At 66.2% G+C, this 57,192-nt stretch carries 49 protein-coding genes (1 of these 49 only partly in view); 27 read left to right on the forward strand and 22 right to left on the reverse strand.

Going from position 1 to position 57,192, the window contains the following annotated elements:
• Positions 1 to 45: 45 nt before the first annotated feature.
• The 6 genes from WQQ_RS19300 to gloB form a co-directional block, all read right to left on the reverse strand.
• Positions 46 to 435: a hypothetical protein gene (locus tag WQQ_RS19300; protein ID WP_007186937.1), complete on the reverse strand. Its 390-nt coding sequence runs from the start codon at positions 433 to 435 to the stop codon at positions 46 to 48.
• A complete protein-coding gene (locus WQQ_RS19305) occupies positions 432 to 1,151 on the reverse strand; it encodes a tetratricopeptide repeat protein (protein WP_237715094.1) in 720 nt (239 codons plus the stop codon). Before WQQ_RS19305 ends, WQQ_RS19300 begins: the two co-directional genes overlap by 4 nt.
• On the reverse strand, positions 1,135 to 3,984 hold the full coding sequence (locus tag WQQ_RS19310; RefSeq protein ID WP_040455148.1) for a tetratricopeptide repeat protein: 2,850 nt from the start codon (positions 3,982 to 3,984) through the stop codon (positions 1,135 to 1,137). The genes WQQ_RS19305 and WQQ_RS19310 overlap by 17 nt, the downstream gene beginning before the upstream one ends.
• The gene (locus WQQ_RS19315) at positions 3,981 to 5,831 is read right to left on the reverse strand and encodes a hypothetical protein (RefSeq protein ID WP_007186940.1); all 1,851 of its coding nucleotides are present in this window, start codon (positions 5,829 to 5,831) and stop codon (positions 3,981 to 3,983) included. The genes WQQ_RS19310 and WQQ_RS19315 overlap by 4 nt, the downstream gene beginning before the upstream one ends.
• A complete protein-coding gene (locus tag WQQ_RS19320) occupies positions 5,831 to 6,358 on the reverse strand; it encodes a hypothetical protein (RefSeq protein ID WP_007186941.1) in 528 nt (175 codons plus the stop codon). Before WQQ_RS19320 ends, WQQ_RS19315 begins: the two co-directional genes overlap by 1 nt.
• A 157-nt stretch (positions 6,359 to 6,515) precedes the next feature.
• Positions 6,516 to 7,325, reverse strand: coding sequence for a hydroxyacylglutathione hydrolase (gene gloB / locus WQQ_RS19325; protein WP_007186942.1), 810 nt, complete (start codon positions 7,323 to 7,325; stop codon positions 6,516 to 6,518).
• Between the two features lie 38 nt (positions 7,326 to 7,363).
• On the opposite strand from gloB, the gene WQQ_RS19330 reads away from it, so the two are divergent.
• From WQQ_RS19330 to dnaQ, 3 genes are read left to right on the forward strand one after another with little or no spacing between them, the layout of a single operon-like run.
• Positions 7,364 to 8,137 (forward strand): methyltransferase domain-containing protein, encoded by a 774-nt coding sequence (locus WQQ_RS19330; protein ID WP_237715095.1) that lies wholly within the window; start codon positions 7,364 to 7,366, stop codon positions 8,135 to 8,137.
• On the forward strand, positions 8,134 to 8,586 hold the full coding sequence (rnhA, locus tag WQQ_RS19335; protein ID WP_007186944.1) for a ribonuclease HI: 453 nt from the start codon (positions 8,134 to 8,136) through the stop codon (positions 8,584 to 8,586). The genes WQQ_RS19330 and rnhA overlap by 4 nt, the downstream gene beginning before the upstream one ends.
• A gap of 34 nt (positions 8,587 to 8,620) precedes the next feature.
• Complete coding sequence (gene dnaQ, locus WQQ_RS19340) at positions 8,621 to 9,352, forward strand: DNA polymerase III subunit epsilon (RefSeq protein WP_007186945.1); 732 nt, start codon at positions 8,621 to 8,623, stop codon at positions 9,350 to 9,352.
• A gap of 13 nt (positions 9,353 to 9,365) precedes the next feature.
• On the opposite strand, the gene WQQ_RS19345 is transcribed toward dnaQ, so the two are convergent.
• Positions 9,366 to 10,292 (reverse strand): ArsR/SmtB family transcription factor, encoded by a 927-nt coding sequence (locus tag WQQ_RS19345; RefSeq protein ID WP_007186946.1) that lies wholly within the window; start codon positions 10,290 to 10,292, stop codon positions 9,366 to 9,368.
• Between the two features lie 170 nt (positions 10,293 to 10,462).
• Entirely contained in the window at positions 10,463 to 10,951 is a 489-nt protein-coding gene (locus WQQ_RS24505) for a phasin family protein (RefSeq protein WP_007186947.1), read from the reverse strand.
• 285 nt (positions 10,952 to 11,236) lie between these two features.
• Between WQQ_RS24505 and fadB the strand changes: the two genes are divergently transcribed.
• Together fadB and fadA are read left to right on the forward strand one after the other, a co-directional pair.
• Positions 11,237 to 13,387 (forward strand): fatty acid oxidation complex subunit alpha FadB, encoded by a 2,151-nt coding sequence (gene fadB / locus WQQ_RS19355; protein ID WP_007186948.1) that lies wholly within the window; start codon positions 11,237 to 11,239, stop codon positions 13,385 to 13,387.
• 43 nt (positions 13,388 to 13,430) lie between these two features.
• Positions 13,431 to 14,594 (forward strand): acetyl-CoA C-acyltransferase FadA, encoded by a 1,164-nt coding sequence (gene fadA, locus WQQ_RS19360; RefSeq protein WP_007186950.1) that lies wholly within the window; start codon positions 13,431 to 13,433, stop codon positions 14,592 to 14,594.
• A gap of 64 nt (positions 14,595 to 14,658) precedes the next feature.
• Here fadA and WQQ_RS19365 read toward each other — a convergent pair whose 3' ends face one another.
• A complete protein-coding gene (locus WQQ_RS19365) occupies positions 14,659 to 15,435 on the reverse strand; it encodes an enoyl-CoA hydratase (RefSeq protein WP_007186951.1) in 777 nt (258 codons plus the stop codon).
• Positions 15,436 to 15,591: 156 nt separating this feature from the next.
• Positions 15,592 to 17,403, reverse strand: coding sequence for a biosynthetic-type acetolactate synthase large subunit (gene ilvB / locus WQQ_RS19370; RefSeq protein WP_007186952.1), 1,812 nt, complete (start codon positions 17,401 to 17,403; stop codon positions 15,592 to 15,594).
• Positions 17,404 to 17,641: 238 nt separating this feature from the next.
• Between ilvB and ilvN the strand changes: the two genes are divergently transcribed.
• From ilvN to leuA, 5 genes are all read left to right on the forward strand, one after another.
• A complete protein-coding gene (ilvN, locus tag WQQ_RS19375; protein WP_007186953.1) occupies positions 17,642 to 18,142 on the forward strand; it encodes an acetolactate synthase small subunit in 501 nt (166 codons plus the stop codon).
• 78 nt (positions 18,143 to 18,220) lie between these two features.
• Entirely contained in the window at positions 18,221 to 19,237 is a 1,017-nt protein-coding gene (ilvC, locus tag WQQ_RS19380; RefSeq protein WP_040455346.1) for a ketol-acid reductoisomerase, read from the forward strand.
• A gap of 59 nt (positions 19,238 to 19,296) precedes the next feature.
• Entirely contained in the window at positions 19,297 to 19,914 is a 618-nt protein-coding gene (locus WQQ_RS19385) for a phosphatidylserine decarboxylase (protein WP_007186955.1), read from the forward strand.
• On the forward strand, positions 19,911 to 20,741 hold the full coding sequence (pssA, locus tag WQQ_RS19390; RefSeq protein WP_007186956.1) for a CDP-diacylglycerol--serine O-phosphatidyltransferase: 831 nt from the start codon (positions 19,911 to 19,913) through the stop codon (positions 20,739 to 20,741). Before WQQ_RS19385 ends, pssA begins: the two co-directional genes overlap by 4 nt.
• Positions 20,742 to 21,088: 347 nt before the next feature.
• The gene (leuA, locus tag WQQ_RS19395; protein ID WP_040455347.1) at positions 21,089 to 22,792 is read left to right on the forward strand and encodes a 2-isopropylmalate synthase; all 1,704 of its coding nucleotides are present in this window, start codon (positions 21,089 to 21,091) and stop codon (positions 22,790 to 22,792) included.
• 62 nt (positions 22,793 to 22,854) lie between these two features.
• On the opposite strand, the gene WQQ_RS19400 is transcribed toward leuA, so the two are convergent.
• The gene (locus WQQ_RS19400; RefSeq protein ID WP_007186958.1) at positions 22,855 to 23,871 is read right to left on the reverse strand and encodes an FHA domain-containing protein; all 1,017 of its coding nucleotides are present in this window, start codon (positions 23,869 to 23,871) and stop codon (positions 22,855 to 22,857) included.
• Entirely contained in the window at positions 23,856 to 25,169 is a 1,314-nt protein-coding gene (locus WQQ_RS19405; protein WP_007186959.1) for a S1C family serine protease, read from the reverse strand. Before WQQ_RS19405 ends, WQQ_RS19400 begins: the two co-directional genes overlap by 16 nt.
• 99 nt (positions 25,170 to 25,268) lie before the next feature.
• Between WQQ_RS19405 and WQQ_RS19410 the strand changes: the two genes are divergently transcribed.
• The 3 genes from WQQ_RS19410 to WQQ_RS19420 are packed head-to-tail and all read left to right on the forward strand — an operon-like array spanning position 25,269 to position 27,821.
• Positions 25,269 to 26,099: a uracil-DNA glycosylase gene (locus WQQ_RS19410; RefSeq protein WP_007186960.1), complete on the forward strand. Its 831-nt coding sequence runs from the start codon at positions 25,269 to 25,271 to the stop codon at positions 26,097 to 26,099.
• A 23-nt stretch (positions 26,100 to 26,122) separates the two neighbouring features.
• Entirely contained in the window at positions 26,123 to 26,560 is a 438-nt protein-coding gene (gene rimI / locus WQQ_RS19415; RefSeq protein WP_007186961.1) for a ribosomal protein S18-alanine N-acetyltransferase, read from the forward strand.
• A gap of 4 nt (positions 26,561 to 26,564) precedes the next feature.
• A complete protein-coding gene (locus WQQ_RS19420; protein WP_007186962.1) occupies positions 26,565 to 27,821 on the forward strand; it encodes an MFS transporter in 1,257 nt (418 codons plus the stop codon).
• Here the strand turns inward: WQQ_RS19420 and WQQ_RS19425 are convergent.
• The 3 genes from WQQ_RS19425 to WQQ_RS19435 are packed head-to-tail and all read right to left on the reverse strand — an operon-like array spanning position 27,814 to position 31,795.
• Positions 27,814 to 29,787, reverse strand: coding sequence for a transglutaminase TgpA family protein (locus WQQ_RS19425; RefSeq protein WP_007186963.1), 1,974 nt, complete (start codon positions 29,785 to 29,787; stop codon positions 27,814 to 27,816). The genes WQQ_RS19420 and WQQ_RS19425 overlap by 8 nt on opposite strands.
• Entirely contained in the window at positions 29,784 to 30,818 is a 1,035-nt protein-coding gene (locus tag WQQ_RS19430) for a DUF58 domain-containing protein (RefSeq protein WP_007186964.1), read from the reverse strand. The genes WQQ_RS19425 and WQQ_RS19430 overlap by 4 nt, the downstream gene beginning before the upstream one ends.
• Positions 30,819 to 30,832: 14 nt before the next feature.
• On the reverse strand, positions 30,833 to 31,795 hold the full coding sequence (locus WQQ_RS19435; protein WP_007186965.1) for an AAA family ATPase: 963 nt from the start codon (positions 31,793 to 31,795) through the stop codon (positions 30,833 to 30,835).
• Between the two features lie 171 nt (positions 31,796 to 31,966).
• Between WQQ_RS19435 and WQQ_RS19440 the strand changes: the two genes are divergently transcribed.
• Together WQQ_RS19440 and WQQ_RS23320 are read left to right on the forward strand one after the other, a co-directional pair.
• On the forward strand, positions 31,967 to 33,457 hold the full coding sequence (locus WQQ_RS19440; protein ID WP_007186966.1) for a DUF3336 domain-containing protein: 1,491 nt from the start codon (positions 31,967 to 31,969) through the stop codon (positions 33,455 to 33,457).
• A 32-nt stretch (positions 33,458 to 33,489) separates the two neighbouring features.
• Entirely contained in the window at positions 33,490 to 34,647 is a 1,158-nt protein-coding gene (locus tag WQQ_RS23320; RefSeq protein ID WP_007186967.1) for a GGDEF domain-containing protein, read from the forward strand.
• Positions 34,648 to 34,768: 121 nt separating this feature from the next.
• Here the strand turns inward: WQQ_RS23320 and WQQ_RS19450 are convergent, their stop codons facing one another.
• From WQQ_RS19450 to WQQ_RS19465, 4 genes are all read right to left on the reverse strand, one after another.
• Positions 34,769 to 35,173, reverse strand: coding sequence for an FxsA family protein (locus WQQ_RS19450; protein ID WP_007186968.1), 405 nt, complete (start codon positions 35,171 to 35,173; stop codon positions 34,769 to 34,771).
• An 18-nt stretch (positions 35,174 to 35,191) separates the two neighbouring features.
• Positions 35,192 to 38,140 carry a valine--tRNA ligase gene (locus WQQ_RS19455; RefSeq protein ID WP_007186969.1) on the reverse strand — a complete coding sequence of 983 codons (2,949 nt, stop codon included), beginning with the start codon at positions 38,138 to 38,140 and terminating at the stop codon, positions 35,192 to 35,194.
• A gap of 35 nt (positions 38,141 to 38,175) precedes the next feature.
• The gene (locus WQQ_RS19460; protein ID WP_007186970.1) at positions 38,176 to 38,613 is read right to left on the reverse strand and encodes a DNA polymerase III subunit chi; all 438 of its coding nucleotides are present in this window, start codon (positions 38,611 to 38,613) and stop codon (positions 38,176 to 38,178) included.
• 91 nt (positions 38,614 to 38,704) lie between these two features.
• A complete protein-coding gene (locus WQQ_RS19465; protein ID WP_007186971.1) occupies positions 38,705 to 40,216 on the reverse strand; it encodes a leucyl aminopeptidase in 1,512 nt (503 codons plus the stop codon).
• A gap of 259 nt (positions 40,217 to 40,475) precedes the next feature.
• Between WQQ_RS19465 and lptF the strand changes: the two genes are divergently transcribed.
• Both lptF and lptG read left to right on the forward strand, forming a co-directional pair.
• Positions 40,476 to 41,588: an LPS export ABC transporter permease LptF gene (lptF, locus tag WQQ_RS19470; RefSeq protein WP_007186972.1), complete on the forward strand. Its 1,113-nt coding sequence runs from the start codon at positions 40,476 to 40,478 to the stop codon at positions 41,586 to 41,588.
• Positions 41,585 to 42,649: an LPS export ABC transporter permease LptG gene (lptG, locus tag WQQ_RS19475; protein ID WP_007186973.1), complete on the forward strand. Its 1,065-nt coding sequence runs from the start codon at positions 41,585 to 41,587 to the stop codon at positions 42,647 to 42,649. Before lptF ends, lptG begins: the two co-directional genes overlap by 4 nt.
• Before the next feature lie 11 nt (positions 42,650 to 42,660).
• Here the strand turns inward: lptG and WQQ_RS23325 are convergent, their stop codons facing one another.
• On the reverse strand, positions 42,661 to 43,176 hold the full coding sequence (locus WQQ_RS23325) for an RDD family protein (protein ID WP_007186974.1): 516 nt from the start codon (positions 43,174 to 43,176) through the stop codon (positions 42,661 to 42,663).
• A 76-nt stretch (positions 43,177 to 43,252) separates the two neighbouring features.
• On the reverse strand, positions 43,253 to 44,212 hold the full coding sequence (locus tag WQQ_RS19485) for a beta-ketoacyl-ACP synthase III (protein ID WP_007186975.1): 960 nt from the start codon (positions 44,210 to 44,212) through the stop codon (positions 43,253 to 43,255).
• Between the two features lie 279 nt (positions 44,213 to 44,491).
• Between WQQ_RS19485 and WQQ_RS25140 the strand changes: the two genes are divergently transcribed.
• The 4 genes from WQQ_RS25140 to trpB are packed head-to-tail and all read left to right on the forward strand — an operon-like array spanning position 44,492 to position 48,815.
• On the forward strand, positions 44,492 to 46,168 hold the full coding sequence (locus WQQ_RS25140) for a FimV/HubP family polar landmark protein (RefSeq protein WP_007186976.1): 1,677 nt from the start codon (positions 44,492 to 44,494) through the stop codon (positions 46,166 to 46,168).
• Positions 46,165 to 46,944, forward strand: coding sequence for a tRNA pseudouridine(38-40) synthase TruA (gene truA / locus WQQ_RS19495; RefSeq protein WP_007186977.1), 780 nt, complete (start codon positions 46,165 to 46,167; stop codon positions 46,942 to 46,944). The genes WQQ_RS25140 and truA overlap by 4 nt, the downstream gene beginning before the upstream one ends.
• A gap of 13 nt (positions 46,945 to 46,957) precedes the next feature.
• Positions 46,958 to 47,584 (forward strand): phosphoribosylanthranilate isomerase, encoded by a 627-nt coding sequence (locus WQQ_RS19500; protein ID WP_007186978.1) that lies wholly within the window; start codon positions 46,958 to 46,960, stop codon positions 47,582 to 47,584.
• A 7-nt stretch (positions 47,585 to 47,591) separates the two neighbouring features.
• Positions 47,592 to 48,815 (forward strand): tryptophan synthase subunit beta, encoded by a 1,224-nt coding sequence (gene trpB, locus WQQ_RS19505; RefSeq protein ID WP_007186979.1) that lies wholly within the window; start codon positions 47,592 to 47,594, stop codon positions 48,813 to 48,815.
• A gap of 76 nt (positions 48,816 to 48,891) precedes the next feature.
• Here the strand turns inward: trpB and WQQ_RS23330 are convergent, their stop codons facing one another.
• Positions 48,892 to 49,410 carry a hypothetical protein gene (locus tag WQQ_RS23330; protein ID WP_007186980.1) on the reverse strand — a complete coding sequence of 173 codons (519 nt, stop codon included), beginning with the start codon at positions 49,408 to 49,410 and terminating at the stop codon, positions 48,892 to 48,894.
• 191 nt (positions 49,411 to 49,601) lie between these two features.
• Between WQQ_RS23330 and gyrA the strand changes: the two genes are divergently transcribed.
• The 6 genes from gyrA to WQQ_RS19540 form a co-directional block, all read left to right on the forward strand.
• Positions 49,602 to 52,322 (forward strand): DNA gyrase subunit A, encoded by a 2,721-nt coding sequence (gene gyrA, locus WQQ_RS19515; protein ID WP_007186981.1) that lies wholly within the window; start codon positions 49,602 to 49,604, stop codon positions 52,320 to 52,322.
• A 222-nt stretch (positions 52,323 to 52,544) separates the two neighbouring features.
• Positions 52,545 to 53,951: an alkaline phosphatase PhoX gene (locus tag WQQ_RS19520; protein ID WP_007186982.1), complete on the forward strand. Its 1,407-nt coding sequence runs from the start codon at positions 52,545 to 52,547 to the stop codon at positions 53,949 to 53,951.
• Positions 53,952 to 54,051: 100 nt separating this feature from the next.
• Positions 54,052 to 54,285, forward strand: a complete 234-nt coding sequence (locus tag WQQ_RS19525; protein ID WP_007186983.1) for a ribbon-helix-helix domain-containing protein — start codon at positions 54,052 to 54,054, stop codon at positions 54,283 to 54,285.
• 2 nt (positions 54,286 to 54,287) lie between these two features.
• A complete protein-coding gene (locus tag WQQ_RS19530; protein ID WP_007186984.1) occupies positions 54,288 to 54,725 on the forward strand; it encodes a PIN domain-containing protein in 438 nt (145 codons plus the stop codon).
• Between the two features lie 60 nt (positions 54,726 to 54,785).
• Positions 54,786 to 55,868, forward strand: coding sequence for a 3-phosphoserine/phosphohydroxythreonine transaminase (gene serC / locus WQQ_RS19535; protein ID WP_007186985.1), 1,083 nt, complete (start codon positions 54,786 to 54,788; stop codon positions 55,866 to 55,868).
• A 162-nt stretch (positions 55,869 to 56,030) separates the two neighbouring features.
• Positions 56,031 to 57,192, forward strand: the 5' portion of a protein-coding gene (locus WQQ_RS19540) for a phosphoglycerate dehydrogenase (RefSeq protein ID WP_007186986.1). Its footprint extends 20 nt past the window's final position; only the first 1,162 of its 1,182 coding nucleotides appear in the window; the start codon lies at positions 56,031 to 56,033; its stop codon lies off the right edge, out of view.

The raw sequence follows: 57,192 nt of genomic DNA on the forward strand, positions 1-57,192 counted from the left end.
AAGCTCCATGAAGCTCGCTCCTATGCGGGTCTTTGAGTGACAGGACTACGGTGAAGAGGGGGACGGCGCCGCTGCAGCGGGAGCCGGGGTTTTGGCACGCTGCGCTGCTGCAAGCGCCTCGTAATACTCGACTTGGCGCGAAAAGACACGCTTGTCGACCGGCTCGAGGTCGAGACTCAGCAGACGGGCGGGACGATCGATGTCGACTTCAGCCGCCGCATTGCGCCAGGGGGTGATGTAGAGGCCGATCGGCGATTCGCGGTCGCCGATGATGGTGGTGCCGTCGCTGCCGGGCTTGGGCGCGGCTTTGGCGGTATCGACGGCCGGCGCTTCGGGCTGCGCGGTGTTGACGGCGGGTTTCTCGTTCTGCGCCTGGGCGGGGCCGCACAGCGCCCACAGCAAGGCCGGAATCAGGAGGCGGATTCGGATGCTCACTTGGCGGCGCCTCCGCTGGTGGCGGCCGGAGCCGGAGCGGCGGGCGCGGCGGCTTTCTGCGCGGCCTCGATCTCGGCGATCCAGGCCAGCACCCGCAGGTCTTCCTTGCCGTACTGCTGCAGATACTGGCGATAGTGTGGAATCGCGTCGGCCGGGCGCTTCATGTACTCGTCGAGCAGGATGCCGAGGTTCAGGTGCACGGCCGGGTAGTTCGGCTTGACCGCGAGTGCCTTCTCGTAGGCTTGTTGGGCCATCGGGTAGTTGCCGCTCTCGCGATAGACGATGCCGAGCCAGTTGAACGCGGCCGCATTCTGCGGGTTGCTCGTCGCCGCCTTGTTGAAGGCCGAAGTCGCGATCTGCAGGCGGTTGGACTTGGCGTAAATGATGCCGAGGTTCATCTGCGGGCCCGTGAAGTCCGGGAAATCCTGCGCAAGCTTCAGGAAGGCCGCTTCGGCTTCGGCGGTCTTCTTCGTGCGCATGAGTTCCAGCGAGGCCTTGAAGCGGTCCTCCGGATTGCCTTTTTCGGCGGCAGCCTGGTCGGCGGCCGTTTTCTCGGCCTCGGCGGCGGCCTTGTCCGCAGGCGTTTCGGCGGCCGGCCGCGCCGGCTTGCTGGACGGACGCGTGCCGACGCTGCCGCCGCAGGCGGCCAGCGTCAGCATCAGGGCGGCTGCCAGCAGCCGGCTCGCGACCGTCATGGTCTTAGCGCAGGGTTTCATAAATCTCCTCGCCCTGTTCGCGTTTGGCGTACTTGCCCGGCGCGATCTGGGCCAGCGCCTTGTAGCTCTTGGCGACCCATTCGTCGTAGATGCCCTGCGGAATGCGGCGCAGATTGGATTCGTGGGCCTCGATGGCTTTTTCCTCGAACGGGAAGGCCTGCTCTTCGAGCAGCAGGTTGTACTGCTCGAGTTCCAGGCCCGACAGGTTGCGCGGACGCTCGGAATCGTTCAGCGACTTGGCGAAATCCAGCTGCAGCACGCCGAGCTCGTAGGTCGCGGCGGTGGTCACGTCGGCGAAGCCGTAGGTGCCGGCACGGTTGAACGACTGGATCGCCGCTTCGACGGCCTTCTGTTTGGCCGGCAGCGATTTCTCGATCGGCAGCGTGATGCGCAGCGTCTTGGCCTGGGCCGCGCTGAGGCGGCCGATTTCGAGGCTGGACTTGGCGGCCAGGGCGCGAGTCGCATCCGTGCGTTCGCCGCCGGCGGCCGCGTCGGCATTGACGATCTCGCGCAGCCAGAACAGCTCCTGCTCGCTGTTGCGGCCGTCACGTGCGATTTCGACGAGGCGATTGCGCGCCTGCATCGAGCGATCGAGCGGGCGAGGGAAGGCCCCGACGTAGGACTGGTACGCAGGCCCGGACTGGGCCGGCAGCTTGGCCTCGTCGTAAAGCGTGGCCGTAAGCCAGGCCGCTTCCTGGCGCACCTGCGGGGACTCGGTCTGGCGCTGGGCGATGCGCGCGTACGCGCCCGCGGCCTGCGCCGGCTTGTTGTCCTTCTGGTAGGACATCGCGAGCTTCTTGTCGACGTCCGGGACCAGGTTGTTGCTCGGGAAACGCGTGCGGAAGTTCTCGAGCGTCTTGGCGGCCGTGGGCCAGTCTTCCATGTCGACCAGGCTAGAGGCCGCGTCGTACTCGGCGTTCGGGCGAATGCCGGCGTCCGGCACCACTTCGCCGAGGCGCAGGAAGTGGCCGACGGCGCCGCGCAGGTTGCCCGCGGCGCGCGCTTCTTCGCCCTGCTTGTAGATCGAGGCGGCGAGCTGATCGGACACTTCGCGGCGCTGCGGCGCATTCGCGGCCGTGAGCTTGAGCTCCGAGGCGAAGGCCGCTTCGGCCTCCGGGTAGCGCTTTTGCGCGAACTGCGAGTCGCCGATCACGCTGTAGGCGATGCGCTGCAGATCCGAGGTGGCGCTCGGCTTGTTCGTGAGCACGCGCTGGGCGACGCCGATGGCTTCGTCGAGCGCCTTGAGCTCGTACAAATCCTCGGCCGCCTGGGTGAGCACCTTGAGCTTCTCGGGGTGGTACTCGAAACGATCGGCGAGCTTGACGCCCGAATCGACCGCCAGCCGCAGAGCAGCCGGGCGCTGGGCGGCCGGCACTTCCTTGGCATGCTTCTCATAGGCCTGGAACGAGGCCAGCGCCGCATCGGCCGTCTTCGGATGCGGCTTGTAGTCGTAGGCGGTGCGCGCGTACTGCTCGGCCGCCTGCTGCGTCTTGCCGCCGTCGAGCAGCGCGTCGGCGAACAGCATGTTGATCTCGGGCGCCTTCGGATCGGTCGGGAAGACCTCGAGAATGCGCTGGTACCACTTGGCCGCGACGAGGAAATCGCCCTGGCGCTTGGCTTTGTCGGACTGTGCGAGCGCGTGATAGTGGCGCGCCAGATCCTCCATGTGCTTGCGCAGCTCGGTCAGCACCGCCTCGGTGGCGGGACGGCCGCTCCAGTACGCGGCCTGCGGATCGTAGACGGTGGCGTAGCGTTCCTTCTCGCGGATCACGAGATCGCGGAAGCCGCCCTGTTCGTACGCGGTGATGACCTGCGACTGGAACACCGGCGCGAGCGCATGCGTCGGATAGCGCTGCGTGAACGCGGCGAAGGCCTCGGCCGCGTCGGTGTAGCGCTCGCGTTCGAGCAGCAGCTTGCCGAGCGCGTCATAGACCAGCGGGAAGAAGCGCGCATCGCCGTGCTTCTGGAAATACTCGTTTGCCGCGACGCCGCCGCCCTGGGCGGCCAGCGACAGCGAGACCACGCGCAGCGAATCCTTGACGAGGTCACTCTTGCCTTTCTTCGCGGCGGAGACGGCGGCTTCGCTGTCCTTGAGTTCGCCGGGCGGCAGCTCGCGATCGAGCACTTCGAAGAAGTTGCCGATCGCGGCGTCGTACTTGGCCTGGCGATACAGCGACCAGCCGTACTTGTACTGCGCGGGCTCGTAGAACGGCGTCGCCTCGCGCAGATCCATCACGATGCGGTATTCGCCCTCGGCCTCGGTGAAGCGCTCGCGCACGAACAGCAGCTCGGCACGGCGAAAATGCGCGTCGCCGCCGAGCTTGGACTGCGGGAATTCGCTGTTGAGCTTGGCCAGCGTCTTGATGGCACCGTCGGTATCGCCGCTGTTCTGCTGCGCACGGGCGAGCTGGTACAGCACGCGATCGTTGTTCGGATCGCCCGGACGCTCCTTGAGCAGCTGCTCGTAGGTGCCCATCGACTTGGCGAGCTGGGCCGCGCTGTCATCGCCGCCACCTTTGAGATCGTCGGTCTGCACCTGCAAGTCGGCCATGCGACGCATCGCCTCGGCGCGCGTCGCGTCGTCGGGTGCGAGTTCGAGCAGCTTCTTGTAGTTGGCGATGGCCTTGTCGGGATCGGGCGCAACCGGATCGCTGCGCTGGATGTGCAGCTTCTGCGCGGCCGGCTGCTCCTTCTTGATCGTCTCGCGGATCGACGGAGCCGCGTCCTTGACCACGGCGGGCGTGCCGCCGCAGGCCGACAGCAGCAGCGCGGCGCTCGCCGCGCCGATCAAGGGATGTGCCGAAACGGACAGCAACGGTCGAAGGCGCATCATTTCTTGATCTCGTACTCGTCGGGTTCGTCGACGCTGCCCAGCGGACGGTCATAGAGACGGGCCAGCGCGAAGCGGGCCTCCACCAGATACTTCTCGATCAGCGTCTTCTGCGACTTGAGTTCGGTGCTCGCCATCTCCTGCAGCAGGCGGCCCTGCTCGTCGCCCATCTTGATCAGCGCCGGCTTGAGCGAGTCGAGGCGCTTGCGCAGGTCGCCGACCTGCTCGAAGGTTCCGCGAAACACCTGCGGATCGGGTGGATTGGCGAGCTTGAGCTCGGGCGCGCGCAGCGGCGGCATGACGACCGCGCGATCGTAGCGCCCGGGCTCGGCGAGGTTGATCTCAGTGGCAAGCTTGATGTTCACGCCGCTGCGCAGCTCGGTCCGGTTTTCCTTGGCGCGCGAGAACAGGATGCCGGTGTCGACGGTGCCACGGCTGGCACCCGTGGAATAGCCTTTCTCGACGTCCGTCAGGCGCTTTTCCCAGGCTTCGAGATTGCGTTGCAGCAGGCGCGCATCGCGATAATTCTTGAGCGCTTCGGCGAAGCGATGCTCGGCGAGCATCGTCTGCAGGTAATAGGTCTCGGGCGCGTCCGGCAGGTCCTTGAGTTCCCAGTTCCAGCCCGATTCGGCGTCGACTTCGCGCTTGATGATCGTATCGATCATGCGATTGCTGCGAATCGCGGCGAGTGCCTTGTCGGTGCGCTCGCGCGCGGCTTCGAGGCGTTCGATGGCCTGCTCGTAATAGCTGCGCGCCTGCTCGTGGGCGCCGACCTGGTCGAGCGCATACGGAACGGCGAGCCAGCTCTCCTGTACGGCCGGGTCCTGCGGATCGCGGTCTATCAGCAGCAGCCAGACCGACAGCGCACGATCCATCGCCTCCGCCTGGTCGCTAGACCCGAGCGAACGCCTGAAATGGCGCTTGCGCATCGAATCGTCGTCGACCTGACCGCGACGCAGCAGCACGCCGAGCGTCGAGAACGAAGCGAACGGATCGCGCTGCTTGTCCGAGCTGCCGTCTTCGAGATCGACGCGCTTGGCGCGCTCGCCATTGGGCAGCAGCTCCGCCCAGCCCAGGCCGAGCAGGGCGCGGTTGGAAAACGGGCCTTCGACGCGCACGCGCTGCAGGATCGGCTTGGCGGCGGCCGCCTGCTGGTTCTGCAGAAAATCCCAGCCCAGCGTCAGGTTGGCCTTGTCGGCGAGCGCGAGCGTGTCGCGATCGCTGGGGGCGAGCTTGCCGACGCGGTCGAGCACGGTGTGGCCTTGTTCCGCACGTTTTTCACGCAGCAGGCCGACGCCGAGGTTGTAGCGCGTGTACTCACTCTGGTCGTCGCCGTTCTTCGGCGCGGTGAGCACTTCGACGGCGTCGGCATTGCGGCCCTGTTCGAGCAGCACCTTGGCGAGCAAGTCCTGCCATTCGATCAGCAGTTCCTTGGGCAGGCCTTCGCGAATCCTGAGCAGGCGGGCGCGCGATTCGGGCAGGTAGCCGCGCGTATATTCGAAGCGCGCTTCCTTGAGCTGGGCGCGCGCGAGCTGCAGCGGGTCGGAAGTACCCTGCGAGAGTGCCTCGTAGATCGCATCGGCGCGCTCGCGCAGACCGAACGACAGGTAGTTGTCGGCGAGCAGCCACGGAAACTGCACGTCGCTCGATCGTCCGGCCTCGGCCTGCACGCGCAGCAGTTCGACCGACGCCGACATGTGGCGCTTGTCTTCGCCGAGGAAACGGGCCGAGCGGATGCGTGGATCGTTGTCGTCCCCGGGCTTGTAGAAGTTGGCCGCGGCCTGGGCGCTGCCGGCCGAGAGCACGAACGCGCCGAACGCGAGCGCGAAGCGGTTGCGACGCAGGTTCATCACTTGGATGCTCTCCACTCCTGCAGGCGCAGCACCGGCTTGCCACCGCGACGGGCCTTGCCGACGACGAGTTCCAGCGTGGTCGCGCTCAGTGCCTTGTCGAACACCGCATCGATGCGATCGGCGATGACCGGCTCGCCCTCTTTGGCGTCGGCGTACTGGGCAACGAAATCGGCGCTGATCTTGTGTGCGCCCTTGGAGACGTTGAAGCGGCCCAGGCGCTGCAATCCGCGGCTGCGGACCAGCGCGCGCGAATCCGAATCCTTGTAGGTGTAGGTGACCGCTTCGCCGCCGTCGATCGAGACCGTGATGCGCTGCAGCAGCAGGGCCTGCGTCTCCACGCTGACGTAGACCTCGACACGGGAATGCTCGGGATACAGGTAGTTCTCTTCGGCGATCAATGCGTCTCGGTTGAACTGCAGCACCTCATCCTTGAGCGCCTGGATGTTCTGGTCGAGCAGCAGGGCTTTCTCGGAGATGGGGTCGGCCGCCATCGCGATCGCGACCGGAGCCAGGACCAGGGCCAACGTCGGCACAAGCGCAGCACAGCGGCGTCTCAAGGTCGTTAGACCGCGAACAAGAGGCATCAGGAATGGGGTCTCGAAATTTGGCCCGAGTGTATCAGGGGGCATATCGGGCTGGGCATGCATATGCTGCCGCAGTCAGGTCTTGTCCGCTCGCTCCTCAAAGCTCGCCGGGCGGTCGGAAATGATCCTTCCATCGGCGCAAACTTGCAAAGACCTGCACCGGATCGCCGGAGCCTGGAGGCTCGGGCGCATGGTCTGCAATTCCGGGGCGGGCCGAGCGCAGGAAAGGGTTCACGCGGCGCTCGCGTCCGATCGTCGAAGGCAGGGTCGGGCGGTTGTGCCGACGTAGATCCTGGGCCTCGCGAATCGCTGACGCGATGTCAGAATTTTCTGACTCCACGGCGAGCGCAAATGCCAGGTTGGAGAGCGTGTATTCATGGGCGCAGTAAACCGCCGTGCGCTCGGGCAGCGCGGCGAGCCGGGACAGCGACGCGTGCATCTGCTCGGGCGTGCCTTCGAACAGCCGGCCGCAGCCGCCGTAGAACAAGGTATCGCCGCAGAAGAGCGCGCCGAGATCGGCAAAGTGATACGCGATGTGCCCGAGCGTGTGCCCGGGCACCGCGATCACCTCGGCCCGATGGCCGAGCACCTCGATGCGGTCGCCGTCGTTCAGCAAATGCGTGAGCGTGCCGATGCGCGGCTGCTCCGCCTGCGGGCCGTAGACGGGCACCGCGCGACGCTCCAGCAACTGTGCAATGCCGCCGACATGATCCCCGTGATGATGCGTGACGATCACCGCATCGAGCGCCAGCCGGCGCCGATCGAGCTCCGCGATCACCGGTGCCGCATCTCCTGGGTCGACGACGACGGCCCGGCTGCCGCGAGCGAGCAGCCAGATGTAGTTGTCGTTGAAGGCCGGGATCGGCGTGATTTCGATCGGCGTGATCTCGATGGCGGGCGTCGACATGGCTAAGATGGTCTGTGTATCAATCGCATGAGTCAATGATGCCGTTTTCGTCGTTGCGTCCAGCCCGGGTTCCGTTCAATCGCTACACCTTGTCGCTGTGGCTGCGCTCCTCGCGCGGCAAACGGCTGATCGAGCTCGAATCGGCCGAACTGCGCCGCGTGCTGCCCGAGGTGTTCGGCCGGCATGTGCTGCAGATCGGCTCGTGGGGCCGTGGCGACGAACTGCTCGAAAGCTGCGAAACCCTGCATCACGCGGTGATCGGCACAGTGGCCGATTTCGGCGAGCAGGCACGTTCGCTGCCCGAGGAGCTGCCGGTGCTCAGCAAGAGCGTCGACGGCGTGCTGCTGCCCCACACGCTCGAATTCAGCCAGTCGCCGCACAACGTGCTGCGCGAGGCCGCGCGCGTGCTGACCGATCGCGGCCGCCTGTTCGTACTCGGCTTCAATCCCTGGGGCGGCTGGGTGATGCGTCAGCGCATCGGGCTGGGCTATCGCGCGTTTCCGCCGCCGACGCGCTACTACGGCATCGGCCGTATCAGCGATTGGCTCGAGCTGCTCGATTTCGAAATCACCGAAGTGCGCCGCTTCAGTGTCGGCTTTCCCTGGATCGCCCCGCGCAGCCAGCACCAGAGCTGGAGCGTCGGAAGCCTGCTGTCTCCGTTCGCCGAGAACTATCTGGTGGTCGCGCGCAAGCGCGTATTGCCGGTGAACTTCGTCGGCAAGCTGCAGCGTGCGCAGGTCAAGCCGATCATCGGCGCCGCGGTGCAGGGCGCCGCGCAGTCGACCGTCTCGAGTCAGGCGGTGAACCTGTGAAGGCCATCACCATCTACAGTGACGGCGCCTGCAAGGGTAATCCGGGGCCGGGCGGTTGGGGCGCGGTGTTGCGCTACGGCGCGGCCGAGAAGCGCATCAAGGGCGGCGAGCCCGGGACGACGAACAACCGCATGGAGCTCACAGCCGCGATCCAGGCGCTCGATTCCCTGCGTGAAGCCTGCGAAGTCACCTTGTTCACCGATTCGACCTATGTCATGAAGGGCTTGAACGAATGGCTGTCGGGCTGGAAGCGGCGCGGCTGGCGCACGGCCGACGGCAAGGCGGTCAAGAACCAGGATCTGTGGGAGCGCCTGGACGCGGCCTGCGCCCGTCACAAGATCGAATGGCGCTGGGTGAAGGGGCATAACGGCGATCCGGGCAACGAGCTTGCCGACCGGCTCGCCAACGAAGGCTGCCTGGAAGCGACGTCGCGGGTCGGTGGCGGTTAAGCTTCAGGCATCTTCCGTATCCCGTCTCCCGTCTATGCGCCAGATCGTTCTCGATACCGAAACCACCGGCCTGGAAGTCATTCAGGGCCATCGCGTCATCGAGATCGGCTGCGTCGAGCTGGTGAACCGCCGGCCGACCAACAACGATTTCCACCGCTATATCCACCCGGACGACAAGGACATCGATCCGGGCGCCGAGCAGGTGCACGGCATCAGCATGGCGTTTCTGGCCGACAAGCCGAAGTTCGTCGAACTCGGCCGCGAGCTCTGGGACTATCTGGCCGGCTCCGAACTGGTGATCCACAACGCGGCCTTCGATATCGGCTTTCTCGACGCGGAGTTCCAGCGCCTGGGCATCAACCGGAAGCTCTCCGAGGTCTGCTCGGTGGTCGATACGGTAGCGCTCGCGCGTCGCCTGCATCCGGGCCAGAAGGTGAACCTCGACGCGCTCTGCCGGCGCTACGCGGTCGACGCTTCGCATCGCGATTTCCACGGCGCGCTGCTCGACGCCCGCCTGCTCGCCGACGTCTACCTGGCGATGACCGGTGGCCAGTCCGCACTCGGTCTCGACGACAGCAGCGCGCAGGCCGGCGCGCAGCGGCGCTCGCGCTTCGTCGAACTGCTGGGCGCGATCGAGGCCCCGCTGCGCGTGATCCGCGTCGGCGAGAACGAGCAGGCCGCGCATCTCGACCGGCTCAAGACCATCGACAAGAAATCGGGTGGCAAGCTGATCTGGGCGGACGAGTTGCCGCCCGCTGTCCACTGAGCTGGCGCGGGGGCTATTTGCGGCCGAGCGCGGTGACCACTTCGAAATAAGGCGCGCGCGTTTCGCGCGAGCTGATCCGGCAGGATTCCACCGTCAGGCCCGCCATGCGCATGAGCTTGCCGAGCTGCTCGGGGCTGATGCCGAGATTGACGTGATCGTAGGCGCGCATCGCTTCTTCGTGGCGATGTTCGGCCAGCGTCGCCACCACCAGGCGCCCACCCGGACGCAGCACGCGGGCGGCCTCGCGCAGCACTTTTTCGGGTGCCCGGCTGTAGGGCAGCGCATGCATCGCGAAGACGTGATCGAAGCGGCCATCGGCGAACGGCAGCGCGTGCATGTCGGCTTCTTCGACCTCGACGTTGGCGAACGCGGCGAGCCGCTTGCGCGCCGCGGCGACCACGGTCGGGCTGACGTCGACGCAGGTGACGCGACGCGCGTGGCCGGCGATCAGTTCGGTCAGCACGCCGTCGCCGGAGCCGAGGTCCAGCACGTCGCCGAGTTGCATGAGGCCGATCAAGGCCCGAGCGGTGGCCTCCCAGGTGCGGCCCGGCGAGTAATGCAGTTCCATGCGCCCGGCGACCGACTCGGCCCAGGTCTGGCCATGCTTGCGGGCGAGCACGGCCTGTTCGGCGCGTTCGAGATCGATGCGGGTCTGGGCGTCGCTGATCTGCATGCGCAGATGGGCCCAGAGCTCGCCGGCGGCGCCGCCGTTGCCACTCGCCGAGTAGAGCGCGGCGCTGCCGACGCGCTTGTCCTGCACCAGGCCCGCGCGCTTGAGCCGCGCCAGGTGCGTCGAGACGCGGCTCTGCGCCAAGCCGGTGATATCGGTGAGTTCGGCGACCGAGAGCTCATGGGCTTCGAGCAGGATCAGCAGCCGGCAGCGACTCGGGTCGGCCAGCAGGCGGCAGAGTTCGGTTCCTTGTTCGAGCGAGAGCGACATGGGGCGGGCTGAGTCGGGGTTTGCAGGCCTGATCAAAACGAAGGCCCGTCCGCTGGGCGCGGGCGGGCCGCTGAAAATGCGAGGAGCGGTGAGCGGCTTTCCTTGCCGTTGCACTCCGAGGCGATGCCGCGGCAGCGGCGGTGCGGCTGCTTACTCCGCGGCGTCCGGCGTCACGACGATCGCAGGCTCCGCGGCGGCGGCTTTCTTGCCCGTTTTTTTTTGGGCGCGGCCTTCTTGGCGGCGGCTTTCTTGGCCACTTTCTTCGCAGCAGGCTTCTTCGCCGCCGGCTTTTTCGCGGCCGGGGTTTTCACCGGGGCGCTTTCGCTTTTGGGCTTGCTCCTCGCCGCCGAGGCTTCGCCGGCCTTCGAAACCGTCTCCAGCGATTCGCGCGCGTTGGCGATCAGCGAGTTGAAGGTGCCCTGCATCAGATCGAACTGCGTGAGCACCACCGATTTGATGTCCGCGCCGCTCTTTTTCTGCGACTTGAGCGAGGTCAGCGCGCTGTCGTAGTAGTTGTGCAGGGCCTTGAGCTCCTTGTCCGCGAACTGCTGAAGCCCGCTGTAGATGGCCTCGTTCGTCGTGCCGACGGAAGCCAGGGAATCTTTGCGCAGCCGGTCGAACTGCTTCTTGAGCTGGTTCAGGCGTTCCTTGGCTTTCATCGCGGGTTCCTCATCGTGAAGTGATCATCGAAAGAGCAGGCAGTCTGCCGGAGTGTAGGTGCTGCCTGGAGCCGAGTCATCCCGGAGTCGCTTCGGCCTCGCTCGGCGGATCGCATGGGCGTCCATTCGCCAGCTGCCCATTGCGTGTTGTTGTCGGCGATGCAAAGCGAACGCTATGATGCAGGCCCTTTCCATACCGCTGAGTATGGAATCGTTCGCGACGCTCAGGATTCGCGGACGATGCGAGACACAGAATTCAAAACCACCAGGAGGGCTGCTTCCGCCATGTTCGAAGGACAATCCATTCGCGTGACGAAACTGGACGGCGGTATCGCCGAACTGTGTTTCGATCGCCAGGGCGATGTGATCAACAAGTTCGACAAGCGTACCGTCGAGGAACTCGCAGCCGCCGCCGCGGCGATCAAGGCCGACAGCAGCGTCAAGGGCCTGCTCGTGACGAGCGCCAAGGACGTCTTCATCGTCGGCGCCGACATCACCGAGTTCGGCAAGAACTTCGAAATGTCGGAAGCGGAGCTTGCCGCCTGGGCGATTCACGCGAACCAGTCGTTCAACGCGATCGAGGACCTGCCGGTTCCGAGCGTCGTCGCCATCAACGGCTTCGCGCTCGGTGGCGGTTTCGAAATGTGCCTGTCGGTCGACTATCGCCTGATGAGCGCCGCGGCGCAGATCGGCTTTCCGGAGGTCAAGCTCGGCCTGATCCCGGGCTTTGGCGGCACCACGCGCTTTCCGCGTCTGGTCGGCGCCGACAACGCGATCGAGTGGATCGCCGCGGGCGGCCAGCACAAGCCCGAAGCCGCGCTCAAGGTGCACGCCGTCGACGGCGTGACGCCGCCCGAAAAACTGCGTGAGAGCGCTCTGAAGCTGCTGAACTCGGCCATCGAAGGCAAGTTCGACTGGAAGGCACGCCGCGCCCAGAAGACCGGCAAGCTGCATCTGAACCCGCTCGAAGCCGCGATGGTGTTCGAAACCGCCAAGGGCCTCGTCGCCCAGCAGGCCGGCCCGAACATGCCGGCCCCGATGACCGCCGTCAGCGTGATCCAGAAGGCCGCCGGCCTGGGCCGCGACGAAGCGCTCAAGATCGAAGCCGCCGGTTTCGCCAAGGTGGCCAAGACCACGGTCGCCGATGCCTTGATCGGCATTTTCCTGAGCGACCAGCTGCTCAAGAAGAAGGCCAAGACCGTCGGCAAGACCGGCAAGCCGGTCAAGCACTCGGCCGTGCTCGGCGCCGGCATCATGGGCGGCGGCATCGCCTACACGAGCGCCGTCAAGGGCGTGCCGGTGACGATGAAGGACATCGCGCCCAAGCAGCTCGATCTGGGCATGTCCGAAGCCAACAAGCTGCTGTCGAAGGAAGTGGAGCGCGGCAAGCTCAAGCCGGCCAAGGCTGGCGGTGTGCTGGCTTCGATCCGTCCGGTGCTCAGCTACGGCGAATTCAAGGACATCGACGCGGTCGTCGAAGCCGTCACCGAGAATCCGAAGATCAAGAAGATCGTGCTCGCCGAGGCCGAAGCCGCGGTCGCGCCGGGCACCGTCATCGCCTCGAACACCTCGTCGATCTCGATCGACGAACTCGCCACCGCGTTGAAGGCCCCCGAGAATTTCCTCGGCATGCACTTCTTCAATCCGGTGCATCGCATGCCGCTGGTTGAAGTCATCTACGGCGAGAAGACCAGCAAGGAAGCCATCGGCACGATCGTGGCCTATGCGAGCGCGATGGGCAAAACGCCGATCGTGGTCAAGAACTGCCCGGGCTTTCTCGTCAACCGCATCCTGTTCCCGTACTTCTTCGGCTTCATGGGCGCGATTCGTGACGGCGCCGACTTCGTGAAGATCGACAAGGCGATGGAGAAGTTCGGCTGGCCGATGGGCCCGGCCTATCTCGAGGACGTGGTCGGCATCGACACCAGCCATCACGTCGGCGAAGTGCTCGCGGCCGGTTATCCGGATCGCATGGCGCCGAAGGACAAGTCGGCGCTCGACGTCATGTACGAGAACAAGCGCTACGGCCAGAAGAACGGCGTCGGCTTCTACAAGTACGAAACCGACCCCAAGGGCAAGCCGAAGAAGATCGCCGATCCGGCCAGCTACGAACTGATCAAGTCCGTGCAGCCGAACGGCCAGGTCGAGATGAGCGAAGAAGAGATCGTCGATCGCCACATGCTGCCGATGATCATCGAGACCGTGCGTTGCCTCGACGACGGCATCGTCGAAACGCCGACCGAAGCCGACATGGGCCTGATCTACGGCGTCGGCTTCCCGGCCTTCCGTGGCGGCGCACTCAAGTACGCGGACACCGTCGGGCTCAAAACCATCATCGAGAAGTGCGCCAAGTACGCGCACCTCGGCAAGCTCTATGAGCCCACCGAGTCGATGAAGAAGATGGCCGCCGAAGGCAAGACTTTCTATTCGAAGTAAGCCGAACGCTTACAAACAGGCTTACGAAGGAGTGACACAAACAATGGCTACCAAAGCAGTCATCGTCGATGCGATCCGCACGCCCATGGGACGTTCCAAGGGCGGCGTGTATCGCAACGTTCGCGCCGAAGTGCTGTCGGCGCATCTGATGCAGGAGATCCTCAAGCGCAATCCGGCGGTCAAGCCCAGTGACGTCGAAGACGTGATCTGGGGTTGCGTGATCCAGACGCTGGAGCAGGGCTTCAACATCGCGCGCAACGCCTCGCTGATCGCAGGACTGCCGCAGTCGGTGTCGGGCCAGACCGTGAACCGCCTGTGCGGCTCGTCGATGACGGCGATCCACATCGCGGCCGCGCAGATCGAAGCGGGCATCGGCGATACCTTCTTGTGCGGCGGCGTCGAGCACATGGGCCACGTGCCGATGACGCACGGCTTCGACGGCGCGCCGGAAATGTCGATCAACACCGCCAAGGCCGCGGCGATGATGGGCCTGACCGCCGAGATGCTCACGCAGACGCACCAGATCGATCGCAAGAGCCAGGACGAATTCGCGCTCGCCTCGCACCAGAAGTCGTTCGCGGCCTGGAAAAATGGTGAATACAAGAGCCAGATGGTCGGCACGCCGGGCCACGATGCCGACGGCACGCCGATCGTCGTCGACTTCGACGAAGTGGTGCGCCAGGACGCGAGCCTCGATTCGCTGCTGAGCCTGCGGCCCGCGTTCAATCCGAAGGGTTCGGTCACCGCCGGCAACAGCTCGGCGATTTCCGATGGCGCCTCCGCGACGCTGATCATGAGCGAGGAGAAGGCCAAGGCGCTTGGCCTGAAGCCGCTCGCACGCATCATCGGCATGGCCTCGGCGGGCTGCAATCCGTCGATCATGGGCATCGGCCCGGTGCCGGCGACGCAGAAGGCGCTCAAGCGCGCCGGCGTCGACATCAAGGACGTCGATTACTGGGAGCTCAACGAAGCCTTCGCCGCGCAGTCGCTCGCGGTGATCAAGGATCTCAAGCTCAACGATCGCATGGACCGCATCAACATCAAGGGCGGCGCGATCGCGCTCGGTCATCCGCTGGGCTGCTCGGGTGCGCGCATCACCGGCGCGCTCGCACACGTGCTCAACGAGAAGAACGCGCGCTACGGCGTGGCGACGATGTGCATCGGCATGGGCCAGGGCGTGGCGACGGTGCTCGAACGCGTGGCCTGATATTGCGTGATGCGTAACGAAAAAGCCCCGCAACTCGCGGGGCTTTTTCTTTGAAGCGATCGGCTCAGCTGAACTTGCTGAAATCCGGCTTGCGCTTCTGCATGAAGGCGCCCATCGCCTCGAGCGCTTCGGGCATCTTGAGCATCGGCATGAACTCGGCCGCTTCGCTGCGGATGACTTCGGGCATGCGGTCCTGGGTCCAGCGCTTGAGCAGCGCCTTGGTGGTGCGCAGCGCGTTCGGAGGCTGGCGCGAGAGTTTCTCGGCCTGGGCGCGGGCGAGCGCCTCGAGTTCCGCGGCCGGCGCGACGCCGTTGACGATGCCGGCGTCCTTGGCGGTCTGGGCGTTGAACATCTCGCCGAGCAGGCACAGTTCGGAAGCGCGCGCCGGGCCGATCATCATCGGCAGCAGCAAGGTGGAGCCGAACTCCGGGCAGATGCCGATGCTCGCGAACGGCAGCTGGAACCGCGCGTTGTCGGCCGCGTAGACGAGGTCGCAATGCAGCAGCATGGTGACGCCGACGCCGACCGCGATGCCGTTGACGGCGGCGACGATGGGCTTCTTGAAGCTCGACATCGTACGCATGAAGACCATCACCGGCGCCTGTTCGGCATCGCTCGGCGTGTTCTGCAGGAAGTCGACCAGATCGTTGCCCGCGCAGAAGCTGTCGCCGCTGCCGGTGATCAGCACCACGCGCACGCTGCTGTCCGCCGTCGCCTGGTCGAAAGCCTCCGCGAGCGCGGTGTACATGGTCGCCGTCAGCGAATTCTTCTTGTCGGCGCGATTGAGCCGCAGCGTCATCACGCCGTCCGTAATCGAGGTTTGAATCAGCGCTTCGCTCATGCAGGGCTCCGTGTCGGCACCAAGGTTGTTTTCGGTATGGCTTGAAAATTCGTCGAACGGCGATTCTAGTCCGCTTGCCGTCGAGGCATCACCCCAGAATGCATGAGGCCGGCAAGCGCCGGCCCGATGCGAAGTGTGCTGTCGACCGCGCTGCGATCAGAACAGATCGGCCTTGTCGACCTTGCCGACCGGCTTGGACGTGGCCTGGCGCGTCGGAATCCAGTCGCCCGTGATCATCTGCTCGTAGGCCATGCCGGGACCGACCATCGGGTACACGCTGGCGATGGGATCGATGATCACTTCGAGGAAGGCCGGGCCATCGAATTCGATGAAGGCCTTCACCGCGGCGTCGAGGTCCTCCTTGCGCTCCACGCGCACCGCGAACTGGAAGCCGTCGGCCTCCGCGGCCTTGATGAAATCCTTGCGATGCAGGCCCTTGTCCGAACCCGCGTAGCGCGATTCAAAGAACAGGCGCTGCCACTGCTTGACCATGCCGTCGCCGAAATTGTTGAGCACCACGATCTTCACGGGCAGGCCGTAGGTGGTCGCGGTTTCGAGCTCGCCGAAGTTCATGCGGATGGACGCGTCGCCATCGATGTCGATGACCACGCGATCGCGCGCTGCGAACGCGGCGCCGAGCGCGGCTGGCAGGCCGAAGCCCATCGTGCCCATCGAGCCCGAGGTCAGCCACAGGCGCGGTTCGGCGAAATCGAAATACTGCGCGGCCCACATCTGGTGCTGGCCGACACCGGTCGCCACCACCGCGCGCCCCTGGGTGATCTGGTTGATCGCGCGGATCACCGCGTGCGGCTGGATCGCGACCGATTCGCGGTCGTAGTTCAGCGCGTAGGTCTGCTTGAGATCGGTGATGTGGCGATGCCATTCGGCATAGCGGCCATCGGCCGCCGGCTGGTAGCCGCGCGCCGTCGCGAATTCGCGCAGCCCGTCGAGCGTCACGTCGAGCGCGCCGATGTGGTGCCACTGCACGCGCTTGACCTTGCCGATCTCCGAAGGATCGATGTCCAGATGCGCGATGGCCTTGGCGTTCGGCGCGAACTTGGACGGCACGCCGGCGACGCGATCGTCGAAGCGCGCTCCGACCGCGATGAGGAAGTCGCAGTCATCGACCGCGTAGTTGGCGAACGCCGTGCCGTGCATGCCGAGCATGTGCAGCGACAGCGGGGCCGTGGTGTCGACCGCGCCGATGCCCATGAGCGTGGTCGTCACTGGAATGCCGAAATCGTCGGCGAAGCGGCGCAGGCTCGCCGAAGCCTCGCCGTTGATGACGCCGCCGCCCGCGTAGATCAGGGGACGCTTGGCGGCGTTGAGCAGCTCGTAGAAGGACTGCGCGGCATCGACGCTCAGCGCGTTGCCGTAGGCCTCGCGCAGGCGCGCACGGAAGCCGGGCAGGGGCAGCAGGCCTTCGCCACGGTAGCTGCCGGACCAGTTCTGCACGTCCTTGGGAATGTCGACGACCACCGGGCCCGGACGGCCGCTGCGCGCGATCTCGAAGGCCGTGCGCAGCGTGGCTTCGAGCTTGAGCGGATCGGTGACGAGGAAGATGTGTTTGGCGCAGGGGCCCATGATCGAGCTGATCGGCGCCTCCTGGAAGCCGTCCGAGCCGATCGCCGCGGTCGGCACCTGGCCGCAGATCACCACGATCGGAATCGAGTCCGCCATGCTGTCGCGCACCGGCGTGACCGTGTTGGTCGCGCCCGGGCCCGAAGTCACGAGCGCGACGCCGACCTTGCCCGACGCCCGCGCGAACCCGGCCGCCATGAACCCCGCGGCCTGCTCGTTGCTGGGCACGATCAGCGGCATCGGATCGGCGCCCTCGGCGCTGCGATGCGTCTGGTTGTAGCGGAACACCGCGTCGTAGGTCGGCAGGATGGCGCCGCCCGAGTAGCCGAAAATGACGTCCACGCCCTCGTCGGCGAGCACCTGTACGACGATCTCCGCTCCGGTCATGGTGGTACCGGAAAGGGGATGGCGGGCGGTGGGATGCGCAGCGTTCATGACGGGACGGTGACGACCGGCTGGTTTGAAGGGCGCGAATTATAGGTGGTAAACCCTCAGGTAGACAGGGCCAAGGTTGCGTATAGGGGGACCGCCGATTATCCTGCGCGCCCCTCGGGTCTGCGCCCTCCGGCGCCGGCCTCGTGTACGCCCAATCACTCATCAATCAATCGGTTGCCGCGCCGGCTCAATGCGCCACATCATCTCGATCCTGCTGCAGAACGAGGCGGGTGCCCTTGCCCGCGTGGCCGGCATGTTCTCCGCGCGTGGCTACAACATCGACTCGCTGTCGGTCGCGCCGACGCATGACCCGACCGTTTCGCGCCTGAGCCTGGTCACCACCGGCTCCGATGCGGTCGTGCACCAGATCATTCAGCAGACCCGCAAGCTCGTCGACGTGGTCGAGATCGTCGATCTCGCCAGCCTCGATCATCTCGAGTGCGAGCTGTTGATGGTCAAGGTCGAGGTCACCAACGGCGCGGCCCGCGAAGTGGTCGAATGCGTGCGCCGCCACCACGGTTCGATGCTCGACGAGACCGAGAACACGCGCATGGTGCAGCTGGCCGGCACCGGCGCCGAGATCGACGCCTTCGTCACCGAGATCGGCGGCATCGCCCGCATCCTCGAACTCGTGCGCAGCGGCGTCGCCGCGATGGGCCGCGGGCAGCAGGTGCTGGCGCTGCCGAGCTGAAGAACAAGCACACAACATCGTCTCAACCAGGGCGGCCTCACGAGCCATCCACAAGCAAAAGAGAGTAGAGCCATGAGCATCAAGGTGTATTACGACAAAGACGCCGACCTTTCGCTGATCCAGGGCAAGAAGGTCGTCATTCTTGGTTACGGTTCGCAGGGCCACGCCCACGCGCTGAACCTCAAGGATTCCGGCGTCGATGTCACGGTCGCCCTGCGCAAAGGCTCCAAGAGCTGGGCCAAGGCCGAAGGCTCCGGTCTCAAGGTGCTCGACGTGGTCGACGCGGTGAAGATCGCCGATCTGCTGATGATCCTGGCACCCGACGAAGGCCAGGCCAAGATCTACAGCGAAGTCATCGCCCCGAACATCAAGCAGGGCGCTACGCTGGCCTTCGCTCACGGCCTCAACATCCACTTCGGCCTGATCGAACCGCGCGCCGACCTCGACGTCATCATGGTCGCCCCGAAAGGCCCGGGCCACACCGTGCGCGGCACCTACGTGCAGGGCGGCGGCGTGCCGACGCTGATCGCGATCCATCAGGACGCCTCGGGCTCGGCCAAGCAGACCGCGCTGTCGTACGCCTCGGCCAACGGCGGCGGTCGCGCCGGCATCATCGAAACCAACTTCCGCGAAGAGACCGAAACCGATCTGTTCGGTGAGCAGGCCGTGCTCTGCGGCGGTACCACCGCGCTGGTCCAGGCCGGTTTCGAAGTGCTCGTCGAAGCGGGCTACGAGCCCGAGATGGCGTACTTCGAAGTGCTGCACGAGCTCAAGCTCATCGTCGACCTGATGTACGAAGGCGGCATGGCCAACATGCGCTACTCGATCTCCAATACCGCCGAATACGGCGACTACGTGACCGGCCCGCGCCTGATCACCGAGGAGACCAAGAAGGAAATGAAGCGCGTGCTCGCCGACATCCAGACCGGCAAGTTCGTGCGCGACTTCGTGCTCGAAAACGCCGCCGGCCAGCCGATGCTGAAGGCCAAGCGCCGCATCGGTGCCGAGCACCCGATCGAGGAAGTCGGCGCCAGGCTGCGCGCGATGATGCCGTGGATCGCGAAGAACAAGCTGGTCGACAAGACCAAGAATTAAGTTCTCGTTCCGCAATCTCGATAAGGCCGGCCTCAGCTGCCGGCCTTATCGTTTCTGCCATGCGAAATTCCTACAACCCCATCGTCGGTATCGCGCCCGAGGGCTGGGTCGTGATGTTGGCGGTCGGCCTCGGTGGCTGGGGCATGCTCTGGGCCGGCTGCTGGATCGCGGCCTGGGGGCTGTTCGCTCTCGAACTGCCACTACTGCTGTTCTTTCTCGATCGGGCCCGGGATATCCAGGCCAGGCCACGCGGGGTGCTGGCACCGGTCGACGGACGCATCGTCTACCGCCGGGAAGCGCACGATCCGTATCTCGATCGGGAAGCGGTGCGCATCGGCATTCGCGTGAGCTTCTGGGGTGCCTACTCCTTGCGCGCTCCCAAGGAGGGCGAGGTCGATGTCGTCGACGATTCGCGTCATCGCGCTTCGATCATTCGAACCGACGAAGGCGAAGGGTTCGTCATTCAGGTGCGACGCGGCAGCCTGCTCGGCGCCTTGCCCATCCGAGTCCCGGCCGGAGAACGCGTCGGCCAGGGACGCCGCTGCGGCCTGCGCCGGCTCGCACGTGAGATCGATCTCTACATGCCGGCCGGTGCTCGCGTGGAAGTGCCGCTCGGTAGCCGCGTAAAATGCGGACAGACCCTGATTGCGACCATAGTGCGGAGAAACGCCGAATGAGCGAGGAGCTTCCGCCCGAAGCGCCAACAGCAGTGCCTGCGGCTCGCAAACGCCGCAAGGGCATTTATCTGTTGCCCAATCTGTTCACCACCGGCACGCTGTTCGGCGGCTTCTACGCCATCATCATGGCGATGAACGGCCGCTTCGAAGCGGCTTGCGTCGGCATCCTGATCGCGATGATCGCCGACGGCCTCGACGGCCGCATCGCACGCATGACCAACACCGCGAGCGATTTCGGCAAGGAGTACGACTCGCTGTGCGACATGGTCGCTTTCGGTGTCGCCCCTGCCATCGTCGTCTATGCGTTCAGCCTGCGTTACCTGGGCGATTATCAATGGCTCGGCGGCAAGCTCGGCTGGGGCATCGCCTTCGCCTACGCGGCCTGCGCCGCGCTGCGTCTGGCGCGATTCAACGTGCTCGCCGCGATCGCGAGCAGCAACAAGGATTTCTTCGGCGTTCCGAGTCCTGCGGCCGCCGCAGTGGTGACCTTCTTCGTCTGGAGTTGCGTCGACGACAGCCGTTCGCTGTTCGCCTGGATCAGCGGCCGCGTGCCGTTTTCGGGGCCCGAAGTGCTCTGGCTCGCGGCTCCGCTGACATTGCTGACCGCGTTGTCGATGGTCTCGAGCATTCGCTACAACAGCTTCAAGAAGCTCAATCTCACCGGGCCGGTGAAGTTCGCGACCTTCGCGGGCGTGGTCGGCGTGCTCGTACTCGTGGCGATCGATCCGCCGCGCGTGCTGTTCCTCGGCTTTCTGGCGTACGCGGTGTCGGGTCCGGCGGCGGTGATCTGGCGCCGCGTGCGGCGCAAGCCGGCGTCCGCGGCCTGATCGATCTTTGACGCGGGCTGGTTTTGTTTTCTAGAATCCGCGCCCATGAAAGCCGCCCGCAACATCGTTGCCTGCCAGAACCGCGAGATCGTCTCGCGCGTCTCGGCTGCGTCGGCGCTGCTTCTTTCGCTTCTCCTTCTGCCGTAAGGCAGACAAGAACGCACACGGCCGCACGGGGCTCAAACCGTGACCACCCAGACAAGACACCGACCGCCCCGCCTAGGCAGGCGCGGTCACGAGCCTCATATCGCACGCCCCGCATCATCCCGGTGTTCGTGCACAACGTCGCAACGCGGCAAGCTCATCACCGAGCGCGTTCGACCTAGCCTGGAATCACCCTCATGGCCATGCTGAAAAACCCCGCTACCAAATACCGTCCGTTCGCGCCGGTGCGTCTGAAAGACCGCACCTGGCCCGACGCCGTCATCACCAAGGCGCCGATCTGGTGCAGCGTGGACCTTCGCGACGGCAATCAGGCGCTCATCGAACCGATGAATGCGGAGCGCAAGCTGCGCATGTTCGAGACGCTCGTGAAACTCGGCTTCAAGGAGATCGAGGTGGGCTTCCCGTCCGCCTCGCAGACCGATTTCGATTTCGTGCGCAGCCTGATCGAAGAGAACCGCATTCCCGACGACGTGACGATCCAGGTGCTGACGCCGGCGCGCGAGCCGCTGATCCGCCGCACCTTCGAAGCGCTGAAAGGCGCGCGCCGCGCGATCCTGCATTACTACAACGCCGTGGCGCCGATCATGCGCGACGTCGTCTTCAACATGAGCAAGGACGAGGTGCTGTCCGAACTCGCGGTCAAGCACGCCAGGCTGGTGCAGGAACTGGCTGCCCGGCAGCCCGATACGCAGTGGGTGTTCCAGTATTCGCCCGAGATGTTCTCGGGCGCCGAGCTCGAATTCTCCAAGCAGATCGTCGATGCGGTGACCGAAGTCTGGCAGTCCTCGCCGAGCAATCCGTGCATCATCAACCTGCCGTCGACCGTCGAGCATTCCACGCCGAACATCTTCGCGGACATGATCGAGTGGATGCACCGCAATCTGCAGCGTCGCGACGGCATCATCCTGTCGGTGCATCCGCACAACGATCGCGGCACCGGCACGGCCGCGGGCGAGTTCGCGATCATGGCCGGCGTCGATCGTGTCGAAGGCTGCCTGTTCGGCAACGGCGAGCGCACGGGCAACGTCGATGTGGTCAACATCGCGTTGAACCTGTACACGCAGGGCGTCGATCCACAGCTCGATTTCTCCAACATCGACGCGGTGCGCGAGACCGTCGAATACTGCAACCAGCTGCCGGTGCATCCGCGCCATCCCTACGTCGGCGATCTGGTCTACACCTCGTTCTCGGGCTCGCACCAGGACGCGATCAAGAAGGCGTTTTCGGCGCGCAAGGAAAGCGATATCTGGGTGATGCCGTATCTGCCGATCGATCCGAAGGATCTCGGGCGCAGCTACGAGGCGGTGATCCGGGTGAATTCGCAGTCGGGCAAGGGTGGCATCACCTACCTGCTCGAGCACGAATACGGCTTGTCGCTGCCGCGTCGCCTGCAGATCGAGTTCAGCCAGGTCGTGCAGGCCGACATGGACGCCTCGGGCAAGGAAGTCACCGCCAAGGACATCTGGCGCATCTTCGAGCGCGAATACCTCGCTTCGGCGCAGCCCTACGCCTACGTCGCGCATCATCTGGTCGAAGACTCGACGCGCGATTCGGTCGAGCTCAAGTCCGAGATCAGCGTCGGCGGCGAGCGCAAGCAGGTCGTCGGCAGCGGCAATGGGCCGATCGATGCGTTCGTGGCCGCGCTGTCCAGGCTCGCGGGCGTTCCGATCGCGGTCGTCGATTACCACGAGCATGCGATCGGCGCGGGTGCCGATGCGGCCGCGGTGACTTACATCGAATTGCGCGTCGGTGATGCTTCGTCGTCGCAGCGTACGCTGTTCGGTGTCGGCAAGGACGCCAACATCGTCACCGCCTCGTTCAAGGCGATTCTTTCGGGCTTGAACCGCGCGCTGCGCGATTCGGCGGCGGACCGCGCGGCGGCCTGATCGGCGTCGGCCTGCAAGCAAAAGGCCCGGCTTTCGCCGGGCCTTTTGCTTTGCGGACAGGCTCAGAAATCGTCGTCGCCGTCCTCGTCGTGCGGCGTCTCCTGCCGGGCCGCGTCGAGTTCGGCGCGCAACTTTTCCGCGTCCGCGATGAAGGCATCCAGCGTCTGCGCGGGAGCGAGACGCATCGCCGGAGGCAGCAGCTCGTCGACCACCACTGCAGGCCCGGTGCGTTCGCGCGCATCGCGCTGCGAAAGCGCGCTGGCCCCGACGCCGAGCAGCGTGAGGGCCGCGACCACCGCGAGCTTGAAGCGCCGATAGTCGCCGCCGATGAGCCGCAGATGCCCTGCGCAGAGCAGGCCCGCAGTGAGCCAGAACACCAGGTAGCGGTAGCGTGTCACCGACGGCCACGACAGCGAATAGGCAGCGGTTTCGAGCGTCAGCGTGATCAGCGAGCTGACGACCGCCGCCGCATACGTCAGCGCCAGGTGCCGGGAAAACTGCATGGCCCCGGCGAACAGGCGATTCACCAGCGACCAGACCAGGGCCCAGACCACGCCCATGATCAGGGCCATCACGGTCACGGTCAGGTATTTGCTGATCGCCGGCTCGCCGGTCTGCTGCAACCACAGCGAGAGCATGATTTGGGCGGCGATCAGCAGCCCCAGCAGCGGCGCGATCCAGGCCGAGGCGAGACCTGAGCTTCCGATCGGCCGTTCCTCGGGCACCGCGTGAGTGCTGCCGCGCAGGCGCAGACGCGTGTCGCCGATCGAGTAGACCGCATCGGCTCCGAGTTCGATCACGCAACGCTCGACGCGCTGCCGATTCGCAAGGCACAGCCCGTTGCGGCTGCCGAGATCCTCGGCGACGAGTTCGCCGCTGTCGTTGCGGCCGATGCGCAGATGGCGCGCCGCCAGCGTCGGATCGTCGATCAGCAGATCGCTCTCGTAACCGCGACCGATGACGATGGGAAGGCGCTCGATCCGATGACGGGACAGCACCTCGCCATGAGGGGACAGGCGCTCGATCCAGATCACGCGATCCGTTTGCGGATCTCTCTCGGAGATCATCGCTTCGCCCATGAGATCGCTCCGAGATAATCGCGTGCGAGTTCGAGTGCCAGCTCGTAAGGCGCAGCTTCCATCGTCAGGCGCAGCGCCATCGCTTCCTGGTTGGCGTCCTGCGTCACCGCGGTCACGGTGACGTCGTAGAGCCCGTCGAAATCGCGATAGGCACGCGCACAGATGCCGGCTCGCAGCAGTGGCTTGTCATCGCCGCCGCCGGTCTGCGCGACGAAATCGTCGTGGCAGCGCGGCGTCGCCTTGCGCGAAGCGCTCCAGTGCATTGCGCCTTGCAGCGGCTGGTAATAGGCGCTCAGGAAACTCGCGAACTGAAAGCCGTTTAGCTTGACGCTACGCAGATGATCGTGACGCAGCTGCACGCTCCCGGGCTGCAGATCGCCAGCGATGAAGAGGTCGGTCTCGGCGCTGCACTGCGTGGTATCGACTCGGGCGCGCGGCTTGGGCACTTCGTCCGCGTTGGTGCTCGCCCAGCACTGAAACCAGGGCGCTTCGCTTTCGGGCGCCTCGTAGCGGCCGGCGACGCTGTTGCGAAAGCCATGCCCGATCATCTGGCGATACAACTCGCTTTGGCGTTCGAGCAGCTGGCGGCCGATTTCGGCCTTGGCCTGCGTGGCTTCGGCGAACGGCTTGTTGCGTGCCCTGTCGATCAGCGCAGCGCTGAAGCGGACCGGCACCAGAAAACTCACGAGCTCGCCGTCGAGCCGCTTGGCGACGTTGATGCCGACGACGCGCCCGGCCTCGTCGACGGCCGGGCCGCCACTCATGCCCGGATTGATCGCCCCGGTGAAATGAAAGCGATCGCTGTAGCTGCGCTCGGTCAGGCCGTTGTAGGTGCCTTCGACAATCGTGAAGCCGATGTCGAGCGGATTGCCCATCGCGTAGAGCCGCTGGCCCTGGCGCAGTTCGGTGCTGACGGGTTCGAGTGGCAGCGTGCTGCCGGCTGGTTCGTCGAGTTTCACCACCGCCAGATCGTGAGCGACGTCGACCGCGAGCAGGTGCAGCTTGCCGCGCTTGCCATCGGTGCGGATGTACTCGAGCCGATAGGTGCCCGGCTCGAGCGCATGCTCCGAAATGACGTGATAGTTGGTCACCGCCAGGCCGCTCGCATCGACCTGGAAGCCCGAGCCGATCGACGACTGGCGTCCCGAGGCATCGACGAGGCTGCGAATCTGCAGCAAGCCGGCGCGAGCCGCGTCGTAGGTGCGGTGCGTCTCGTCGCCTACGGGCGCGGCGAGAACGAAATGTGGACTCAGGGCCGCGGCGGCGGCGATCAACAGGGCGGCGGTCGTGCGACGCATGCGAAAGTCGTGGAAGAGGTCGGTCGTCGCCGGGGTTTCGGCGGTGCCCGGCGATCATAACGGCGGACCGCGGCGACCGCTGCGGGATAAACTGCGCCCATGAATCCGACTCGCCGCCGTCGCTATCTCAACGCCTTGTCCATCGACAGCTACCGCTCGCGGTCCGGCGTCGCCGAGGAAGCCGTCGAGCAGATCGCGGTCGAGGCGGTGTCGAACGACGGGAGACGTTTCCCGGCAGAGCCGCAAGTGCCGTCGGCGCCGACGCGATCGCGGGTTCCGCCGCCAGCGCCCCCCCCTGCGCCCGAAGCGAGCCCGATCATCGCCTCGACGCCGGCGGTCGAAGTGCCCGCCGACTGGTCCGGCCTGCGCGCGATGGTCAAGGATTGCCCGCGCTGCAAGCTCTGCGCGACGCGCACGCAGACCGTGTTCGGCGTGGGCCCGCAGGACGCGCCGCTGATGATCGTCGGCGAAGGCCCCGGCGCGGACGAGGATCTGAAGGGCGAGCCCTTCGTCGGCAAGGCCGGCAAGCTGCTCGACCAGATGCTCGCGGCCATCGGCCGCTCGCGCGGCGAGAACACCTACATCGCGAACGTCGTCAAATGCCGTCCGCCCGGCAACCGCGACCCCGAGGCCGACGAGGTCGCCGCCTGTAGGCCTTATCTCGATCGCCAGATCGAGCTGCTCAAGCCCAGGCTCATCGTCGCGCTCGGCCGCGTCGCCGCGCAGCGGCTGCTGCAGAGCGATGCACCGCTGTCGCGCCTGCGCGGCCCGCTGTATCAATACGGGGCCGAGCGCACACCGGTGCTGGTGACCTATCACCCGGCCTACCTGCTGCGCAGTCCGCGCGAAAAGTCCAAGAGCTGGGACGATCTCAAGCGCGTGCACCAGCTGCTCGCCCAAGCCTCGTCAGCGGCCACCGCCCAGGCCTGATCCGCGTGCCGAGTCTGCAGCCCATGCAGGCGCATCACCTGCCGCAGGTGCTCGCGGTGGAGCGCGCGGCCAACGCACATCCGTGGAGCGAGGCGAACCTGCGCGATTCGCTACAGGCCGGCTATCCGGGCTGGGTGCTGATCGATGGCGAGCGCATCATCGGCTACGCGATCCTGATGATCGCGGTCGGCGAGGCGCAGGTGCTCAACATCGTGGTGTCGCCCGAGCGTCGCCGCGAAGGCCTCGGCCGCGTGCTGATGGAATGCATGATCGAAGCCGCGAAGACCGCGCAATGCGAACTCATGCTGCTCGAAGTGCGTCGCTCCAACGCGGCGGCGATCGCGCTGTATCGCGCGTATGGCTTTGCGCAGATCGGCCTGCGCCGCCATTACTATCGTTCGGATGACGGTGTCGGCGAAGACGCCTTCGTACTCACGCTGCCACTTGCCCAGCCAGGATGACCCGATGACTCCGGAACGCCGCCGACAACTCGCCTGGGCCAGCTACGACTGGGGCAATTCGGCTTTCGCTACGACGGTCGTCGCCGGCCTGTTTCCGATCTTCTTCGAGCAGTACTGGGCGAGCAATCTCGATTCGGCGAGTCGCACGTTCTGGCTCGGCGTCGCGAGCTCGGTGTCGAGCCTGGCCGTGGTGATGCTCGCGCCGCTGCTCGGCAGCATCGCCGATCGCGGCGGGCTCAAGAAGCGCTTCCTGGCGGTGTTCACCGCGCTCGGCGTGCTCTCGACCGCGGCGTTCTACTGGGTCGGCCAGGGCGAGTGGCTGATCGCGACCGTGCTGTTCACGCTCGGCTCGATCGGCTTCCAGGCCGGCACGAGCTTCTACGATTCGCTGATCGTCAACGTTGCGAGCGATGCCCAGATGGACCGCGTCTCCGCGCTCGGCTACGCGCTCGGTTATCTCGGCGGCGGCCTGCTGTTCACGCTCAACGTGCTGATGGTCCTGCATCCGGATTGGTTCGGGCTCGCGAACGCCGCTTCGGCGACGCAGGTTTCCTTCGTGCTCGTTGCGATCTGGTGGGCGCTGTTCTCCTTGCCCTTGTTCCTGAAGGTGCCCGAGCAGCGTACGCGCGGGAACGGTGTGCTTGGCGATGTCGCCGCCGGTCTTGCGCAGTTGCGCGATACGGTTCGCGCGCTGTCCAAGCTCAGGCCCGTGTGGATGTTCCTGTTCGCGTACTGGCTCTACATCGACGGCGTCGACACCATCGTGCGCATGGCGGTCGACTACGGGCTCGCGCTCGGCTTTCCGTCTTCGAGCCTGATCACCGCGCTGCTGATGGTGCAGTTCATCGGCTTTCCGGCCGCGATCGCGTTCGGCTGGATCGCGGGCAGGCTCGGCACCAAGCGCGCCTTGTATCTGGCCCTGAGCGTCTACATCGGCGTGACCGCCTGGGCTTACCTGCTGCAGACGGTCATGCAGTTCTATCTGATGGCGGCCGCGATCGGGCTCGTGCAGGGCGGTGTGCAGGCGCTTTCGCGATCCTATTACGCGCGGCTGATTCCGCCCGACAAATCCGGCGAGTTCTTCGGCTTCTACAACATGCTCGGCAAGTTCGCTGCCGTGCTCGGCCCGCTCGCGGTCGGCTTCACCAAGCTGCTCACGGGCGATGCGAGGCTGTCGATCCTCGTGCTCGTGGTGTTCTTCGTCGTCGGCATGCTGCTGCTGTCGCGCGTGCAGGAGCCGCCGGAACGCGGCTTTACGTGAGGGCTTTGACCGCTGCGCGCAGCTCGCCGAGCAAAGCCGCATCGGGATCGCGTTCGTAGCGCAGCCGCAGGTAAAGCTTCACCACCTGCTGAATGCGCTGCGCAAGCTCGGGTTGCTCGCGCGCGACGCGCATCGCGAAATCGCGTGGGCCTTCGGATGGAGCGCGATGCAGGCCGCGCCGGGCGAGACGCGCTTCGGCGAGCTTCCATTGCTTGAGCGTCGGGTCGTTCATCGCGGCAGGGCGCGCCTTCCACAGCAGCACGCCGCCGAGTATCGCGAGCCCGATGGTGATCGCCGCAGTCAGCGCGAGCAGCATGCGGCCGAAATCGCCGAGTCCGATGCGATCGAGCAGCAGCTGCTGCTGCTCGGTGCCGTAGCCGAGCACGAGGCCGTTCCACTGCGCATCGACCCAATCCCAGGCGTTCTGCGCACGCGCGTAAGCCGAGCGCCAGTCGAGCGAGCCGAGCAGGCCTTCGCGCGGCCCGTCGTTTCGCGCACCGCTTCGCGAGAGCGTCTGCTCGATCCGGTTCGGTGACACCGCCGCGGTCGGATCGACGCGTATCCAGCCCTGGCCGGCGATCCAGACCTCAGCCCAGGCATGCGCTTCGGATTGGCGGACGCTGTAGTAATCGCCGAACAGATTCTTCTGCGCGCCGAGATAGCCGGTGACGACGCGCGCCGGAATGCCGGCCGCGCGCATCAGGAACGTGAAGCTGCTCGCGTAGTGCTCGCAGAAGCCGCGCCGCGTCGTGAACAGGAACTCGTCGATGCTGTCGCGACCGAGCCTCGGCGGTTCGAGCGTGTAGTAGAAAGCCTGCTCGCGAAACAGGCGCAAAGCCGCATCGACGACGGCCTGATCGTTACCTGCGCCCTGTCGCCATTGCTGGGCGAGCGCCAGCGCACGCGGGTTGAAACCGCTCGGCAACGCGAGCTGCAGCGCGCGCTCGCGGGCGCTCAGGGAGGCGACCTGCAGCTTCGCATCGGGCTCGGAACGCAGGCGATAACGAAGGCGATCGCGTAGAGGCTCGAAGTACAGCAGCTCGTAGAAGCCGCTGATGCGGCTGCGCTCGGGCAGATCGCGCGCATCGGGGCGGTCGAGCGCGAGCAGCCAGGGCATGTGATGCGCTTCGAGCGTGATTTCGTAGCGGTATTCAGTCATGCCTGCTTCGGCCGCGGGCGCATTGAACGAACGCGACGGAGCGCTCCAGGTTCGTCCATCGAAGGCCCACAGCACCGGGCCACGCCAGTAGCGCTGATCGGGCGGCGGCGCGGCGCCCTCGAAGCTCACGCGGAACGCGAGTTCGTCCGAGGCCGCGAGCCTGGCGATGTCGCCCGGCGCCATCGTTTCGGACAGGCCCGAGCGCGCGCCGCCCGAGTCGTCGGGCATCGTCCACAGCGGCCCCGGAATGCGTGGGAACAGCACGAACATCAGCAGCATCAGCGGCAAGGACTGCGCGATGAGCTTGCCGCCGGTGGCCAGTACGAGCCGCGCGGGCAGGGCGCCTTCGGCGTGATGCGTATCCGCGAGCACCGCGGTCACCGCGACGACGCAGACGAGCAGGTACAGCAGCGTCCAGATCTCCTGCGAGAACAGAAAGTGCGTGAGCAGCAGGAAGTACGATAGGAACACGGTAACCACCACATCGCGCCGCGCGCGCAGTTCGGTGAGCTTGAGCGCGAGCATGATGACGAGCAGCGCGACGCCCGCATGCTGACCCCAGATGCGACCGTAGCTCGCATAGACGCCGACGAAGGCACCGATCGCGAGCGCGCCCTTGATCGCGCCGTGCGGCATGCGCCATTGATGCAGGGTCGCGGCGATGCGCCAGACGCCGATCGCGAACACGGCGGCGGTTTCCCATGGCGGCAGTCGCAGCAGGTGAGGAGCGATCACGAGCAGCATCACCGCGAGCAGGCGCCAGAGGCTGCGCTGCGGCAGCGGGTCTTTGCCGTCCGGCCGCTTCATCGCGGGCCTCGCCCGGCGTCGCGCGCGTCGCTGCGCCCATCGCTGCGTTCGTCGAACAGGGCGAGCGCTTCGAGACAGAGGCCAAGATGCGCGGCGCCTGCGTTCGGCGGCAGCGCGAATCCCGGCAAGCGCAAGCCGTAGCGCGATCCCGAAGCGTCGGCATCGAGCACCCAGCGCGTCAGCTGCGACAGGCGCTGCTCGGTATCGAGGTCTTCGAGCGCCTGCCAGTCGAGCCAGATCTCGGAGGCGACGCCATCGTCGAAGCGCTGCACCAGCGCACGCCCGGTGCGCGGCAGGCTCTTCCAGTGGATCAGACGCGGCGAATCGCCCGGCACGTAGTCGCGAAAACCGGCGAAGTCCTCGCTGCCGATGCGCGGCAGCGGGCTCATGAGCTGGCCCTGCGACCACGGCGGAGGCAGGCGTCCCGCGGCAGCGGGCTTCGGGTAGACCAGCAGGCGCGCGTCGACCGCGAGCCAGGTCCAGGCTTCGAACAGGCCGAGCGGCGCCTGCGTGCTGAGCCGCAGCTTGGGTGCCTGCAAGCGACCGCGCCGTGTCGTCGGCAGGCGCAGCGCGAAGCTGGTGCTGTCTTGCGCGGGCAGATCGTGCCGAACGCCGTCGGTCTGCGCAGGCCAGCGCAGCTCGAGGCTCAATCGCGGTGCGAGCGAGGGGTTGCTCGCGATGAACTGCAGCGGCGCCTCGTCGCCGGCGAACACCGCGTGGCCGCTCGTTCCACCGAGCGAGCGCAGCGAAACGCCGACCAGGTTCGCATGCGTGTGATGCATGCTCACAAGGCCGAGCGCGGCGAGCAGAAACGTCAGCGCGAAGGCCATGCTGTTCGAATAGTTGATCGCGGCGACCAGCATCACCAGCGTCATCAGCGCGAAGCCGGCCCCGAATCGCGTCGGCAGGATGTAGATGCGCCGCCGCTCGACCTGCGCCTCGCGCCTGAACGCACCGGCGCGCCTCTGTCCCCACAATTCGGCGCGCGCGCGCAGACCGAGCAGAGGATGCTGGAGCCGGCCGCCGCGCATGAGTCGGCGGCGCGCTATGGAATGGCGACCGCGGCGAGCAGCTCTTCGGCCGACGGCGGCCGGGCGGCGGCGCTGCGTTCGCGCGGCTGCAAGCGATGCGTCGCCACGGCGGCGAACACCGCCTGCACGTCCTCGGGCAGCACCGACTTGCGGCCATCGATGTACGCCCAGGCCTGCGCCGCATGCCGCAGGGCGAGCGCCGCGCGCGGAGACAGGCCGTGCGTGAACGCGCTCTGGGTCCGCGTGTGCTGCACCAGCGCGAGGATGTAGTCGACCAGCGCGGGCGCGGTGTGCACCTGCAGGACTTCCCGCTGCAGCTGTAGCACGCTCTCGGCCTGCAGCACCGGACGCAGGTCGAACAGCAGATCGCGCCGGTCGGGCTCGATGAGCAGCGCACGCTCGGCGGCGACGCTCGGATAGCCCATCGAAATGCGCATCAGGAAGCGGTCGAGCTGCGATTCCGGCAGCGGGAACACGCCGACCTGTTCGGCTGGGTTCTGCGTGCCGATGACGAAGAACGGCTGCGGCAACGCGCGCGTTTCGCCGTCGACGCTGACCTGCTGCTCGGCCATCGCTTCGAGCAAGGCGCTTTGCGTCTTCGGACTCGCGCGATTGATCTCGTCGGCGAGCAGCAGCTGCGTGAACACCGGGCCCGGGCGGAAGCGGAAGCTGCCGTCGCGCGTCTCGTAGATCGAGACGCCCAGAATGTCCGCCGGCAACAGGTCGCTGGTGAATTGAACACGCCTGTACGACAGCCCGAGCACCTGGGCCATCGCGAGCGCGACGGTGGTCTTGCCCATGCCCGGAATATCCTCGACGAGCAAATGGCCGCGAGCCAGAAGACAGCTCAAGGCAAGGCGCAATTGCCGATCCTTTCCGAGGACGACGCGGGACAGGCTGGCGAGGGACGCCTGCAGATCGGCTTGCGGACTGGAGCTCATGTCGTTGTCGAGGCGGGCATCGCCGGAGTGTCTCATGGTGTTCGTCGGGTCAAGCGCTTCGTGTATCGACTTTGGTTGTAGGCAAGGCCGTCGATCGCGCCAACGGTAGAGCATGACCGATGAGTGCATTTTTTACCGATTGCGGCTACCAGCTGAATGAACGACCATTCAGCCCGAAATGAAGCCGCCAGAACGAGAGGACCATCCATGAGTGCCGAGCTGCGATCAGCGCAACAGGCCATGCTGGATGCCGTTGACTACAAGAGCTGGCGCGAGGCGGCAGCCGAGCTCGACCGCATCCAGGGTCTGGCCGAGTGGAAACTCGAAGAGGCCAGCGAGGAGTACGACTGGCGCCTGATTCGCAGTCGCCTGCGGCAGATCCGCCAGCTGCGTAACGAGGGCAACGCGATTCGGCTCGCGCACCATTTGCGCCAGGGCCTGCACTGGAACCTCGGCAACATCGGCAACCCCGAGCTCTACCGCGTCGCCCGCATCGGCACCAAAAAGCTCATTCACGACTACGTTCAAGAGGTTTGTGACGCGCTCGAATGGCTCGTCGACGCGGAGGCCGAAGGCTGGGCGCTCAGCGACAAGCTCAAGTTCTTCCACGACGTGGCCTTGAGCTACGGCCGCTCGGCGCTGATGCTTTCGGGGGGCGCGACGCTGGGCCTGTTTCACGTCGGCGTGGTGCGTGCGCTCTATCGCGAAGGCGTGCTGCCGACGGTGATGTCGGGCAGCAGCGCGGGTGCGATCGTGGCGAGCACCGTCGGCACGCGCAAGGTCGAAGACCTCGAAGACCTGCTCGATCCGCAGAATGCTTATTACCACTTCTGGCGCGTGCTGCCGTTCAGACAGATGTTCAAGCGCGGCTCGGTCATGGACCAGACGCAGCTGCGCCGGGCAGTGGCCAAGAACATCCGCGACCTCAATTTCGAAGACGCCTACAAGGTGTCGGGACGCGTGCTCAACATCACCGTCTCGCCCGCGGGCGTGAACCAGCAGCCCAAGCTGCTCAATTATCTGACGCTGCCGTACCTGTTCGTGCGCGAGGCGGTGCTCGCGAGCTGTGCGGTGCCGATCCTGTTTCCGCCGGTCATGCTGATGACGGCAGACGAAACCGGTGCCCGCGTGCCGTACATGCCGCTGTTGCGCTGGAACGACGGCTCGCTGAAGTCCGACCTGCCGATGCTGCGCCTGCGCCGTCTGCACAACGTCAATCATTTCATCGTCAGCCAGACCAATCCGCACGTGCTGCCGTTCATGAGCGAGCGCGAGCCGGGCGGTCGCGGGTTGTTCAACTCGGCTCGCGATTACACCTATTCGACGGTGCGCTCGCAGGCGACGAGCCTGATCAGCTTCGCGCGCGCGAACGTGCCGATCAAGCAGTTCCGCCGTCCGTTCGACGTCGCCACGAGCATTCTCGATCAGGACTATCGCGGCAACATCAACATCACGCCCGAAGCGAGTCTGTGGCGCTATGCCAAAGTCACGAGCAACCCGACGATGGACAACGTCTATCGCTTCATGCTCGAAGGCGAGCGTGCGGCCTGGGCGCGCATCGAAATGATCCGCACGCAGACCGCCATCAGCCTCACGCTCGAGCGCTGCCTCGAAGCGGTGGAGCTGCAGGCCACGCAGGGCGCGGGCAATCGCCGCACGGCGACCCGTGCCCGCCTGCACGTCGTGCGCCGCGGCTGAGGCACCGTTCGTTTCGCTTGCTTGCCTAGCGAATGAGCGAGCTTTCGGAACTCGAAGCGATACGCCGCCAGCGCGGCTACGGCCGTGTGTTTTCCCTGCCGCTCGAAAGCAGTTACCGCGCGACCAAGCGACGCGACTATCGGCTCTCGCGCAGCCTGCTGTTCGCGATCCTCGGGCTCATGCTGGCCCTGATGCCGGGCTTCTGCCCGGTCTTCCGCGTCAACGACCCGGTGCTGTGGCCACTGCGTCTCGGTGGGTTCGCGCTGGCTGCCTTGCTGTTCGTTACCGCCTGGGCGACCTACTACCGGCGTGATCGCATCATGCTCGTGCAGGTGTTGCAAAGTGCTTCGATCGTTGCTGCGGGCCTTGCGCCGGTATTGCTGCGCGGGCTCGCACTCGCCGGCCAGATGTCGTTTCCGATGGAGCTCGTGAGCTCGGTGCTGCTGTCGATCGCCCTGTTCGGCGGCTTCGGCTGGAAGCGCATCGCCACCGGACTATCGACTTGCTTCCTGTTGACGGCCTGGCTGCAGTACGCGATGACCGAGCCGGGGTCCGAAACCGGGATGCAGCTGTACGCGCTCGCCGTGCTCACGCTGATCGCGGTCGGCGGCGTCTACATGAATGAGTACATTTCGCGCATCGCCTGGGTCGCGAGCGCGCATGCGGCCGCGATGGCGCGTACCGATCCGCTCACGGGGCTGTCGACTCGCGCGGAGTTCAACCAGGCTTTTCTGAGCCGTCTCGCGCAGGCCCGGCGCGACAAGCGCCTGGTGGCGCTGATGCTGCTCGATATCGATCATTTCAAGCAGGTCAACGACGGCCACGGGCATCTGTTCGGCGACGAGGTACTGCGCGCCGTCGGCGGGCTGATCCTGGCCGAAGTGGCCCGCAGGCCGCTCGATCTGCGCGTGCGCTACGGCGGCGAGGAGATTGCGGTGCTCTGGTACGACATCGAGCTCGCGAGCCTGCCGATGGTCTGCGAGCGCCTGCTGCGCAGCATCCGTTCGCTCGACCTGATCGATCCGGTTTCGGGTGAGCGTGTGCCGATCAGCGCGAGCGCAGGCGTGACCTGGGTGGAGCCGGGCAGCGCGGTCGAGCCGATCGCGGTGCTGCAGCGCGCGGACGAGCTGCTCTACAAGGCCAAGCGCGAAGGGCGCGATCGCTACATTCTCGGCCCGTTCACCGAATGAAAACCCAGGGTGGGTGGGCCAGGGGCCGTGACCCGGCTTGCGGATTCTGGAGATGGACAACCGGGTTACGCGGTTAGGCCGCCAAGCCTCCTGCCGACACCCATCGATGAATCTCGGCGCCTCAGGATTTGCGCCGGTATTGACCTTCGAGCGTCACCGGCTGCTTGAGATCGGGACGCGCCTTCGCCATGCCCTCGCCGAGGCGCATCGCGAGCCGCTTGCGCAGCCCGAACAGCAGCAGCGACAGTCCGACGAGGTCGGACAGAAAGCCCGGCAGCACCAACAGGATTCCGGCGATCAGCACGATGAGTCCTTCGAACACGAGCTGAGTCGGCAGCTCGCCACGCGCCACCGAAGCCTGCAGCTCGCGAAACACGCGCAAGCCCTGGCGCTGGATCACCAGCACGCCGATGACCGCGGCGCCGACGATCCAGGCCGCGACGGGCCATCCGCCGATGCGCTCGATGGCCTGCGTGACGAGCCAGGCTTCGAGCGCGATCCAGACCGCCATGACCAGAAACGGCATGTCGCTATCTCGTCGAGATCAAAGGGCTGCGATGCGCTCGCGCTGGTCGCGCAGCGCGGCGAGATCCTGCTGCTGCTTGGCGAGCAGATCGCGCGCCTGCTGCTGCACGGCTTCGGGCGCCTTGCCGAAGTTCGGGTTGTCGACGCGGGCCTGCACTTTCACGACATCGCTTTCGAGCTGCGCGATGCGCTTTTCGAGACGCGCGATCTCGGCGTCCTTGTCGATGAGACCGGCCATCGGCACGAGCAGCTTCATCGTGCCGAGCAGCGCGGTCGCGCATTGCGGCGCTTCTTCGGTGCCGAGCACGCGCGGTGTCTCGACGCGCGCGAGGAATTCGATGCTCGCGCCCAGGCGCGACAGCCGATCGGCATCGGAATCCGACGCGTTCTGGATCAGCAGCGGCAGGACCTTGCCGGGCGGAATGTCCATCTCGCCGCGAATCTGGCGCACGCCGAGGATGAAGGCCTTGAGCCATTCGATGTCGGCTTCGGCGGCTTCGTCGATCTTGTGCGCGGCGCTGATCGGATACGCGCTGCGCATGATCGTCTCGCCCTCGGCGCCGGCGAGCGTCTTGACTTGCTGCCAGACCTCTTCGGTGATGAAGGGCATCAGCGGATGCAGCAAGCGCAGCCAAGCTTCGAGCACGCGCACGAGCGTGCGGCGCGTGCCGCGCTTGGCGGCTTCGTTCTCGCTTTGCAGCGCGGGCTTCGAGAGCTCCAGGTACCAGTCGCAGTACTCGTTCCAGACGAACTGGTACAGCGCGGTCGAGAGCAGGTCGAAGCGGTAGTTGCGGAAGTGTTCCGCAGCCTCGGCCTCGACTTTCTGCAGGCGCGAAATGATCCAGCGATCGGCCGCCGACAGTTCGATCGGCAGCGCGTCGTCGAGGCCGGTGTCCTGGCCTTCGCAGTTCATCAGCACGTAGCGCGCCGCGTTCCAGATCTTGTTGCAGAAGTTGCGATAACCCGCCGCGCGCGCCGCGTCGAAGCGCACGTCGCGGCCTTGCGTGGCGAGCGCCGCGAAGGTGAAGCGCAGCGCGTCGACGCCGACGGCTTCGATGCCCTTCGGATAATCCTTGCGCGTCTTGGCTTCGATCTTCGGCGCGGTCTCGGGCTTCATGAGGCCGGTCGTGCGCTTCTTCACCAGGTCATCGAGTGCGATGCCGTCGATGACGTCGAGCGGATCGAGCACGTTGCCCTTGGACTTCGACATCTTGTTGCCTTCGGGATCGCGCACCAGGCCGGTGATGTAGACCTCTTTGAACGGCACGTCCTTCATGAAGTACTGGCCCATCATCACCATGCGGGCGACCCAGAAGAAGATGATGTCGAAGCCGGTGACGAGCACGCTGCTCGGGTAATACTTGGAGAGCGCTTCGTTCTTCGTCGGCCAGTCGAGCGTCGCCATCGGCCAGATGTCGGACGAGAACCAGGTATCGAACACGTCTTCGTCCTGACTCAGGCAGAAGCGCTCGTTGCCGCTCTCGCGCAGCTTGTCGTTGATGGCATCGGTGCTGTCGTCGCTCGCGACCTTGAGCAGCGAGAGCAGCGCGAATTCGCCTTGTCCGCCCATGGCCAGGTTGAAGGCATCGAAGGCGCTGCGCGCCACAAAGACCTTGCCGTCGGCGTCGTACCAGGCCGGAATGCGATGGCCCCACCAGAGCTGGCGGCTGATGCACCAGTCCTGGATGTTGTTTAGCCACTGGTTGTAGGTGTTGATCCAGTTCTCGGGCACGAACTTGATGCGCCCGCTCGTGAAGGCTTCGAGCGCGGGCTGCGTGATGGCGGTGTAGCCACCCGGACGGCCGTCGGGCTGCGACTTGCGGGTGAGATCGACGAACCACTGGTCGGTCAGGAAAGGCTCGACCACCGCACCGCTGCGATCGCCGCGCGGCACCTTGAGCTTGTGATCGTCGATCTTCTCGAGCAGGCCGAGCGACTCGAATTCGGCGACGATCTTCTTGCGCGCATCGAAGCGATCGAGGCCCGCATAGGGCAGGCGCGAGAGCTGCTCGGCGAACTTCGCATCGTCGGTCTTGTGCTCGCCGCGCAGATGGAACTCCGCGTATTCGCGAATCTTCGCGTCCGGCGTCAGCACGTTGATCATCGGCAGCTTGTGCCGGGCGCCGAGCGCGTAGTCGTTGAAGTCGTGAGCCGGCGTGATCTTGACGCAGCCGGTGCCGAATTCGCGGTCGACGTAGTCGTCGGCCACGATCGGAATCTCGCGATTCACGAGCGGCAGGCGAATGCTCTTGCCGATTAGCGCGGCGTAGCGCTCGTCTTCGGGATGCACGGCCACGGCGGTGTCGCCGAGCATGGTTTCGGGGCGCGTGGTGGCGACCACGAGATGGCCCGAACCATCCGCGAGCGGATAGCGGAAATGCCAGAGCTTGCCGTTCTCTTCTTCGCTCACCACTTCGAGATCGGAGATCGCGGTCAGCAGTACCGGGTCCCAATTGACGAGGCGCTTGCCGCGATAAATGAGGCCGTCTTCATGCAGCTTCACGAAGTGTTCGACGACGGCCTTGCTGTAGCCCTCGTCCATCGTGAAGCGGTTGCGGCTCCAATCGACCGAGCTGCCCATGCGGCGGATCTGGCCTTCGATCGTGCCGCCCGAATACCGCTTCCATTCCCAGACTTTCTCGAGGAATTTCTCGCGTCCGAGGTCGAGCCGCGCCGGCTCGCCGGCGAGCTTCAGATTGCGCTCGACGACCATCTGCGTGGCGATGCCCGCGTGATCGGTTCCGGGTTGCCAGAGCGTGTCGCGGCCGAGCATGCGGTGATAGCGGATCAGCGCATCCATCACCGTGTGCTGGAACGCGTGACCCATGTGCAGCGTGCCGGTGACGTTGGGCGGCGGGATCATGATGGAGTAGGGCTCGCCCGCGCCGCTCGGCGCGTAGCAGCCGTTCTGTTCCCACCACTGTGCCCAGCGCGATTCGATGGCGCCGGCTTCGAAAGTCTTGTCCATGGGGCTCGTTGCGCCGAGATGGCGCGATGAAAACGTCAGAGATTATGCGTGGAGAGTTCGTAGCCGCGGTCGCGGTAGAACTTGAAGCGGGTGCGCGACGAGCTGCGATCGGCGGCCGTGGCCGGCACGATCTCGAGCACGCGGTCGAAACGCGAAAAATACAGCGGAACGTCCTCGCCGAGATTCACGAGGATGCCCAGATGCGATTCGGGCGGCTCGCCATCGCCGATCAGCACGGCCGGATGCGGTTCGCCGGTCGGCTCGCCGCGATGACGCTCGTGCGAGATGAAGCTGCCCTGGTTGAAGGTCCACAAGCTGCTGTCGATTTCATCGGCCATCGCCGGCTGCGTCACGCGAACGTAGACGCGCGCTCCGCTGCGCGTGGCCTTTTCGCAGAGCTTGCTGATGACGAAAGCCGGGGCGGAAGTTCCGCCTTCGCCGTCGGGCAGGATGTAGAAATCGATGCGGGTCATATGACGGGGAACGGGAGACGGGAGACGGGAGACGTAGAAGCCAAGCCAGAGCTTGCGTCCCTGGTCTCCCGGTTCCCGTCTCCCGGCTTCATCAGTCGTCTTTCTTCGCCGCGACGTTGATGAGGTATTGCACGATCAGCGGCACCGGGCGGCCGGTCGAGCGCTTGCCTTTCCAGGCGGTCGCCGCGATGTCCAGATGCGCCCACTTCATCTTCTTCGCGAACCTGTGCAGGAAGGTGGCGCCGATGATCGCGCCGCCGCCGTTGCCGCCGCTCGTGGCGATGTTGGCGATGTCCGCGAATTCGCTCTTGATGTGCTCCTCGTACTCGGGCCACAGCGGCAGCTCCCAGACGCGGTCGCCGATCTGCTCGCCGGCCTGCGTGAGCGCGCGCGCAAGGCCCGCGGTGTTCGAGAACAGGCCGCTCGGGTAGGCGCCGAGCGCGACCACCACGGCGCCGGTCAGCGTCGCCATGTCGATGCAGAACGAGGGTTCGTACTGCTGCTCGACGTAGGTCAGCGCGTCGCAGAGGATCAGCCGGCCTTCGGCGTCGGTGTTGAGGATCTCGATGGTGATGCCGGCCATGCTGGTGACGACGTCGCCGGGTTTGTTGGCGAGGCCATCGGGCAGGTTCTCGCTCGCCGCGACGATGCCGACGAGGTTGATCGGCAGGCCGAGTTCGGCCACCGCCTTGAACGCGCCGAGCACCGCCGCGCCGCCGCACATGTCGAACTTCATCTCGTCCATGTTCGCGGCCGGCTTGATGCTGATGCCGCCGGCGTCGAAGGTCAGGCCCTTGCCGACCAGGGCGATCGGCTTCTCGCCCTTGGGACCCTTGAAGTACTCCATGACGATGAGCTTGGGCGGCTGGCGGCTGCCGCGCGCGACCGACAGGAACGAGCCCATGCCGAGCTTGCGCATCTCGGGCTCTTCGAGAACCTTGACCTTGAAGCCGTGCGCCGCGCCGAGCTGCTCGGCGCTCTGGGCGAGGTAGGCCGGGGTGCAGATGTTGCCGGGCAGGTTGCCGAGGTTCTTGGCCACCGCGACGCCCTTGGCGATCGCGAGCGCTTCGGCCAGGCCCTGCTCGCCGGCCGGCAGGTCGGAGCGGCGCGGCACGTCGAAGGTCAGGCGCTCGAGCTTGTAGCTCGGCAGGTCCTCGCGCGCCTTTTCGCCGCGGCAGTCGTCGAAGCGGTAGTAGGCGTCCTCGAAGCTCAGCGCAGCCTGCAGGACGTTCCACTGGAAGTCGCGGCCCTTGAGCGGCAGGTGCGTGAGGTAGGAGACGGCGTCGATCGAGCCGGTGTTGCGCAGGGCCTTGGCACTCGCCGCATTGGCCTTGCGGAAGGCGTTTTCGTCGAAGCTGCGCTCGCGGCCAAGGCCGACCAGCATGACGCGATCGGCGAAGGTGCCCGGCACGTTGTGCAGCACCAGCGTCTGCCCGAGCTTGCCGTCCAGATCGCCGCGACGCATCACCGCGCCGATGGCGCCGTCGCTGACGCCATCGATGACCTGCGCCGCCTCCGTGGGCGAACGCCGGTCGAATATCCCCACGATCACGCAGGAGACGCGCTGCTTCTCCGGATTGCCGCTCTTGACGAAATATTCCATCGCTTCCTCGGGTGTAACCCTGCGCTGAAAGTCGGATTATGTGAACCTGAACAAGCCGCCGGGAAGCCTTGTTTTTAGAGGCTTCCCGCCGCGCTCCACCAACTCAAGACTATTCCTCGATGGCCTTGGCCGAGCAGCGGGCGCAAAGTGTAGCGATAAGTGAAGAATGTCCCAAGCCCGGGCTGCCGGTGGACAGCCTTGAATGCCCAAGCGTTCACAAAAGACAGCGTTCACGTAAACCCCGCATAATCGCGCCCTCATGAACGGCACCACCCTTGATCGCTATCTGCTGCGCGACGCCGCTGCGTCGTGGCTCGCGGTCATCGTCGTGCTGTTGCTGATCATGCTGTCGACCCGCTTCGCGAGCCTGCTCGCCGACGCGGCAGCCGGTGAGCTGCCGCGTGATCTGCTGTTCAAGATCGTCGGCCTTACGAGCCTGCAATACCTGGTGATCCTGGTTCCGGTGTCGCTGCTGCTCGGGGTCATGCTGTCGCTCGGCCGTCTTTATAAGGACCATGAGGTGGCTGCGATGACCGGCTGCGGCGTCAGCCTGCTGCGCCTGTACCGACCCTATCTGGTGCTCGGCGGCCTGCTGGCAGTTTTCACGGCTCTGCTGGCCTTTCAGATCGGGCCCTGGGCCGGGCGCACGGCGGACTACCTCGTCAAGGATGCGCGCCGTCTGATCCAGTACCTGCCCTTCGAATCCGGACGCTTCAACAGCGTCGCGGACGGTCGCGGGGTGTTCTACACGGCAGAGACCGACCAGGACCGCGAGAAGCTCAACGCGGTGTTCGCCCAGATCGAGCGCGGCGAGAACGGCATCTCGATCATCATCGCCAACGAGGGCCGGCAGCGCCTCAACACGGTTACCGGCGATCGCGAGATCACGCTCTACGGCGGCTGGCGCTATGACGGCCAGCCCGGCAGCAAGATGTACGAGATCGTGCGCTTCGACGAGTTCATGACGCGCGTGACGCCGCCGCAGTTCATCTACTCGAACAACAAGCGCCGCGTGCTGAGCACCTCGGCGCTGCTGGCCTCGAGCGATCCGCAGGATCGCGCCGAGTTGCAGTGGCGCATCGCGGCGCCGATTTCGGTGTTCCTGCTGACGCTGCTTGCGGTGCCGCTCTCGCACGTTGGACCGCGCCAGGGCCGCTACGGCAAGGTGGTGCTAGGGCTGGTGGTCTACCTGTTCTATTCGAACCTGATCGGCCTGGGCCAGTCCTGGATCGGCAAGGGCAAGATTCCCGAGGCCGTCGGGCTTTGGTGGATCCACGCGATCGTGCTGATCTGGGCGGTGGCGCTGATCGGCAAGCGGCTCAACTGGTGGGCGCGCAAGCCCAAGGCGCCGCAAGCGGTGGCGGCCGCTTGAACCGCATCGACCGCTATCTGGTGCGCAATATCCTGACGCTGAGCGGCATCGTCGCGCTCGCGCTGGTGACCATCTATACGTTCACGAGCTTCGTCGCCGACCTCGGCGCGACCGGCAAGGGCGACTACGGTCTCAAGGAGCTCGCGGTCTACACGCTGCTGAACATGCCGGCCGGTCTGCACGTGCTGCTGCCGATCATCGCCATGCTCGGCACGCTCATGGGCCTGGGCAATCTGGCCGGGCAGGGCGAGATCACCGCGATCCGCGCGGCCGGGGTTTCGAACCATCGCATCGGCTTCGCGGCGCTGATGGCGGGCGTGGTGCTCGGCATCATGGGCTGGGTGATCGGCGAATGGATCGCTCCCGGCAGCCAGCAGTCGGCCGAACGCTACAAGAGCCGGGCACGCTACGGCGTCGACGTCGGCGAGGCGCGCAAGCCGGTCTGGCTGCGCGACGGCAATCAGATCGTCAACGTGCGCAAACTGATCTCCGAGGATCACATCGGCCCTTCGGTGATCTACACGCTGGCCGACAACCTGAGCCTCAAGTCGATGATGAGCGTCGAGGACGGCCGGTTCGAAAACGGGCACTGGACGTTCTCGAACGTGCAGCGCACCGAGTTCGAGGCCGATCACGCCGAAGTCAGCCAGCTCGAGCGCTACGAATGGGACGGCGGCGTGCAGCCCAAGGTGCTGCGGCTGTTCGTGCTCGAGGCGCGCAGCCTGTCGACGACGGGCCTGATCGAGTTGATCGCGTATCTCGACAACAACCAGCTCGATTCGTCGGAGCAGCGGCTGACGCTCTGGCGCAAGCTCATCGAGCCGCTGACGGTGATGGCGATGATGTTCTTCGCGGTGCCGTTCGTGTTCGGCTCGCTGCGCAACAGCGGCGCCGGGCTGCGGCTCATGATCGGCGTGCTGATCGGCGTGGGTTTCTACGTCATCAACGAGATCACCGCCAATTTCGGCCAGCTCTACGGCTGGCCGCCGGTGCTGGCCGCGAGCGCCCCGACCGTCGCGCTCGCTTCAATGGGTTGGTGGCGGCTCAACAAGGTGGGTTGATCGTCGGCGATTCAAGCGGTTTTCTTCGGCAGCTCGACCACTTCGGTTCCCGCTGCCCAATCGCAGAGTGCCCGACGCCGGCTGTCGAGCACCATCACCACGGCCGCGATGAGCGCAACGATCACCGCAATCGCCGTCGCCTTTCCGGCCTGCACGTGCGAGGCGATCTGCGGGCTCTGCATGAGCGCCGGAACCACCACCGCGACCCAGGTCAGGATCATCACGCTATAGCGCACCGCCGCGATCGGCCAGCGCAGCGGCGAGCCGTCCGGCCGGCGCACCTGCAGGCGCCAGACGCGCATCCCGAGCGTCTGCCCGCCGTGGATCCAGAACCAGCCGAAGAACAGCAGACCGATGCTGAATTCGAGCACCTGCAAGGCCGCGAAATTGCGCGCCAGGTTCACGGCATCGCGGATCATCACGTCGAACAGCGACGTGACCATCCACAGCGCGATCAGCAGCAGGCCGTCGTAGAGCGCGGCGGCGAGCCGGCGCCAGACGGGCGCGGGCCGAACGGTTTCGGACATGGAGTTCAGGGATCGAATGAAAAAGGCGGCGCATTCTAGCGCCGCCTCCCGGTACGACGGTCCCGACGACAGCGGACTACCAGCGGGCCAGTACCGCACCCCAGGTCATGCCGCCGCCGACGGCTTCGAAGATCACGTTGTGGCCGGGCTGGATGCGCCCGTCGCGCACCGCGATGTCGAGCGCGAGCGGGATCGAGGCGGCCGAGGTGTTGCCGTGCCTGTCCACCGTGGTCACCACCTGTTCGGGCGACAGGCCGAGCTTCTCGGCGGTCGAGCGGATGATGCGGATGTTGGCCTGGTGCGGAACCATCCAGTGCAGGTCGGCGCCCGTGAGTCCGTTGGCGGCGAGCGCCTCCTGCGTCACTTCGCCGAGCACGCGCACCGCATGTTTGTAGACGGCCTGGCCGTTCATTTCGACGAAGGGATTGCCGACCACCACGCCTTTCTGCACCTGGCCGGGCACGCAGAGAATGTTGTTGAGCCGGCCATCGGAATGCAGATGGCTCGACAGGATTCCGGTCTCCTCCGACGGGCGCAGCACCACCGCGCCGGCGCCGTCGCCGAACAGCACGCAAGTGCGGCGATCGTTCCAGTCGAGGATGCGCGAGAAGGTCTCGGCACCGACCACGAGGGCGCACTTGGACTGTCCCGAGGCGACGAACTTGTCGGCCGTGGCGAGCGCGTAGACGAAGCCGCTGCAAACCGCCTGCATGTCGAAGGCCGCGCCCTGCCTGACCCCGAGTTTGGACTGCAGGATGCAGGCCGTGGCCGGGAAGATCATGTCCGGCGTCGAAGTAGCGACGATGATCAGGTCGACCTCGTCGGCCGTCACTCCGGCCGCCGCGAGTGCACGCTGAGCGGCCTTCAACGCGAGGTCGCTGGTCTGCTCGCCATCGGCGGCGATGTGGCGCTGGCGAATGCCGGTGCGCTCGAAAATCCAGTCGTCGCTGGTTTCGACAACGGCTTCGAGATCGCGATTGGTGAGGACTTTCTCCGGCAGGTAGCTGCCGGTGCCGACGATGCGGGAATAGGGCATGGATGCGATCGAAATGCCGGCCAGCCGGGGCTGCCGGAATCGTTGTGGATACGGTGCGAGGGGCGACAGTTTGGCGGTCGTCCGACCTGAACACAACTTTCAGGTGCGGCTGCGGATCGTGCCCGGCACGGTGCTTCAGGCGGCCCCGAACGGCCCGCCGAGGTCACGGCTAGCGTCGTTTGTTACTGTAGTCGCCTGCGCCCGCCCACTGGACTGGTGCGCAGCAAACCACCCGTAGACGATGGCGCCGGCGCTGCCGGTGCGCGGAGACCTGTTCCGATGTTGCTGAGAATGGCCAAGTTCCTGGTGCAGGTCGTCATGCTGTTCACCGCGATCCTGTCTGCCGGCCTGCCGGCGGCCCAAGCGGCCGAGGCGCTCTACGGTCCGGTGCGTCCGGGCGAGAGCTTCTGGATCATCGCCGACACCCTGCGCGAAAAGCCGCGGGTGAGCCAGGAGCAGGAGATGCTCGCGCTCTACCTGTACAACACCGAGTCCTTCACCGGCGGCCTCGACGGGCTGCAGAAGGGGGCGACGCTGCGCGTGCCGACGGCCGAGCAGGCGCTCGAGATTTCGCAAGAAGATGCCGCGCGCTATATCGCCAATCTGCATCGCTACAAGGGGGTGCCGCCATCGATGCGCCATCTGGTGCGCAAGGCGGGCGCAGCGGCGCCAGTGGCTGGCGCCGAAGACAAGACCGCTGCGCCGCGGCCCGAGCCGCCTGCCGCGTCGCTCCCGGCATCGCCCAGCCCGAGCGTCGCCGCCGCTGCCGAAACGCCATCGGCACCGGCGGCTACGGCGACACCCGATGCCCAGAACCCAGCCGCGCTTGCCGAAGCCGCGCCCGCCGCGGAAGAAGCCAGCGCCGTCGAGGTGCTGGCGGTGGATCAGGCGAGCGCATCGCCGGCCGACGCCGGGCCGGAGCCCGTTTCCGGGAATTCGGCGCAGACCGAGCCGGCGACCGCTGCGGCGGCCGTGCCGCCGGATGAGGCGCAAGGCACCGACATTCTCGGTGTGCGCATTCCGCTGCCGACGGACTGGCTGATCCTGATCGGGCTCGGCCTGGTGTTTCTGCTGCTGATCCTGGCGCAGGCCGCGCGCGTTCGCCGCTCGCTCGGCGAGAAGGTCGAACGGGTGCCGCCGGCGCCGCCGCGCGCGCCGGTTGCTCCGGTGCTGGCGCCCGTCGTGGCGAAGCCCGAGCCCGTCGAGCCGGTGCCGGAGCCGAGCCCCGAGCCGGTTTTCGCCGCGGCCAAGGCTGCGCCCGTCGTCCCGATGAGGGCGGTCGAGGCGCCCGAGCCGCTGCCCGAAGAGCCGCCGGCGCTGAATGACCCGATCGCCGACGCCGATTTCCAGCTCGGCTACGGGCATTGGGACGAGGCGATCACCGGGCTCGAAGAGGCGCTGCTGATCGCGCCGATGAGCCGCGACGTGATCATGAAGCTCGCCGAGACCTATGCCGAAGCCGGTCGCGCGGCCGAGTTCGAGCAGCTCGTCGCCCGCTACAACGGCACGTTCGGCGATTCCGACTGGATGCGCGTGCAAAGCCTCGGCCGGCAGTTGCGGCCGGAGTCGCAGCTGTTCGGCGGCTGGGTTCCGGTGCCGCCCGCGCCGGCTGGCTGGCTACAGCCCGTTCCGGACGATGCGCTCGACCTCAGCACGCCGGCGGCTCTGGAGGGACAGGCGATTCCGGCCGACCAGCTGCCGCCCGAATTCGGCGAGTTCGATCTCGACAGCCTGGAGACCGAGGACGGCCCGTTCACGACCGACGACGTCGGCACCAAGCTCGACCTCGCGCGCGCCTACCTCGACATGGACGACCAGGAGATGGCGCGCAGCCTGCTCGACGAGGTGATCGAGCAGGGCAACGATGCGCAGAAGCAGGAGGCGCAGGAACTGCGCGACCAGCTGCCGCCGTCGAGTCCGTCGAGTCCGGCCCAGAATTCGCTTCGGGACGCATGACGCGCTGGGCGGCGGCGGTCGAATACCTCGGGACCGCGTACTCGGGCTGGCAGTCGCAATCGCATGCGCCGTCGGTGCAGGCCGCGCTCGAAGCCGCTTTGAGCAAGGTGGCGGCACACCCGGTGGCGGTTTCGGCGGCCGGCCGCACCGATACCGGCGTGCACGCGTTCTCGCAGATCGTGCACTTCGACAGCGAGGCACGGCGCAGCGACTACGCCTGGCTGCTCGGCACCAATTCGAACCTGCCCGAAGACGTTTCGCTGCGCTGGGTGCAGCCCGTGCGCGCGGATTTTCATGCCCGGCACAGCGCGATCGCGCGGCGCTATCGCTACGTGATCCACAACAGCCGCTCGCGCTCGGCCCTGCTCGAGAAGCGCGCGACCTGGATCAACTGGACGCTCGACGCCGAGGCGATGCATCGGGCCGCGCAGGCGCTGGTCGGCGAGCTCGATTTCTCGGCCTTTCGCGGCTCCGAATGCCAATCGAACACGCCGATGCGCTGCGTGACCGACATCGGCGTTCGCCGCGAGGGCGATTTCGTGCTGCTGTCGATTCGCGCGAATGCCTTTTTGCATCACATGGTCCGCAACATCGCCGGAACGCTGATCGAAGTCGGTCAGGGCAAGCAGCCCGAGGCCTGGGTGGCCCAAGTGCTCGCCAGCCGTGATCGCACGCTGGCCGGAATGAACGCTCCGGCCGCGGGTCTATACTTCGTCGCCGCCGATTACCCCGACGAATTCGGGCTGCCGGCGACGCCCGATTTCTGGCTTCCCTGACTCCAAGATCACTGTGCGCACCCGCATCAAATTCTGTGGCCTGACCCGCCCCGACGATCTCGATCTCGCCGTCTCGCTCGGCGTGGACGCGATCGGCCTGGTCTTCGACGGGCGCAGCAAGCGCGCACTGTCGCCCGAGCAGGGCCGGGCGCTGCGCGACCGCGTTCCGGCCTTCGTCTCCTGCGTGGCCCTGTTCCGCGATGCCGAGGCCGGCCGGGTCGAGCGCGTCGTCGAAGAAGTACAGCCCGACCTGCTGCAGTTCCACGGCGCCGAGACGCCCGATTTCTGCCGGCGATGGCGGCGCTCCTACGTCAAGGCCGTGCCGATGGGCTCGCCGCAGGATCTCGAGGATTGGCGCCGCCAGTTCGCCGATGCCCGCGGCCTGCTGCTCGACAGCCACGCGCCCGGAGAACTCGGCGGCACCGGCCAGCGCTTCGACTGGTCGCAGGCGCCGAAGCACTTCGGCCACTTCTGGGTGCTTGCCGGCGGCCTTTCGCCGGGCAACGTGGCCTCGGCGGTTACAATGGCGCGGCCCGATGCAGTGGACGTTTCCAGCGGTATCGAATCCGCTCCCGGACTCAAGGACGCGCAAAAAATGCGCGCCTTCGTCGACGCCGTTCGCGGCGCCGATTCGCTTTGAACAGAACATGACCAACGAAACCCAAGAGCAGTATCAGGATCAGTACCCCGACGCCCGCGGCCACTTCGGCCCCTACGGCGGCCGCTTCGTCGCCGAAACCTTGATGGAGCCGCTGCGCCAGCTCGAGGAGGCCTACGCCAAGCTCAAGCACGATCCGGCCTTTCTGGCCGAACTCGACAAGGACCTGAAGCACTACGTCGGCCGGCCGTCGCCGCTGTACCACGCCGAGCGTCTCAGCGCGGCCTGGGGCGGTGCGCAGATCTGGCTCAAGCGCGAAGATCTCAACCACACCGGCGCGCACAAGGTGAACAACACGGTCGGCCAGGCCCTGCTCGCCAAGCACCTCGGCAAGACCCGCATCATCGCGGAGACCGGCGCCGGCCAGCACGGCGTCGCCAGCGCGACGATCGCCGCTCGCCTGGGGCTCAAGTGCGTGGTCTACATGGGCGCGGACGACGTCGAGCGCCAGTCGCCGAACGTCTATCGCATGAAGCTGCTCGGCGCCGAAGTGGTGCCGGTGACCTCGGGCACGCGCACGCTCAAGGACGCGCTCAACGAGGCGATGCGCGACTGGGTCACCAACGTCGACGATACCTTCTACGTGATCGGCACGGTCGCCGGCCCGCATCCGTATCCGATGCTGGTGCGCGACTTCAATTCGGTGGTCGGCCGCGAAGTGCTGGTGCAGGCGCCTGCGCAGATCGGCCGTCTGCCCGATGCGCTGGTCGCCTGCGTCGGCGGCGGGTCGAACGCGATCGGCCTGTTCTATCCGTTCATTCCGTACACCCAGGTGCAGATGATCGGTGTCGAAGCGGGGGGCGACGGCGTCGAAACCGGGCGCCATGCGGCTCCGCTGTCGGCCGGCAAGCCCGGCGTTCTGCACGGAAACCGCACCTACATCATGGCCGACGACAACGGCCAGATCCTCGGTACGCATTCGATCTCGGCCGGCCTCGACTATCCGGGCGTCGGTCCCGAACACTCCTGGCTCAAGGACATCGGCCGCGTGCAGTACACGGCGATCAACGACGACGAGGCGCTCGCAGCGTTCCACGAGCTCACGCGCCGCGAGGGCATCATCCCGGCGCTCGAGTCCTCGCACGCGGTCGCCCACGCCAAGAAGATGGCGCCGACGATGAGCCGCGATCAGCACATCGTGGTGAATCTCTCGGGCCGCGGCGATAAGGACATCTTCACGATCGCCAAGCGCGAGGGCATCTCGCTGAGCTAGCGCCGCGCCCCGGGTGGAGGAGCCCCACGTAGTGGGGCTCTTGGCGTCGGGAGTCGGCGTTCGCCCAGCGGCCCAGCTAAGGCGTGCCGGCCTTGGGCGCCGCCTCGGTTTCCCATTTCGGCTTTTCGACCGGCTTCGCGGCTTCGGCCATCGGCGCGTCGACCACCGCAGTGGTCGACGGCAGATTCTGCATGTCGATGGTCGCGCGCTCGATCTTGAGGGCCACGCGCTGCACTTCCCCGGCGGCGAAGCTTCCGCCCATGGTGGAGCCGAAGTTCTTGTCCTTGTTGCAATCGTCGATGCCGGTGCGTCCGAGTTCGAGCTTCTGCCGGCCCGCGGGCAGGTGCAGCTCGGCGGTCTCGGCCTCGGCGAGCACGGCGGCCGGCGTGCCGCCGACGCTGACGATGATGAAGCATTCGGAGTCGCGATCGCCGGGCTGGCGCACGAGCACCAGCGTTGCGCCGCCTTCGATCGGATCCTGGTAGGCGAGCAGGCGATCGGCCGGCACCGGGCGGGCATTCAGGGGCTGCTGCGGGGCGCTGGCGCAGGCGCCGAGCAGGGCGGCGGCGCAGGCGAGGGCGATAGGGTTTTTCATTGGATTGAAGCTCGTCCTTTTCATGGGTGACGCGGCCGTCAGTAGCAAAACTCGGCCCAAGTTCTCGTGCCTCACTAATAAGGAGTGCGCGCCCGACTGCCCGTGTTACAATTTAGCGGATATTATTTACTCCTCCCTTTGGACCGCGCGCGGTGTCCGGACCCTGATCCGTCACGCCGCCGAGCCTGCTTATGACCGAATTCGCCAAGGAAGTTCTTTCCGTCAATCTCGAAGACGAGATGCGGCGCTCGTATCTCGATTACGCCATGAGCGTGATCGTGGGCCGGGCGCTCCCTGACGCGAGGGACGGCCTCAAACCGGTGCATCGCCGCATCCTTTATGCGATGAGCCAGCTCAACAACGTCTGGAACCGCCCGTACATCAAGTGCGCGCGCGTGGTCGGCGACGTCATCGGCAAGTACCACCCGCATGGCGACTCGGCAGCCTACGACGCCCTCGTGCGCATGGCGCAGGACTTTTCGATGCGCCACGTGCTCGTCGACGGCCAGGGCAACTTCGGCTCGGTCGACGGCGACCCGGCCGCGGCGATGCGCTACACCGAGTGCCGCATGGCGCGGCTGACCTCGGAGATGCTCGCCGACATCGATTCCGAAACCGTCGATTTCGTTCCGAACTACGACGAGAAGGACGAAGAACCCGTCGTGCTGCCGACGCGCGTGCCGCAGCTGCTCGTCAATGGCAGCGCGGGCATCGCGGTCGGCCTGGCTACCAACATCCCGCCGCACAATCTCTCGGAAGTCATCGACGGCTGCATCGCCGTGATCGACAACCCCGACATCGACATCGCCGGCCTCATGCAGCTGATTCCGGCGCCGGACTTTCCGACCGCAGGCCTGATCCTCGACGCGCACGGTCTTGCCGAAGCCTATGCGACCGGCCGCGGTCGCATCGTCATCCGCGCTCGCACGAGCTTCGAGACGGTCGGCAACGACAAGCAGGCGATCATCGTCACCGAGCTGCCGTACCAGGTGAACAAGGCGCGCCTGCAGGAGCGCATCGCCGAGCTCGTCAAAGAGAAGAAGATCGAGGGCATTTCGGAAATTCGCGACGAGTCCGACAAGGACGGCATGCGCGTCTACATCGAGCTCAAGCGCGGCGAGAACGCCGACGTGGTGCTCAACAACCTGTTCCAGCAGACGCAGCTGCAGGTGACTTTCGGCATCAACATGGTCGCGCTCGACGGCGGCCAGCCGAAGACGCTGTCGCTCAAGAGCCTGCTCGAAATCTTCGTGCGCCATCGCCGCGAAGTGGTCACGCGCCGCACGCGCTATCTGCTGCGCAAGGCGCGCGAACGCGCCCACATTCTCGAAGGTCTGGCGGTGGCGCTCGCCAACATCGACGAGATGATCGAGCTGATCCGCAGCTCGCCGAATTCCGCCGAGGCCAAGCAGCGCATGATGGCGCGCACCTGGGATGCCGGGCTGGTGACGACGCTGCTCGCAGCGGCCGACTCCTCGGTGTCGCGCCCCGAAGATCTGTCGCTCGAGTTCGGCATCGTCGACAACGAAGGCCAGGCGGTCTATCGGTTGTCGGACGCGCAGGCTTCGGCGATTCTCGAAATGCGCCTGTCCCGCCTGACCGGCCTGGAACAGGACAAGATCCACGACGAGTTCAAGGAGCTGCTCGCCTCGATCCTCGACTACCTCGACATCCTCGCTTCGGAACCGCGCCTGCTCGGCGTGATTCGCGGCGAGCTGCTCGCGATCAAGGAACAGTACGGCGAGGAGCGTCGCACCGAGATCACCACGGCCGCGCTGAACATGGCGCAGGAAGATCTCATCGCGCCGATGGACATGGTCGTCACGCTGAGCCACGAGGGCTACGTGAAGTCGGTTCCGCTGGCCGAGTACCAGGCGCAGAAGCGCGGCGGCCGCGGCAAGCTCGCGACGGCCAACAAGCAGGAGGACTTCGTCGATCGCCTGTGGGTCGCGCATACGCACGACTGGCTGCTGTGTTTCGGCTCGACCGGCAAGGTCTACAAGCTGCGCGTGTTCGAACTGCCGACGGGTTCGCGCGGCTCGCGCGGCAAGCCCTTCGTCAACCTGCTGCCGCTGGAGCAGGGCGAGAAGATCAGCGCGGTGCTGCCAATCAAGAAGTTCGAAGACGAGCCCGAACAGACGCGCTACATCTTCATGGCGACGCGCCTCGGCACGGTCAAGAAGACCGAGCTCGGCGCCTTCGCCAACATTCGCAGCAACGGCATCATCGCGCTCGATCTGCGCGTCGACGATTCGCTCGTCGGTGTCGCGCTGACCACCGGCAACAACGACGTGCTGATGTTCAGTGACGCCGGTCGCGTGATCCGCTTCAGTGAAAACGACGTGCGCAGCATGGGCCGCACCGCGACCGGCGTGCGCGGCATGCGCCTGGTGCGTCGCGACGAATCGTCCGAGGAATCCAGCGAGGCGCCGGTGATCGATGGCGATATCGAAGTCGCCGAAGCCGCGGAAGACACCGCGCAGGCGCAGATCATCGCGCTGATCGTGGTCTCGCCCGAGACCGAAGGGCAGGCGGCGCCGGACATCCTGACGGTGTCCGAGAACGGTTACGGCAAGCGCACGCCGATCGAGCAGTTCCCGCTGCGGGGGCGCGGTGGCATGGGTGTGATCGCGCAGGCGCTGACCGACAAGACCGGCAACCTGATCGGCGCGATCGAAGTCGGCGACGAGCATCAGGTCATGCTGATCTCCGAATCGGCCAACCTGATCCGGTTCAAGACCACCGACGTGCGCAGCATGGGTCGCAATACGCAGGGCGTTCGCCTGATGAAGCCGAACGCGGGCGATCGCCTCGTGAGCGTCGATCGCATCGCCATCGAAGCCGACGACGAAGCGGCCGCCGACGACACCGCGGCTCCGCTCGAAGGCCCGGCCAACGACGCCAGCGAGTAAGTTGCTTTGCCTCCCTCTCCCTGCGGGAGAGGGCCGAGGACGAGGGCTATCCGCCGCCACGACCCGGATTGCCGATCGCTGCGAAACCCTCGCCCGGCCCTCTCCCGGAGGGAAGGGGAGTTAGAGGGCTGTCGTCATCAAACTGCCGCGTCGCCGTTGGCAAGATGGCGGTTTGGTCGCCGGCGAACGCGTCAGGGGCCTGCAACTCCAGGGAGTCTGTCGATGTCATCGATGCCTGTCGCGCCCGGCGTCTTGAACGCCGAGTCGAACCGCCGCCGTTTCCTCAAGGCGCTGTTCTTCAGTGCCGGCTCGGCGAGTCTGCCGGCCTGGCTGGTCGCTTGCGGCGGCGGGGACGATGATTCCGATGCCGGCGGGCGCGGGGTCGAGGGCTTGCAGGGCCGCTTCGCCTCGCTGGGCCCGCTGCGTGCCGAGCCCGACGCCAACGGCGTGCGCACGCCCGAAGGCTTCTCGACGCGCGTCGTTGCGATCGCGGGCGAATTGCCGCGGGCGGCCGGTATGTCGGCTTCCGGGCCGCGGCTCACGGGCGGCGTCGGCTCGCGGCCCTGGCACATCCTCAACGACGGCGGCGGCGTGATCGCGCGTCCCGGCGGCGGCTGGATCTACGTTTCGAACTCCGAAGTCCCCGGCACCGGCAACCTGTCGCAGCTGGGCTCGCAGTTCTCGGTCCTCGGCAACCTGCTCGAATCGCTGGTTCCGGGGCTCGGCGGCGTCGGCGTGCTGGTGTTCGATGCGGACGGCACGATCGTCGATTCGTACTCGATCCTGCGCGGCACCACGTTCAACTGCTCGGGCTGCATCACGCCCTGGGGAACCTGGCTGTCCTGCGAGGAATTCTCGGGCGGCCGGGTCTGGGAGTGTGATCCGTTCACGCCGGGCCAGGGCGTGCCCAAGCCGGCGCTCGGTTTCTTCGATCACGAGGCCATCGCGATCGATGCGCAGCGTCGCATCCTCTACCAGACCGAAGACCGGCGCGACGGCCGCTTTTACCGCTTCGTTCCGGATGCGGCTGACTGGCCGGCCTCGGCCGCGCGTCCGGCGCTGGAGTCCGGCCAGTTGCAAGCGATGGTCGTCGGCGGCGCCGGCGTCGCGGGCGCCTTGACGTCTCCGCAGCCCGTGAGCTGGAAGAACGTCAACGATCCGCAGCGCGCCCAGGATCAGGTGCGTGACCCCGAAACCGCGGTGTTCGACGGTGGCGAGGGCATCTGGCTGTTCCGCGACGTGGTCTATTTCACGACCAAGAACGACGAGCGCGTCTGGGCCTACGACACGGTGGCCGAGACCGTCGAGGTGATCTACGACCTCGCCACGGCCGAGCCGCCGAACGCCATCCTGTCGGGCGTCGACAACCTGATCGTGACCCCGCAGGGCGACATCCTCGTGGCCGAGGACGGCGGCGACATGCAGGTGGTCGTGATCCTGCCGAGCGGCGAGCTCAAGCCGCTGCTGCAGATCGTCGGGCAGGACATTTCCGAGATCGCGGGCATCTCGTTCACGCCAGATGGCAAGCGCATGTATTTCACCTCCGATCGCGGCGGCCGCAACGGCAGCGGCGGCTACGGGCCGGGCCTGGGCATGCTTTACGAGCTGACGCTGCCGGACACCCTCTGAGGTTCGCGGGCTTTCAAGCAAAAGCGGCGGGCCAGAACCCGCCGCTTTTTTGCGTCAGGATGGTTTCATAACATGTCCTGTTATGTTCTAATTCGCGCCCATGAATTTCAGCCTTCACCTCGACGACGACACGCTCGAACGCCTGAACCGGGCGGTCGAGCGCAGCGGGCAGACGCGTAACCGGCTTATCGGCGTGGCCGTGCGCGAATGGCTCAATCGCTTCGAATCGGCCGACTGGCCACCGGCCCTGCGCGAACACTTCCGCAATCCGGCGCCCGAACTGCAGGCCGGAGTCGTCGACTTCCAGGTCTGGAAGCCGGGCGAGGATCGCTAGCGATGGGCGTGCTGCTCGATGCGACGACGCTCGCCGCGGTCGCCAAGGGGCGGCTGCCGGTGGTGCTCGAACTCGCCAAGCTCAAGCCCGGCGAGGTGAACCTGTCGGTCGTCAGCCAGCTGCAGGCCGAGACCGGGCTGCGGCTGGAGCCTCGGGCGCAGGCGCGATACGGCAGCCTGCTCAAGGATTTCATCGGTGCCGTTCGCGTAATCGACTTCGGTCGCGTCGAGGCCCAGCAGGCGAGCCAGCTGGCCGGCTATCTGGCCCAGCAGGGCGAGACGCTGAGCGGCTTCGAGCTGATCCTCGCCGCGACCGCGCTGGCCCACGGTCTCACGCTGATCACCGACCAGACCCAGCGCTACCTGTCGGTGCCGGGCCTCAACGTCGACAACTGGCTGCGGGCGGGGCGGGCGGTGAGCCAGTCCGGGCCACTGCCCTGATATTCAAAGCCTTCACCGTTGTTCCAACACCCCAGAAACATCCACAAAACGGAGCTTCCCATGAGCCGTATCTTCAACTTCAGTGCCGGTCCCGCCACCTTGCCGCTGCCCGTGCTCGAACAGGTGCAGGCCGAGCTGCTCGACTGGCATGGCTCCGGTATGGGCGTCATGGAGATGAGCCATCGGGACAAGGAATTCACCTCGATCGCGCAGGCCTGCGAGCGCGACCTGCGCGAAGTGCTCGGTGTGCCGGCCAACTACAAGGTGCTGTTCCTGCAGGGCGGCGCGACCGCGCAGTTCTCGGTGGTTCCGCAGAACCTGCTGCGCGGCAAGACTTCGGCCGATTACATCGTCACCGGCGATTGGGGCAAGAAGGCGTTCAAGGAAATGGGCCGCTACGGCCGCGCCAATCTGGCCGCGACGAGCGAGGCCGAGAAGTTCACCACGATTCCCGATCGCGCGAGCTGGAAGCTCGATCCGGACGCGGCCTTCGTGCATATCACCTCGAACGAGACGATCCACGGCGTCGAATTCCCCGATGCGCCCGAGGTCTGCGGCGTGCCGCTGGTCAGCGACATGTCGTCGAGCTTCGCCTCGCGTCCGATCGATGTCGGCCAGTACGGGCTGATCTACGCCGGCGCGCAGAAGAACGTCGGTCCGTCGGGCATCACCATCGTCATCGTGCGCGACGATCTGATCGGCCAGGTGCTGCCGGGCACCTTCGCGATCCACGACTACAAGGTCGTGGCCGAGAACGATTCGATGCTCAACACGCCGCCGACCTTCGCCTGGTACGTCTGCGGCCTGGTGTTCCAGTGGATGAAGAACGAGGGCGGCCTCGCCGCGATCGGCGAGCGCAATGCGCGCAAGGCGGCGCTGCTCTACGACTATCTCGATGCGCAGGATTTCTACCGTAATCCGGTCGCCAAGCCTTATCGCTCGAAGATGAACGTGCCGTTCGTGCTCGCCAACGCCGAACTCGACGCCGAATTCCTCAAGGGCAGCAAGGCCGCGGGCCTGATCGGGCTCAAGGGGCACCGCTCGGTCGGCGGCATGCGCGCTTCGATCTACAACGCGATGCCGGAGGCGGGCGTGGCAGCGCTCGTCGATTACATGAAGGAGTTCGTCAGAACCAAGGGCTGATGCTGACGCCGTTCCTCTCTCCCGCTTGCGGCAGAGATTCCCTCGTAGCGTGGAGAGAGGGGCCGTCTGCACGAGGCGCTCACTTTCCCCCCGCAGCCCCTCTCCCGGTCCTTCGGACCACCCTCTCCCGCACGCGGGAGAGGGGAACATCAGGACGGCACGATGACGACTTTTCGTATCCAGACCCTCAACAACATCTCCCAGCAGGGCCTCGACCGCCTGCCGCGCCCGCGCTTCGAGACCGGCGCCGAAATCGCCCAGCCCGATGCCTTGCTGGTGCGCTCGGCCGATCTGCACAAGGCCGAGATTCCGGCTTCGGTCAAGGCCATCGGCCGCGCCGGCGCCGGCACCAACAACATCCCGGTCGCGGCGATGACCAAGCGCGGCGTGCCGGTGTTCAACGCGCCGGGCGCCAACGCCAATGCGATCAAGGAGCTCGTGCTCGCCGGCCTGCTGATCGCGGCGCGCAATCTCGCGCCGGCGCTCGACTTCGTGCGCAAGCTCGATAGCGACGACAAGGCGATGCACGAAACCGTCGAAGCCGGCAAGAAGAAGTTCGTCGGCATGGAGTTGCCGGGGCGCTCGCTCGGCGTGATCGGGCTCGGCGCCATCGGCGTGAAGGTCGCCAATGCCGCCGTCGAGCTCGGCATGGAAGTCTGGGGCTTCGACCCGGCGATGACGGTGCAGAACGCCTGGAAGCTCGATGCGCGCGTCAACCAGGCACTGTCGGTCGACGAGGTCATTTCGCGATCGCAGTTCCTGAGCCTGCACGTGCCGCTGATCGAGGCTACGCGCGCGCTCGTCAATGCCGATCGCATCAGGCGCCTCAAGCCCAAGGGCGTGGTGCTCAATTTCGCGCGCGAGGGCATCGTCGACGAAGCCGCCGTCATCGAGGCGCTAAACGAGGGCCGCCTGCAGGCCTACGTCTGCGACTTCCCGTCGAACGCGCTCAAAGGGCATCCGCGCGTGGTCGCGCTGCCGCACCTGGGCGCCTCGACCAACGAGGCCGAGGACAACTGCGCCGTCATGGTCGCCGACCAGCTGCGCGATTTCCTCGACACCGGCAACGTCACCAATTCGGTGAACTTCCCCGAAGCGGTGCTCGGCCTGCTGCCCGGCAAGCACCGGCTCTGCATCGTCAACGAGAACGTGCCGAACATGGTCGGGCAGATTTCGACCGCGCTGGCTCGCCGCAACCTCAACATCGCCGACCTGCTCAACAAGTCGCGCGGCGACCTCGCGTACTCGCTCGTCGATGTCGATACCTCGATTCCGGCGGCGGTGGTCGATGAGATCGCGTCGATTCCGGGGGTGATTTCGACGC

Origin of the sequence: Hydrocarboniphaga effusa AP103, assembly GCF_000271305.1 — a bacterium.
GTDB lineage: Bacteria > Pseudomonadota > Gammaproteobacteria > Nevskiales > Nevskiaceae > Hydrocarboniphaga > Hydrocarboniphaga effusa.

Coding starts and splice junctions, on each gene's coding strand:
- WQQ_RS19305 (WP_237715094.1), bottom strand. CDS start 1,151: ATGAAACCCTGCGCTAAGACCATGACGGTCGCGAGCCGGCTGCTGGCA.
- WQQ_RS19310 (WP_040455148.1), bottom strand. CDS start 3,984: ATGATGCGCCTTCGACCGTTGCTGTCCGTTTCGGCACATCCCTTGATC.
- WQQ_RS19315 (WP_007186940.1), bottom strand. CDS start 5,831: ATGAACCTGCGTCGCAACCGCTTCGCGCTCGCGTTCGGCGCGTTCGTG.
- gloB (WP_007186942.1), bottom strand. CDS start 7,325: ATGTCGACGCCCGCCATCGAGATCACGCCGATCGAAATCACGCCGATC.
- WQQ_RS19330 (WP_237715095.1), top strand. CDS start 7,364: ATGCCGTTTTCGTCGTTGCGTCCAGCCCGGGTTCCGTTCAATCGCTAC.
- dnaQ (WP_007186945.1), top strand. CDS start 8,621: ATGCGCCAGATCGTTCTCGATACCGAAACCACCGGCCTGGAAGTCATT.
- WQQ_RS19345 (WP_007186946.1), bottom strand. CDS start 10,292: ATGTCGCTCTCGCTCGAACAAGGAACCGAACTCTGCCGCCTGCTGGCC.
- WQQ_RS24505 (WP_007186947.1), bottom strand. CDS start 10,951: ATGAAAGCCAAGGAACGCCTGAACCAGCTCAAGAAGCAGTTCGACCGG.
- fadB (WP_007186948.1), top strand. CDS start 11,237: ATGTTCGAAGGACAATCCATTCGCGTGACGAAACTGGACGGCGGTATC.
- fadA (WP_007186950.1), top strand. CDS start 13,431: ATGGCTACCAAAGCAGTCATCGTCGATGCGATCCGCACGCCCATGGGA.
- WQQ_RS19365 (WP_007186951.1), bottom strand. CDS start 15,435: ATGAGCGAAGCGCTGATTCAAACCTCGATTACGGACGGCGTGATGACG.
- ilvB (WP_007186952.1), bottom strand. CDS start 17,403: ATGACCGGAGCGGAGATCGTCGTACAGGTGCTCGCCGACGAGGGCGTG.
- ilvN (WP_007186953.1), top strand. CDS start 17,642: ATGCGCCACATCATCTCGATCCTGCTGCAGAACGAGGCGGGTGCCCTT.
- WQQ_RS19385 (WP_007186955.1), top strand. CDS start 19,297: ATGCGAAATTCCTACAACCCCATCGTCGGTATCGCGCCCGAGGGCTGG.
- pssA (WP_007186956.1), top strand. CDS start 19,911: ATGAGCGAGGAGCTTCCGCCCGAAGCGCCAACAGCAGTGCCTGCGGCT.
- leuA (WP_040455347.1), top strand. CDS start 21,089: ATGCTGAAAAACCCCGCTACCAAATACCGTCCGTTCGCGCCGGTGCGT.
- WQQ_RS19400 (WP_007186958.1), bottom strand. CDS start 23,871: ATGGGCGAAGCGATGATCTCCGAGAGAGATCCGCAAACGGATCGCGTG.
- WQQ_RS19405 (WP_007186959.1), bottom strand. CDS start 25,169: ATGCGTCGCACGACCGCCGCCCTGTTGATCGCCGCCGCCGCGGCCCTG.
- WQQ_RS19410 (WP_007186960.1), top strand. CDS start 25,269: ATGAATCCGACTCGCCGCCGTCGCTATCTCAACGCCTTGTCCATCGAC.
- rimI (WP_007186961.1), top strand. CDS start 26,123: ATGCAGGCGCATCACCTGCCGCAGGTGCTCGCGGTGGAGCGCGCGGCC.
- WQQ_RS19420 (WP_007186962.1), top strand. CDS start 26,565: ATGACTCCGGAACGCCGCCGACAACTCGCCTGGGCCAGCTACGACTGG.
- WQQ_RS19425 (WP_007186963.1), bottom strand. CDS start 29,787: ATGAAGCGGCCGGACGGCAAAGACCCGCTGCCGCAGCGCAGCCTCTGG.
- WQQ_RS19430 (WP_007186964.1), bottom strand. CDS start 30,818: ATGCGCGGCGGCCGGCTCCAGCATCCTCTGCTCGGTCTGCGCGCGCGC.
- WQQ_RS19435 (WP_007186965.1), bottom strand. CDS start 31,795: ATGAGACACTCCGGCGATGCCCGCCTCGACAACGACATGAGCTCCAGT.
- WQQ_RS19440 (WP_007186966.1), top strand. CDS start 31,967: ATGAGTGCCGAGCTGCGATCAGCGCAACAGGCCATGCTGGATGCCGTT.
- WQQ_RS23320 (WP_007186967.1), top strand. CDS start 33,490: ATGAGCGAGCTTTCGGAACTCGAAGCGATACGCCGCCAGCGCGGCTAC.
- WQQ_RS19450 (WP_007186968.1), bottom strand. CDS start 35,173: ATGCCGTTTCTGGTCATGGCGGTCTGGATCGCGCTCGAAGCCTGGCTC.
- WQQ_RS19455 (WP_007186969.1), bottom strand. CDS start 38,140: ATGGACAAGACTTTCGAAGCCGGCGCCATCGAATCGCGCTGGGCACAG.
- WQQ_RS19460 (WP_007186970.1), bottom strand. CDS start 38,613: ATGACCCGCATCGATTTCTACATCCTGCCCGACGGCGAAGGCGGAACT.
- WQQ_RS19465 (WP_007186971.1), bottom strand. CDS start 40,216: ATGGAATATTTCGTCAAGAGCGGCAATCCGGAGAAGCAGCGCGTCTCC.
- lptF (WP_007186972.1), top strand. CDS start 40,476: ATGAACGGCACCACCCTTGATCGCTATCTGCTGCGCGACGCCGCTGCG.
- WQQ_RS23325 (WP_007186974.1), bottom strand. CDS start 43,176: ATGTCCGAAACCGTTCGGCCCGCGCCCGTCTGGCGCCGGCTCGCCGCC.
- WQQ_RS19485 (WP_007186975.1), bottom strand. CDS start 44,212: ATGCCCTATTCCCGCATCGTCGGCACCGGCAGCTACCTGCCGGAGAAA.
- WQQ_RS25140 (WP_007186976.1), top strand. CDS start 44,492: ATGTTGCTGAGAATGGCCAAGTTCCTGGTGCAGGTCGTCATGCTGTTC.
- truA (WP_007186977.1), top strand. CDS start 46,165: ATGACGCGCTGGGCGGCGGCGGTCGAATACCTCGGGACCGCGTACTCG.
- trpB (WP_007186979.1), top strand. CDS start 47,592: ATGACCAACGAAACCCAAGAGCAGTATCAGGATCAGTACCCCGACGCC.
- WQQ_RS23330 (WP_007186980.1), bottom strand. CDS start 49,410: ATGAAAAACCCTATCGCCCTCGCCTGCGCCGCCGCCCTGCTCGGCGCC.
- gyrA (WP_007186981.1), top strand. CDS start 49,602: ATGACCGAATTCGCCAAGGAAGTTCTTTCCGTCAATCTCGAAGACGAG.
- WQQ_RS19520 (WP_007186982.1), top strand. CDS start 52,545: ATGTCATCGATGCCTGTCGCGCCCGGCGTCTTGAACGCCGAGTCGAAC.
- WQQ_RS19525 (WP_007186983.1), top strand. CDS start 54,052: ATGAATTTCAGCCTTCACCTCGACGACGACACGCTCGAACGCCTGAAC.
- WQQ_RS19530 (WP_007186984.1), top strand. CDS start 54,288: ATGGGCGTGCTGCTCGATGCGACGACGCTCGCCGCGGTCGCCAAGGGG.
- serC (WP_007186985.1), top strand. CDS start 54,786: ATGAGCCGTATCTTCAACTTCAGTGCCGGTCCCGCCACCTTGCCGCTG.